Source organism: Hungatella hominis (assembly GCF_014288005.1).
In the GTDB taxonomy this organism is placed as follows: Bacteria; Bacillota; Clostridia; order Lachnospirales; family Lachnospiraceae; genus Hungatella; species Hungatella effluvii.
The window spans coordinates 634,387-692,057 of sequence record NZ_JACOPB010000002.1 but is presented as its reverse complement, the minus strand read 5'-3'; the positions used below and the strand labels follow the sequence as shown (position 1 = coordinate 692,057).

Genomic DNA, 57,671 nt, shown 5'->3' with positions numbered 1-57,671 from the left:
ATCGTGAAAGAGATTGAGGAAGCCGTGGACTGGTCTTCGATCGGCCACGAGGCAGTGGAGAAGATGGCATATTTAGAAGCTGCCATTATGGATCTTGCCTCAGTGAACCGATGTCAGGCGGTAGCGGTGGACTGTTGGGGCTTCTCCCAGGATTCCTATGGAATTCCAAGCTGTTTTGTGCTGGCGGAGTTGTTTGACCGGGGACTGCCTGCGGCATGTGAGACGGATATTCATGCGGCAGTTGGTGCGGTTCTGCTGCAGGCAGCAGCCAGATACGCCACTCCGGCGTTTATCGCTGATGTCACCATACGCCATCCGGAGGATGATAATGCGGAACTTCTCTGGCACTGCGGGCCTTTTGCAAAGTCACTTGTGAGGAAAGGAACGGTTCCGGCTGTCAGAGAGTGCAAGGGAATGTATGAGATCGAAGGCGGACCGCTTACTGTGGTACGGTTCGACCAGGATGATGGAAACTACATGCTTCTGGCTGATGAAGGCGAGGGAACAGAAGGTCCAAAGACGACTGGAAATTACGTCTGGTTCAAAGTGAAGAACTGGGTGAAATGGGAGAAAAAGCTTATGTATGGACCGTATATTCATCATGTAAGCGGAATTCACGGCAGCTTTGCAAAAGTATTAAAGGAAGCCTGTAAGTATCTGGGCCCGGTCGCACATGACAGCGTCGAGCCCGTGGAAGAGATGTAGGAGGGATATGGAATGCCGTACGTAAAAGTAAAAGAACTGCTGGCAATGGGAAAAAAGAACAATGCATGTGTGCTTGCGTTTGACGCCGCGGATGTCAATATGATTAAATCCGTGATTAAGGGTGCGGAGACCGCCGGAAGACCGGTGATTGTCATGTTGTATCCTGGTATGAGAAATATCATGCCCTTCGGTGTGTTTGCGGAAGTGACCAGATATTACGCAGAACGTGCATCTGTCCCGGTAGGGCTGCATCTGGATCACTGCAGCGATTTTGACATGATTCTTGAGGCGGTTCATGAGGGCTTCCCATCGGTAATGGCAGATGGCTCCGTACTTCCGTTTGAGGAGAACGCTGCATTTACAAAAAAGGTGGTGGAAGTCGCCCGGAATTTCGATGTTGATGTGGAAGGTGAGCTGGGACATGTGGGAACGGCAGCTGATTCCGATGAATTCAGCCGGAAGGAGTTTTTTACCAGACCGGACGAGGTCAGGGAGTTTGTGGAGAAGACGGGAGTCACCTCTCTTGCCGTGTCTTTCGGCAGCGCGCATGGGGTATATAAGAGCACACCGAAACTGGATATCGAACATTTAAAGACCTTGAGCGCCGCTACGGATATTCCTCTGGTTCTTCATGGCGGTACTGGTATTCCGGATGACCAGCTGGCGCAGGCCTTTTCCAATGGAATCAACAAGATCAACATCGGAACGGAATTTTTCAATTTAAATACGAGGTTGAATCAGGAATTCTATGCACAGGACTTTTCGAAGGCGGATCCCTTTGGTTTTCCGGAATATATACAGCCAAGGCTGACCGAATATATTGCGGGCAGGCTGGAACTTTCGAAAATCGTATTGTAAAAGGAGTCTGTCATGGAGAAGGTTTATGATGTAATTGGGGTGGAAAATCCAATCATGGATTTTGCAGTGAGCATTGACCGGCTGCCAAAAACGGATTCCATGAGTGTCATGCACGATTATTTATGGCAGTCCGGAGGAAACGCCTCTTCCGCCATTGCGGCGCTGGCCCGTCTGGGGGCGAAGTGCAGTATGCTGGGAGTGGTGGGTACCGACGAATTCGGTACATTCTGCCGTGATGATATGATCCGCCACGGTGTGGATGTCTCTCATTTGTATACACAGGAGGGAGGGACAACCTTTACTATCTGTCTGGCGGAGGAAGAGACAAAAGGCAGGAGCTTTCTGGGGAAAATGGGCGTAAACGGACCTCTGACCGACGTACAGGTGGATGAGTCCTACATCGCAGGAGCAAGGTATATACATACCAGCATGATTGAATGCTCTGCAAAGAAAAAAGCTGTTGAGTTAGCAAAAAAGAACGGGGTTCTCGTATCGGCAGACGGTGGGGCGTATACGGCCGAAGCGGACTTCCTGGTGACAAACTCTGATATATTGATTATATCGGAGGAATTCTACGGCGCGCTGTTTGACGACGGGAATTACGTGGAGAACTGCAGACGGCTGGTTGAGAAAGGGCCGCAGATCGTCATAGTGACGCTGGGATCCAAAGGCTGCGCAGGAGCGGACCGGTCAGGGAATACATTCAGGCTCCCTCCGTTTTCAGGACACAAAATCGTCGATACGACAGGAGCCGGAGATGTATTTCACGGAGGCTTCTTATACGCACACAGTCAGGGCTGGGAGCTGGAATACTGCGCAAAATTTGCAAGTGCGGTATCGTACATCAACTGTACCAGTCTGGGCGGCAGAGTGGGAATTCCTGACCGTGCCATGGTGGAACAGTTTTTAGAGGACAACACGATCGACTACTCCGGTATTGAACCGAGAAAGGCATTCTACCGGAGTGTGATGAAATTTAATAGGGGAAGAGATTTATGAATCGGATTTCTCGAGCTGCCGGAGGTTACAGGCAAAAGGCATTATCTTTGAGACGGAAAAGCTGTTAAGGAAGGAATTCTGGGAACACGGCATGAAGTTCGCATTCTTCCGCGGACCGGATGGGGAACGCCTGGAGATTGCAGAATATTAGGAGGGGCTTCAACATGGACAGAAACTTGTATCAGAAACTATTGGTAAGCTTGAAAGCCGGGGAAAGGCGGATCTGTGCAGACGGGGCAGAGATTGCGGTCCGCAGCTGTTATGACCGGGAGGAAGGCTGTCTCGATCCGAGGACGGAGGCTGCTGCGACGCTGACAAAGGAAGATTTCGAGACGCGGGCTGGCGAGATTGACCCGGAGCTGTTAAGAAATCAGGACAAGCTGCTTGGAATGGATAATCCGGAGGGGCATACCCTGCTGGAACAGCTGCGATATCAGTTCGGCTGGAGGACTCTGGACCGAAGTTCCGGAGTCAGAACCAGATTTGTCTCTATGGATCAGGATGGATACAGAGGTGTGAGGTGGATCTATACACCGGAGAACGGGAAAGCAGAAAAACCATGTCTGATATTTATCCACGGAGGAGGCTTCTTCGGAGGCGATACACTGACCGTGGAGAATCAGTGTAAGCGTTTTGCCGAACTGGCAGATGCCGTTGTTATCTCTGTAGATTATCCGCTGTCGCCGGAAGTGAAGTATCCGGTTGCATTTCACATGTGCTGTGAGACGGTCCGATGGGTATGGGAAAACGCGGGTATGCTCGGCGTGGACAGGACGAAGATCGGGATTTCCGGAGACAGTGCGGGCGGAACCATGGCTGTTACGGTAACTCTCTGGGACCGACAGGAAGGGATTAGCTGCATTTCCTATGCAGGCCTTATCTACCCGTCTGTCGTGTGGGACCCGGATATGAGTAATCCGTACTATGTCTGGAAGAGAGAAATGTTTGACAATCCTGGCGGTAACCGGATTATTGAGGAACAGATTGAGACGACCGGGGCGATGAAAAGAGAAGTATGCGGCTGGTATTTAGAGGATAATGAAGATATCCACACTCCGTATATCAATCCGGTCGAGGGTGATTTTAAGGGATTCCCGAAGACGTTAATTATGACTGCGGAATACGATTACTTAAGACCGGAGTGTGAGCTGTTCACGAAGATTCTGCAGGATGCGGGAGTGAGCGTACGCCATATCCGCTATGGAGGAATTGTTCATGGCACCTTTGACCGTCTGGGCTACGCCCCTCAGGTTGAAGATATGCTGATGGAGATGGCGGCGGATTTCGCCTGCCTGTGAAGGAGGGTACGTAATGAAAGAGATTAAGGTGCGGTGTCTGAGCGATGAGGCGTTTAGAAAATATGGTGTATATCAGAAACTGACAGCCGATGATGAAATGAAGAACAGAGTAATTCCGTGCGGAGATTTTTATCCCGATTTACTGACACTGGATTTTGGAAAAACTACCCTGCCTACGGTCTCCTGCTGTCATGTCTATAAACAGGATCGGATGGTCGTGGACTTTCTGGAATACCATAAATATACGTGTGAAGGCCTGATCCCCCTTGACGATGATGTGATTATCTATGTGGGCGTACCGGAAATGGGAGAACTGAGGATTGAGAATCTGGAAGGATTTTATGTTCCCAAACACACCTTTGTAAAACTGAATCCCATGATCGTCCATGGAGGACAGTATCCGGTGAATGAACCGGAGGCTCATTTAATCTGTATGCTTCCAGGAAGGACATTTCAGAATGATATGGTGTACTTAAGGATTGAGGAAGAGGACAAAAAGGGCGTACTGATTATGTAGGAGGGAAATGCTCATGTATAAACAGAAGGTTATACTGGGGGTAGCTCCGGTTAAGAGAAGCTTTCTAAGCATGGAAGAAGCTGTTCGCCAAAAGAATCGTTTTATGGCGGTGATCAGAAGAACACTGTCCGAATCAGTGGATATCATTGATATCGATGATATCAGTGAGAACGGAATCTGCTGGAGGACGGAGGAGACACCCAAAATCGTGGAGAAATTTAAGACTGCCGGGATTGATGCGCTTTTCCTCCCGTTCTGTGATTTCGGAGAGGAACAGGCAGCGGCACAGATTGCGGCATCGTTTCATCTGCCGGTGCTGATCTGGGGAGCCAGGGACGAGAGGCCGAATACGGACGTAAGCCGGGGACGGGATACCCAGTGCGGAATGTTCGCTGCGACTAAGGTGCTCAGGCGCCATGGTGTGAAGTACAGCTACATTTATAACTGTGAGACGGAGAGCGATGCATTTGCACAGGGATATGACCGGTTTATCCGAACGGCGGCTGTGCTGAAGGCACTTCGGAACCTGCGTCTGGCAAAAATAGGCGACCGCCCGGTTCCGTTTATGAGCGTCATGACGAATGAAGCCGATTTGATCCGCCGCATGGGGGTTACTGTGATCCCCATCTCCCCTGCTGAGGTAAGCAGACGGGCAAAGGAGATCATGGAAAAGAAAACGGAGGATTTTCTTTCCTACTACAACGATCTGACTGAGCGTATGAACACAGATGCGATGAGAGAGGAACTGGTGGAAATGGCAGCGGCCACGAAGCTGGCGCTTTCAGAGCTTATGCGGGAAAATGACTGTTCCGTGGGTGCGTTTGAATGCTGGTCCGCCTTTCCTTCCCTGATCGGTGTATGTCCGTGTGTGGCGCTGGGGGAGATGGCGGATGAAGGGTATCCTCTCGCATGTGAGGCGGATGTTAATGGAGCAATTACCCTTGCGATTCTGCGGGCATGCAGTCTGTATGAGAAGCCGCCGTTCCTGGCTGATTTGACAATCCGCAATCCGATTCATGACAATTCAGAACTGCTGTGGCATTGCGGCCCATTCCCCTATTCTTTAAAGGCGGAGGACAGCCCGGCCGCACTGGTGGACGGACAGGAGCGCTTTCGGATGAGGCCGGGTCATATGACCACATGCCGGTTCGATGACGCGGAGGGAAAGTACTATCTGTTTGCCGGGGAAGGCGATACGACGGAAGGGCCGGAAACCAACGGAACCTACGTCTATCTGAAAGTAGACGACTGGAAACGGTGGGAAGAGAAGCTGATGTTTGGTCCATACATTCACCATCTCGGCTGTGTATACGGCTCTTATAAGCCAGTATTAAGAGAGGTGGCCAGATATCTCGATATCATATTTGATGATGCGGATGTCCGGGAAATTTATAGCCTGTAAAGGAAATGGTATTATGAAATCTATATAGGATGTCAATTAAATAATTCCCAAAACACAGAAAAGTTCCACTCTTCTCCAAAAAGAGCGGGGCTTTTCTTTATTTACAGAATATTTATAGCAATCACTGGAATCGCCTTGGAATGTTTATACGGAGTGATGATAGAATAAGAATCTGTTACAGAACAGATTAAGGAGGTAAAGGGCATGATGGACATTTGCATGATCGGAACTATTTTAGTCAGCTGTATTCTCATGAAATTGTTCGTAAACTGGTGCGATTCCCAGGTGGATCCGAAGCCAAAGAAATAAGGCGTGTAAGCGAATAAAAGGGAACACGCCCTAAAGATTTACGAATAGACAATTCAGCAGACAAGGAGTGAGCGGTATGGTGATTTTAGGCGTTATCATTGCGGGATTGGCGGCATATCTGGTGTATGCCCTGGTTAATCCTGAGAGACTGTAGGGCAGAAGATATGAGGAGGAATAACTGAAATGTTTCAGATTATGATGACATTGCTTATCTATATGATACTGGTAATCCCCATTGGAATTTATCTGTATCATGTGGCAGCGAAGCAAAAGACGTTTGCAGATCCGGTATTTGACAGGATTGACAATTTGATTTACAGGGTTTGCCGGATCAACCGTGAGAGTATGAACTGGAAGGTCTATGCACTGAACCTTATTATGGCCAACGCGGTAATGATTTTAATCGGATATGTGGTACTTAGAGCGCAGGGGCTGCTGATGCTGAACCCCAACGGAATCGGAGCCATGGAACCAACGCTCTCCTATAATACGATTATATCCTTTATGACCAATACGAATCTCCAGCATTATTCCGGTGAGTCGGGACTATCCTACTTAAGTCAGGTGGCCGTTATAATATTTATGATGTTTACTTCGGCTGCAACCGGTTACTCAGCCTGCATGGCATTTTGCCGCGGTCTGTCGGGGCGGCCTATGGGGAATTTTTATGAGGATATGGTCAGAAATACCACCCGTATTCTGATTCCACTCTCCTTTATCGTCGGCCTGATCCTGATCTGGCAGGGGACGCCGCAGAATTTCCAGACGAATTTCACCGTACATACGCTGGAAGGAAAATGGCAGGATATTGCTACCGGTCCGATCGCGGCTTTGGAATCCATTAAGCACGTCGGTACCAACGGCGGTGGATTTTTAGGGGCAAACTCTTCCACGCCGCTGGAGAATCCGACAATTATTACCAATCTGGCAGAGCTGTATTCCATGATGATACTGCCCGGAGCCTGTGTGATTGCTTTTGGACATATGATAGCTGACAGACGCCGGGGAACCGGTAAAAAAACTGTTTTTGGCAGTCAGGGCAGAACGGTATTTGCAGCAATGGCAATTATTTTCCTGATCGGCATCACCGTTTGCTATACAGCAGAGAAGGCAGGGAATCCCATTCTGGCAGGAGTCGGATTGAATCAGAGTATGGGCTCCTACGAGGGAAAGGAAGTCCGGTTCGGTATCGCCCAGTCAGCTCTTTTTACCACAACGACTACCTCGTTTACCACGGGAACAGTCAACAATATGCACGACACGCTGACCCCGCTGGGGGGCATGGTGCCGCTTCTGCACATGATGCTGAACTGTGTATTTGGAGGTAAGGGCGTAGGTCTTATGAACATGATCATGTACGTAATCCTTGCGGTTTTCCTGTGCGGATTGATGATCGGCCGTACGCCGGAATATTTAGGAAAGAAGATCGAAGGAAAGGAAATGAAGCTGGTTGCCATCTGTCTGATCGTGCATCCGCTCCTGATTCTTGGCTTCTCCGCACTGGCCGTTGCAACGCCGGGCGGATTGGCCGGTATCACAAACCCCGGATTCCATGGGCTGACACAGGTCTTGTATGAGTATGGTTCCTCCGCCGCCAATAATGGCTCCGGATTTGAAGGGCTCGCTGACAATACCGCATTCTGGAACATTACGGCAGGACTGGCCATGTATTTCGGACGTTTTCCGGCAATTATCATTCAACTGGCAATCGCAGGCAGTATCCTTGCAAAACGCAGGGTAAATGAGACAATCGGCACACTCAGAACGGATAATGTGATATTTACACTGATACTCGTATTTATCGTATATATTTTCGCGGCATTGACGTTCTTCCCGGCACTTGCCCTTGGACCGGTCGCAGAACATCTGACGAACTGGTTTCCGTTATAGAGTTGAGTTTAGGAGGCAATTTCAAATGTCAAAAAAGAGACAACAGTCAACAAAGTTTATAACGCGTGACATATTAAAGAGCTCCGTAATCGGAGCGTTTCAGAAGCTTGATCCCAGATATATGCTTAAAAACCCGGTGATGTTTGTGGTGGAAGCCGGATTTCTTATTACTCTGGTTCTCTGCTTCGTCCCCAACCTGTTTGGAGATGTGCAGGCACTTGCCGGTAAGCTTCCGGCAGCGTCCTTAAGAACCTATAATGTGATTGTGACGCTGATCCTTTTTATTACGGTCTTATTTGCTAACTTTGCCGAGTCGGTGGCTGAGGGACGTGGAAAGGCCCAGGCGGAGACGCTGAAGAAGACGAAGAAGGATACGGTCGCCCATTTACTCAGGGACGACGGCTCTGAAACGGAGGTTTCCGCTTCTGAGTTAAAGAAGGGGGACGTGGTCATTGTAAGAATCAATGAGCTGATTCCCAATGACGGAGAGGTAATCGAAGGAATTGCCTCCGTTGATGAGTCGGCCATTACCGGTGAATCCGCTCCGGTTACTCGTGAAGCAGGCGGCGATTTCTCATCAGTAACCGGCGGCACCACGGTGGTGTCCGACTGGCTGAAGATCAGGATAGCAGCGGAGCCGGGCGGCTCCTTTCTCGATAAGATGATTGCTCTGGTCGAGGGGGCATCCAGGCAGAAGACGCCCAATGAGATAGCTCTTAACACCTTGCTGGTCGGCCTGACCATCATATTTCTGATTGTCATAGTCTGCCTCTATCCATTTGCGGTTTACTCCGGTGTTCAAATTCCGGTTGCAACCCTTGTGGCGCTCATGGTCTGCCTGATCCCCACTACCATTGGCGGCCTGCTCTCCGCAATAGGCATCGCCGGGATGGACCGGGTGACGAGGTTTAATGTCATTGCCATGTCGGGAAAAGCGGTGGAAGCCTGCGGTGACGTAGACACCATGATTCTCGATAAAACGGGTACCATCACCTTTGGAAACCGTCTGGCTGCGGATTTTTATCCCGTGGAAGGCATAGACAAAATGGATTTAATCGACCTTTCCGTTCTCGCTTCCTTAGAAGATGCCACTCCGGAGGGAAAATCCATTACGGATCTGGGTTATAAAATGGGCAGCCGCGTTGAAAAATCGATGGCGGGAAAAATGAACTTTATTGAATTTACAGCTCAGTCAAAAATGTCCGGGGTGGACTTATCTGACGGCACCAGGATCCGTAAAGGTGCGGGAGAAGCCGTAAAAGAGCTGGTTTTGGCCGAAGGCGGCAGAATCCCGAAGGACCTGGATAAAATTGTGGAAGAGATCTCGAAACTGGGCGGAACACCGCTTACCGTCTGTGCCGATCATAAAATTTACGGCGTCGTCTATTTAAAGGATACGGTCAAACCTGGTCTGGCGGAACGTTTTGCCAGGTTAAGGGAGATCGGAATCAAGACGGTCATGTGTACAGGAGATAATCCCCTGACTGCGGCCACCATTGCGAAAGAAGCCGGCGTGGACGGATTCATCGCAGAGTGCAGGCCGGAAGACAAGATAACCGAGATTAAGAAGGAACAGGCAGAAGGAAAGATCGTAGCCATGACGGGAGACGGAACCAATGATGCGCCGGCCCTGGCTCAGGCGGACGTGGGGCTGGCAATGAACTCGGGCACACAGGCCGCCAAAGAGGCCGCCAACATGGTAGACTTAGATTCGGATCCGACGAAGATTCTGGAGGTGGTCGAGATTGGAAAACAGCTTCTGATCACGAGAGGTTCCTTAACGACTTTCTCTGTTGCAAATGACGTTGCGAAGTATTTTGCAATCATACCCGCCATGTTCCAGCTGGTGATTCCGCAGATGAACATGCTGAATATTATGAAGCTGACAACCCCGTACAGCGCAATATTGTCGGCTCTGATCTTTAACGCAGTCATTATCCCGAGCCTGATCCCCATCGCCATGCGCGGCGTGAAGTATAAACCGATGCGTTCGGAAAAAATGCTGCTGAAAAATATGGGAATCTACGGTGTCGGCGGAGTGATCGTGCCGTTTATCGGCATTAAACTGATTGATATGATTGTGGCCCCGCTGCTGGCCGTGCTGGGCCTGTAGACTAATGGGCAGAGAACGTATGGAAGGAGATTTGGATGAAATCATTTATGAATTATTTAAAAAATGCATTGATATGCACCATCGTCCTGGGTGTCCTGTGCAGCGTTGTCTATCCGGCGGCGCTGACACTGGCCGGGCAGGCATTTTTCCCGAAACAGGCAAACGGCAGCCTGATTACGGTCCAGGTGGGCGGACAGGAGCAGGTGGTAGGCTCAGAGTTTGTAGGACAGCAGTTCGAGGATTCCCGTTTTTTCCATGGGAGAGTGTCCTCCGTAAATTATAACTGCTACACGGACGAGGAGAAAGAGGACGGCAGCTACGGCGGCGTATCTTCCGGATCGTTTAACTACGCAAACTCCAACCCGGAATTAAAGGCACGTGTGGAAGAAGATATGGCAGCCTGGATGGAGGCGCACCCGGATGTGAAGCAGGAAGACATTCCTTCAGACCTCCTGACCGCTTCCGGTTCCGGACTGGACCCACATATAACGGTTCAGGGCGCGCAGGTACAGGTTGGGGCAGTGGCGAAGGCATCCGGCCTGACGGAAGAGGCGCTTAATGATATCATCGACCGAAACACAACAGGAAAGGTTTTGGGCATATTTGGGGAAGAGACAGTCAACGTGCTGGGATGCAACCTGGACATTGCGGAAGCATTGGGCATGATTACGAGAGAGCAGGGATAGGGTAATGCAGGAAAATGACACGCGCCCTGATCCGGAAGTGCTGCTGGCCAGGCTTAAGGAGGAAGAGCAGGAAGAAGGCGGCCGCGGAAAGCTCAGAATTTATCTGGGCTACGCGGCCGGTGTCGGAAAGACATATACCATGCTGCAGGCCGCCCATGAGGCTGCCGACAGCGGAGAAGACGTGGCAGCAGGTTACATAGAGCCTCATGTCCGCCGGGATACTCAGAAGATGGCCGAGAAACTTGAGACGATTCCGCCGCTGATGGTATCATACAGAGGAACAAAGCTGAGAGAATTCGATTTGGACGCCGCTTTAAAACGCCATCCCCGGATCTGCCTGGTGGATGAGCTGGCTCACACTAACGCTCCCGGTCTGAGACATATGAAACGCTACCAGGATATCGAGGAACTGCTGGACGCGGGAATCCATGTGTGGACGACCGTAAATATTCAGCATCTCGAAAGCTTAAACGACATTGTGGGAAGTATTACCGGAATTACCGTGCGGGAAAAGTTCCCGGACAGCGTGTTTGACCACGCCGATCAGGTTAAGGTCGTGGATATAGAGCCGGAGGAGCTGTTAATCAGGCTCTCAGAGGGAAAGATTTACAAAAAAGAGCAGGCGGAGCGGGCCGTAAACCATTTCTTTACGAGGGAAAAGCTGGCGGCCTTAAGAGAGATCGCACTCCGGCGCACGGCTGACCGGGTGAATCATCTGGCGGTGGAAGAGAAGAAAAATCATCAAAAGACGGGAGACTATTATACAGGAGAGCACATACTCACCTGTATTTCTCCATCCCCGACCTGCGCGAAGGTGATTCGGTCGGCGTCGAGGCTGGCATATGCATTTCACGCGGAATTTACGGCTCTCTATGTCGAAACGCCGCTGACGTCAGGGGCGTCTCTGAAAAATAAGAAGGCTCTGGAAGACAACATACAGCTGGCTAAGGCTTTGGGGGCGAAGATTGCCACGGTATACGGGGAAGACGTCGCATACCAGATCGCCGCCTACGCCAGGGTGTCAAACGTATCAAAAATCGTCCTGGGAAGAACGAATCACCGGATCATCCTGGGGCAGACCAAGGGGACCCCGGCGGAACGGGTGGCGCAGTACGTCCCCAACCTGGATATTTACATCATACCAGATGCGACGGCGGCTGGAAAACGGCGTGCGCTGACGATGAGTGACTTCGGGCAGAAAATGACCGCGTATAAACATATTTACATGGATACGCTTAAGATTACGGCGTTTACCTGCCTGGCCACCTTTCTTGTGTTCCGGATATTGGGAATATGGATGGCGCGGGAACATGTGATCATGCTTTTAATTACAGCATTTATCATTGCAACGCTGCTCACAACCGTCAAGCGCCAGTCCCAGGAACTGATAAAAAAGTCTCATCGTCTGGAGATTCTCCTGGAAAATTCTTCCCGGCTCAGAAGGTGCGTCACGATCAGGGATGTAGAGAATGAGGTGGCGGAGCGAATCGTCCAGCTGATGGATTTATCGGTCATCTTTTATTTGCGGGGAGAAGGAGATCATACGCTTTCCTTCAATGGGCCTGATTTTTATCCGAAAAAGGGTGTGGCGGCGTCGGAACTGGATTTTTTTAAGGAGCAGCAGGAGACAGCCACAGCCGGATGGGTGATGAGCAATGGCAAACGGGCCGGATGCAGTACGAGCGCCCTGCCCAGCGCGAAAGCAATCTATCTTCCCGTGAGACTGGATGAGACCGTCTACGCGGTGGTGGGAATCTATCTGGAAGAGGGAAGGGGAATCGCTGAATTTGAGTATGGAATCATCAGTGCTATGCTGAATGAGGCAGCGCTGGCATTCTCGAAACGGTACGGTGATTTCTGGGGACATAATCCCGGTATGTAGGTGAAGCCGAAGAACGGGCAGGCGTCAGCCCCGCTCCGCAGAATGTGAAAAACTCCCGTTATAAAGCGGGAGTTTTCCTCTTATCTATATCAAAGCCTTCATGGAAGTCGGAAGTAAATCACGTTCTCTGTTTATTTGGAGGAACAAAAAACAGCACTTCATGATCTTACACTCTCTTACCGCTCCTGCGGCAGCAGGATAACAGCATACATGGAAAGCTAAGGCAGCAGTCACCCTGCGGAAAGCAGAGTCCGCGCCGGCAAGGAGGATCAAACCGGTAATGCTGTTGTGGCGGCTGTTGCGGAATCACTTACGATAAATCTTCTATAATGATCGGGAAGAAGATCCGCAGGGATTTGTCCTGCTGATATATAGTATGACAGGCTGTACCTTTTGGTTACGATCGTTCCAAAGAAGCCTGTCCTTTCGTCCGCCGCGCGCTGTGATCTGTAGCCTGTTTTGGAGTGAGTATGGCGATTACCAGGAAAAATACTGACAAATGCCTGCATGATGTGCTATAATAGAAGTAAATCAAAATTGATGCCTTCGGATGCAATCACTTCTGAAGCATCTTTTTTTTATTCTCAGACGCGGTTTTGTCTCTGAATGATCGATTTGGCGGTATCTGTTGGTTGGTTTCAAAGGAGGTAAAAATGTATCAGGTAAATGACCATGTTGTCTATGGAAACTATGGGATCTGTGTGGTGAAGGCGATTGGAAAGCTGGAGATGGATTCGGCTGCGAAAGACCGGCTTTACTATACACTGGAACCGTTGTATTCGGAGAAAAATACGATCTATACCCCGGTGGATAAAAAGGACGCTACTATGCGCTGTGCGATTACGGAACAGGAGGCATGGAATCTGATTGACGGAATTCAGGGACAGGAGATGATACAGGTCGCTGATGAGAAGAGAGCGGAACACGAGTACAGAGAAATTATGAAGACAAATGAGTGCACGGGATGGAGCCGGATTATCAAGACCATCTATTTGAAAAACCGGAAACGCCTGGAGACCGGAAAACGGTACACGGCGAAGGACGACGTCTATTTACGTCTGGCCGAAGACTTTTTGTACCGGGAACTGGCTGCCGCTCTTAACGTAAATAGGGAAGATGTGGAATCAATCATATCGGACAGGGTAAAGCAGCTGAACTGATGTGATAAGACTCCCCCGCAGAAAAATATTTTTCTGTCAACTTTTTTGATGGCAAAAAAGCAAAATGCATGGTAAAATAAGAATAATTATGTGCAGTTAAATCCCCCGCAGCGAACTACGGGGGATTTGCCCCGTGAACGGCAGTGCCCGATAAAAAGGGGCATGCTGCCATCAGACGGAACGACAGGCTCGTTGCTCACGGGAATCAACAAAAGTCGAAACAGAGGGACAAGAACAATGAGGTTTATCGGAAGCAAGACATTGCTGCTGGATCATATCAGAGCGGTTGCAGAAGAAAAGGCGCCGGATGCCCGGAGCTTCTGCGATATTTTTTCGGGAACAGCGGCTGTGGCGAGACATTTTAAGCAGTGGTATGAGGTGTATTCCAACGATCTGCTGTATTTTTCATACGTACTGCAGCGCGCTACCATAGAGAATGACAGTGTGCCGGAGTTTGGACGGCTGAAGGAAGAACTGGGCATTACGGACCCAGTGGAGTACTTTAACGGAAAAGAGACCCGGGACATGGAGGACCTGGTGCAGGAGAGACGTTTCTTTCAGAATACGTACGCCCCAACAGGCGGCCGTATGTATTTAAACGATGACAACGCCCTGCGCATTGACTATGCCAGATGTACCGTGGAGGACTGGAAGAACGCGGGACTGCTGGATGAGAATGAATACTACTATCTTGTGGCCTGCATCGTGGAGGGAATCCCGTTTGTATCCAATACTTCCGGTACGTACGGTGCGTATCACAAAAGCTGGGAACGGCGCAGCTATAAGAAATATGAGCTGTTCCGGCTGGATGTGACGACGAATCACAGGGAGAACCGCTGTTACAACGAGGACGGGGCCGAGCTGTTAAAACGGCTGCAGGGCGATATTCTCTACGTTGACCCGCCCTACAATGAGCGCCAGTATCTTCCGAATTACCATGTTCTGGAGACGGCGGCCAGATATGACTACCCGGAGGTTACCGGCGTCACGGGTCAGAGGCCTTATGAGAATCAGAAATCGGAATTCTGCATGAAGAAGAATGTGACCGACGCCTTCGAACGGCTCATCAGCAACGCCCGTTTTCAGCACATCATTTTAAGCTACAGCACGGATGGTCTGATGACGACGGAGGACATCGAGAGAATCATGAAGACGTATGGAAAACCGGAGACATTTCACATTTATGAGATTCCATACAGGAGATATAAGAGCAGAAAGGTGAAAGAGACCGAACGCTTAAAGGAACTGCTCGTTTACGTAGAAAAGCAGGTGGAACCATGTATATAAAGAGCCCGCTGAACTATACCGGGGGCAAATATAAGATCTTAAAGCCGGTTCTGGGCGCATTTCCGCGGCAGATCGGCAGTTTTGTGGATCTGTTTGCCGGGGGCTTTAACGTGGGGATCAACGTGGAGGCGGACCGCATCTTCTGCAACGATCAGATCACGTATTTGATCGGGATGTTTGGCCTGTTCCGGGAGATGGAGACGGAGGTGCTTCTTACGCGCATCCGGGGCCTGATCGCTGCGTACCAGCTGACCCAGCAGAATAAGGAAGGCTACCTTGAACTGAGACGCCACTATAATGAGAGCAAAGATTTGACTGAGTTATTCGTTCTGACCTGCTATGCGTTTAACCATCAGATCCGATTTAATAACAGCCATGAATTTAACTCTCCCTTTGGGACGAACAGGAGCTCCTTCAACGGAAACATCGAGAAGAATTTAACCGCCTTCTGCCGGGCCTTAAAGGAGAAGGATATCGTATTTTCCACTACGGATTTCCGGGAGATGGATTTGGGATTCCTGGGAGAAAACGACCTGATTTACTGTGATCCGCCGTATCTTATATCTACCGGCTCCTATAACGATGGGAACCGCGGATTCCGGGACTGGCACGAGGAGGAGGAGGCGGCGCTCTTAGGGCTGCTGGACCGGCTGAACGGTCAGGGAACGAGGTTTGCGCTCTCCAATGTCCTGTATCACAAGGGACTCTCCAACGATCTTCTCATCGAATGGAGCCAAAATTACCATATCACCTACATCGATAAGAGCTACGCCAACTGCAACTATCATTTTAAGGATAGGGACGCGGTGACGGTGGAGGTTCTGATTACCAATTACGTGCCGGAGGGGGCAGGGGAATAGAAAGCGTCATGCTATGTGACGCTTTTTTTTATTGACTTTTCGGAGGCCGTCTTCTATAATTACATTAACGATAACATTAACGTTAATGTAAAGGAGCGGAAATGAGAGAAGGAGTGGTTTTCGATGTGGAGGAGTTTACCGTTTTCGATGGTCCGGGCCTTCGGCAGACCGTATTTTTAAAGGGCTGTCCCTTGAGGTGCAGCTGGTGCCACAATCCGGAGGGGTTAAGCGGCGTTCCCCAGCTGATGGTCAGCACCGCCTCCTGCACTGGCTGCGGGAAGTGCAGGGAGGTGTGCCGCCATGAGACGTGTATCAGCTGCGGGGAATGTATTCCTGTATGTCCGCTGCATTTAAGGCGGATTGCGGGTGAAAGGATGACCTCGGGGGAATTAATCCGGCGGATCCGAAAGAGCAGTGATTACTACGCCCGGTATGGCGGCGGAGTGACATTTTCGGGAGGTGAACCGCTTATGCAGGCGGACTTTTTGACGGAAGTTTTATACGGTATTCCGGATGTGCACCGCGCCATAGAGACCTCCGGCTACTGTGAGGAGGACGTCTTTCGGCGTGTGAGCGCCCATCTGGATTATGTGATGATGGACATCAAGCTGTTTGATGCCGTCCTTCACAAAAAGTATACAGGAGTGGACAATGAAAGGATCTTAAGAAATGCCCGGATACTCTGTGAGGGGGAGATTCCGTTTGTTATCCGCATCCCGCTGATTCCGGGCGTGAATGACAACGAGGAGAATTTTAGGAGTACTGCAAAATGGATCGCAGGGGCCAGGGCACTGATCAAGGTAGAGCTTCTGCCCTACCATAAGACGGCGGGGGCCAAGTATGCCATGGTGGAGAAGGAGTACAGGCCGGTCTTTGACCCGGAACAGGCCGTATGGGTGTCACAGAAAATATTTGAAGAATATGGAATAAGGAGCGAGGTATTATGACAGAGAGAATTGAGAGGATGCGTCAGTTTTTTGTGGTGGATAAGGGGCAGAAGGCCATGTGGCAGAAAGAGGAGAACCCTTACGTGCTGGCGGAGCAGTTTGCAGCGGAACATACTCCGGATGTGGACCGGGCGGCCAGGCGGCTGATCTATGTACTGGATAAGGAAGAGCCGGTTTTATTCGAGGATGAGCGGATTGCATTTACCAGGACGGTGACAACGATTCCGGAGATTTTTACGGAAGCGGAGATGGAAGAACTTCGAAAGGAACACTGGATTCACGAAAAGGGAGACGTGTGTAATATCAGTGTCGATTATACGAAGCTGCTGAATCAGGGCTTTGATGCGAAAAAGGCGGAGCTGGAAGCGCTCAGACAGCAGTTTTCCCAAGTGGGGGAGGCAGCAAAGGCACATTATATAAAGCTACAGATCGATATTCTGGATCATGTGCTTTCCCTTGCTGCCAGATATCAGGAATTAGCCGAAAAGAAAGGGAATGATGTGATCGCCAGGACATTGAAAGCCGTACCGGCGCACGCGCCGCAGAGTTTTCTGGAGGCGCTTTCTATGTTTCGGATCATCCATTTTACGATGTGGTGCGGGCGGAACTACCACAATACGGTGGGGCGGTTCGACCAGTATATCTATCCCTACTTAAAGGCCGATCTGGATAAAGGACTGTATACGGAAGAGAGCGCGCTGGAGCTGCTGGAAGAATTCTTCTTAACCTTTAACCGGGACAGCGACTTATACCCGGGCATGCAGCAGGGAGACAACGGCCAGAGCCTGGTGCTCGGGGGCTTGAATGAAGATGGTTCGGACAGCTATAACCTTCTGTCAGAGCTGTGCTTAAAAGCCAGCCTTGAGCTGAAGGTGATCGATCCCAAGATCAATCTCCGCGTGCATGAGAAGACGCCGCTTGGCACCTACATACTGGGGACACAGCTGACCAGGCAGGGCCTTGGCTTCCCCCAGTATTCCAATGACGACGTGGTGATTCCGGGCCTCATGGAACTGGGGTATAAGAAAGAAGATGCTTACCGCTACGTGGTAGCCGCCTGCTGGGAATTCATCATTCCGGGCGCCGCCATGGATATACCCAATATCGAGGCGCTTTCCTTCACGAAGGCCGTCTCCGACGCGGCTATGGAAAAACTGGAGCAGTGCCGGTCCTATGATGAATTCGAGAAAGCGGTCCGGGATAAAATCGATGCACAGGCCGATGAATTATGTAAACGGGTAAACGGAGTCTACCTTTTTCCCGCTCCGTTTTTATCCCTGATGATGGATGGCTGCTGTGAAAATGGAACCGATGTGTCCCTGGGATGCAAATACAACAATTACGGTTTTCATGGAACGGGTATCGCCACGGCGGCGGATTCTTTGGCGGCTGTAAAGAAGTTTGTCTTTGAGGAAAAGAGCATGGATGCCTCTTCGCTGGTGAAAGCCCTTGGGAATGACTTTGAGGGCGAGGAACTTCTCTGCAACCGTCTGCGTTATGAGTCCCCCAAGATGGGCAACAACGACGATTATGTGGATGAGATCGCGGCCCGGCTGCTGAATGATTTTGCCGATTCCCTAAAGGGGCGGGTCAATGACAGAGGCGGCATTTACCGGGCGGGAACGGGTTCCGCCATGTATTACATCCGCCATGCCGAGAACCTGCCGGCGACGCCTGACGGAAGGCGAAAGGGGGAGGGCTTTGGCGCCAATTACTCTCCCAGCCTGTTTTCCAGATGCAGGGGTCCTGTTTCCATTATCCAGTCCTTCACCAAACCGGATTTAAAACGGGTGATTAACGGCGGCCCGCTGACGCTGGAGCTTCATGACACCGTGTTCCGGACAGAGGAGAGCTGTGCCAAGGTTGCGGTGCTGGTAAAGTCCTTCATGGATCTGGGCGGCCACCAGCTTCAGCTGAATTCCGTAAACCGGGATACCATGCTGGAAGCACAGAAGCACCCTGAAAATTATAAGAATCTGATCGTGCGTGTGTGGGGGTGGAGCGGTTATTTTGTAGAACTGGATAAGGAGTATCAGGATCATATTATTCAGAGGATGGAGCTGATGCTGGCTGTATAAATGACCGGCCATTTTGTTGGAGCAGCCCCCTCCGGCTGACTGCCGCGCCGAAGGGGGCAGTCAACCGGAGGGGCAAGTTAATTCCATTCCGCCATTAAAAGAAATTCTCTGATATTTTTATGCTTAATTCCATTCCGGCCAAAATCAAATTCATCCATGGAAACGACATATTTCGGATAGTTGTCACGGATCAGATCATATACTCCAAATTCCCGGCTTATGGTATCATCCGAAGCCAGCAGATAGGAAACCTGGATATATAATTTTTCTTTTTGCCGGGTGCCGATAAAGTCTACTTCCCGTTCTCCGGATTTCCCGACAGTTACCTGATAACCGCGTCTAAGTAATTCCATATATACAATATTTTCCAGAATCAGGTTAATGTCTTTCAGATTCTCACCGAAGATAGCTTCACGAATGCCGTGGTCTGCTAAATAATATTTTTCATTTACTGTAAGTATTTTTTTTCCCTGGAGATCCTGCCGGCGGACACGATAGAGGAGAAAGGCCTCCTCACAGGCTTTTATATAGTTTAAAATGGTTTCTGTTGATACGGTACGATACTCGCTTTTCAGATATTTTGATATGGCATTGGCAGAAAAGGTATTTCCCACATTAGCGGAAATGTATGCAATAATACGCTCGAGCATGTCTATGTCGCGTATGTTATTTCTCTTTACAACATCCTTCAGAACAACGGAATTGTAAATGTCTGTCAGATATTGCCGGCAGGGTTCCGCTTCAAAACGCAGATTGCTTAGATACGGCATTCCGCCCAGGGTCAGATAACTGGAAAATACTTTCTGCTCCGTCGCCTCCGGGTATATTTCCCGATAAAGCATTAAAAATTCACGATAGGAAAATGGATAAATAACAAATTCCACATACCGGCCAGCCAGGTATGTGGCCAGTTCACCTGAAAGGAGTTTTGCATTAGAACCGGTAATGTATATATCGCATTCTAATTCAATCCGGAGTGAATTGATGCAGCGCTCCCAGTCCCGGACTTCCTGTATTTCATCGAAAAAAAGATAGCTTTTTCCATCGACAGCGGATACTCTTTTTTTGATCTCATCGTGTAGCGCTTCGGCAGTACAATACGGAATATTATTCATATCCTCAAAATTGAATGATAGAAACTGCGCAGATGTCACCCCCTGCCGCAGCAGTTCCTCTTTAATTAATTCGAGCATAACAGACTTTCCGGACCGTCTCAGGCCAGTCAGCACTTTTATAATATCCAGCCCTATAAAGGGGCGGATACGACTCATATATAATTCTCTGTTGATCATAGGGCGAGAACCTCCTGGTAACATGATATTTCATTTTATCAGTTATAGTGAACAAAATCAATATAATTATATAGTATGGCCAGTATAAAAATAAAATACACTACAGTTCACAGCCTCCTACGGGAATTCTGACAAACGCCGTCGTCCCCCGGTCCGGCTCGCTGTCAATCGTAAGCATATAATTATCCCCATAGAGCAGCCGCAGCCTGTCGTTGACATTTTTCATGCCGTAGCCGCTCGTTTGTACGGAAAACAGATGGTCCACAGCGTCCTTTTCCATGCCGCAGCCGTTGTCCTCAATCCAGATGGAGATGAAGTCCATCGTCATGTACACCTCCTTTTTCACGGTGACAGTCAGTTTTTTATCTTTCTTCATACTGTTCTTTAAGCCGTGATCCAGCGCATTTTCCACCAGAGGCTGAAGAATGAAGTTGGGAAACGGGGCGCCGGATAAGGAAGTCTCAATGTTGTATACAACGTCTATGGACTCACTGTAGGAGAAAAGCTGAATTTTTACGTAGGCCTGGATATTCATCAGTTCATTTCCCAGTGTGGTGATATCTTTTCCCTTATTCAGAGCGGTTCGGTAAAAGGTGGACAGAAGTATGACCATCTCGCTGATATCGTTCTGCCCGGAAAGGATCGCCCGGCTGTTGATAAGTGATAAAGAGTTATAGAGGAAATGTGGATTAATCTGTGCGTACAGGATTTTCTGTTGATAATTCTTTTTTTCCAGCTCATGTTTTAAGTTCACCATAATATAATGGTTGATTTCCCCCATCATGCGTGAAAAGGTGTGAAAGAGCGTGCCGATCTCGTCGTGGCGTTCGCTCACCAGGGAAACCGACAGATCGTTCATATCCCCGGAACGCACCTCGTCGATCTTCTCGGTCAGGTTCTCAATCGGAGTGACGATGGAGACGGAGATGATTAAGACCATGACTCCGAGGAACAGCAGGATAATCCAGCCAAAGGCGTAGGTGCCGCGTGTGATCGCATTTACAGCTCTGTGGATCGAGGTATACGTCTTATAGTAGCAGATGTTCCAGCCGGTCTCCGGTATGGAGGAAGTCAGCTTTAGATACTGGGTATCGGACATTTCGGCCAGAAACGGAGTCAGCTCCTCCTCCGGCAGATCGGAGGTGGAAAAGATCAGGCCTCCATCCCGGGCTGTGACCACCACATCGTACTTATCCTCCGAGAGAGATAAAAATGGTTCGAAGAACAGGTCATAGTTGATTCGGAAGGAGAGATAGTTGGAGCTTTTGTACTGTCTGATATCCCCGATCAGTCTGGTGGAATAAAGATATGGCTTGCCGTCCTCCACGGCGGAGACCCAGGTGGGAATATACTGGTTATGCACCTGGGGAAACCAGTCCTTCTGATACAGGCTGTCCAGGTCCAGAATATAGTTGTTATAGGGATGAATATCGCCGGAAGAGTAGATCGTAATCGCCTCCAGATCAGGATACAGGGCGTAGTAGGTGAGAAAAAGGGGCTCGATGGTGTCGGAATACGCCTTGTACATTTTGAAGTAATCGTCATGGTAGCTGGTGTTTAATACCTTCATAATCGCGTTGTTGTTAAACATGAAATTAGAAAGGTTGTTATACGTGACAAGCTTATTGTCAACGGAGCTGACCGCCTGCTCCAGGGCGAGTTCGGTCAGGGAACGCTCTCTTTCCAGGATAATGCGGTTGGTGTAGCGGTTGGAAAGGATGATGTAGCACAGGAACGGAAGCGCGCCCATCAGAAGGAATATGATCAGGACTTTTCTGCGGATCCCCATGTCCAGAAAGCCCCTTCGGATTTGTTTCAGTGTATTTGTCATCAGTAAGTCTCCTTCTGGCGGTAGTTCTCCGGGCTTTCCCCATAGTAATCGCGGAAACGCTGGGAAAAGTAGGACGGATTGGGAAAACCGACGGACTCGGCGATTTTGTTGACTTTCATCTCCGTCTCCAAGAGCAGCCTGGCGGCCTGCTCCAGCCGGTATTCATTGATGAATTTCATCAGGTTGCACCCGGTCTCTTTCTTAAATACGGAACAGAGATAATTGGGGCTTATGTAAAAATGGCTGGAGATGTCGTTTAAGGACAGCGGCTGGGCGTAATTCTGGTAGATATACTGCCGGATCTTATCCGACTTCAGGCAGGTTCCCTGGCTCCTCTGGGCCTGGCTGCGGAGTCTTCCGGCCAGATCGTAGGTCATATCCATCAGCTCCACGATGTTGGTGGAGCCATAGATCTTTTCCGCTACTTTATTTAAATCCGGCTGCTGGTCATCCGGCAGATAGTGGATAATCTCCTTCATCAGCTCCGTAAAACAGTATTTGACGAAAATAAGGGAACGGGTCTTCTCGTGTTTTAAGGATTCGAAGAGATCCTCCAAATGAAGCATCAGGGAATCGTAGTCCTTCAGCCGCAGATCGTCGGACACAATATCAATGGAAATATGACCGGAGGAGGCGTAGGGGTGGTCCGGCCCATCCGGCAGGAAGATATTCTGTTCCGGGAAGAAAAAGTGGTTTTCCAGCCGTTCCTCCAGCTGCGTGTAAACCTGGCTGATGGAGCCGTTGTCAGGAAGCGTCTGAAACGCCACGCAGCATTTCTGATGAAATTCCTTTTCGGCACACAGGCAGACCGACTGCGCACTGGGAAAGAGAAAGGCCCCATCCTTGAAAAAAAGAATGCTGCGGGACGGATCAAGATTCAGATAGTCGAAGGGGGTGCTGAGAAGGTCTGCCAGCTTTTCCTGAAAGGAGATGCCTTCCAGACTGAAAAATTCATTGTCACATTCGACTAACATGAGGCCGGTATAGCGGTCCTTAAAGAAGGGAGCGCTGTCCGCAAGCATACTGGATTTACCGTTGACAGCCAGCCAAAGCATGTGATTTTTCAAAAGCTTTGTCTCACTGCGGCGCGTCCTGATCTGGCGGTTGGTCTCCTCCACGCCGTTTATGACGCGGGTCATGACGGAGACGAATTCGTCCGGGATCACCGGTTTCATCAGATAGTCCTCCACTCCAATAGTGATGGCGGTTTTGGCATACTCAAAATCATTGAAGCCGCTGAAAATGATGATTCTCGTATTTGGTGAAAGCTTTCTCACCTCTTTGGACAGCCCCAGACCGTCGAGAAAGGGCATGCGGATATCCGTAAAGAGGATATCATAATGATTTTCAGGTTTTCTAAAAAGCTCCAGAGCCTCCTGACCGTTTACTGCCGTGGCAACCTCGAGAGGCAGTTCGTATTTTTTTATAAGAAATGTGATGCAGTCAACATCGAGAACAGAATCATCGACAACTAAAATCTGATACATGGCTAACACTCCTTCCATTCGTGTAATTCTACAATTTATTCTAGCAGATTTGCCGGAAGGAAAATAGTGGAAGGACATAAATGGATAATTTTGTGATAGGAATGCGAAAAACCTTGTATATACAGGGAAAATGAGAGGGGATATAATAAATACATGAAACAAAACACTGCTTAAGGCGCCGTAAGCAGCCGGGGTTGAAGACTAATAAAAACGGAGGTTACCATGAAAAGAAGGAATCAATTAGTATCATTGTTACTGACCGCATGTATGGCGGGGGGCTGTCTGGCAGGCTGCGGGGGCAATACGAAGGCGCCGGAAGAATCTTCTGTAAAAAATGAAACTACAGCGAAGGAAGTTCAAAATGAGACGGCCGGAGGGGCGGCCGCAGGCACGGAGGAGGTAGATCCCTACGGTCCGGTCAGCGAGGAGAAGACCGTAATCCATGTGGGAAGAGCGGAATCGGCCAACGTTACGTACCCGGACGGTGAAGATTCCCACAACAACTACATCGTAAAATATCTTCAGGATCAATTGAATACCGAATACATATATGATTTCTCCGTTGACGACGCTTCTTATCCGACGAAGGTCGCCATGGCCATTGCATCGGGAGATATGCCGGATGTTATGAACGTAACGTATACCCAGTTGGTTCAGTTAGTGAATGCCGGCGCAGTGGAGGACATGACGGACGCATTTGCAACGTACCGTTCCGACGCACTAAAGAAATGCTTTGATTCGACCAACGGCATGTCGGAAGGTCTTGCAACCTTTGACGGAAGGCTGATGGCGATTCCTGATATCCAGCCTGGTATGGACAGCGTTCCCCTCGTCTATATCCGCGGCGACTGGATGGAAGAGCTGGGACTGGAAGAGCCGAAATCACTGGACGACATTGTGAACATTGCCAGGACCTTTATGGAGAAGAATCCTGGCGGCAACGTCACGGATGGAATCGCTGTGGGCCTCTCCTCCGATAAGAAGCTGGTTCAGAAGAACGGCGGTACGTGGCATGTAAACGGATTGTTTACCTTATTTGATGCCTATCCGAAGATGTGGATCAAACAGGATGACGGCTCCGTGGTATACGGTTCCATCACGGAAGAGGCCAAGACGGCTCTCGGAGAGATCAGAACGCTGGTAGAAGAGGGCGTTATCGATCCTTCTTTCGCAGTCAGAGATTCTGAGCAGTGCGTGGAGATGATCAGCAACGGCCAGGCAGGTATCTTCTTCGGCGCATGGTGGTCAAACCAGTGGCCGGTAGTATCCATGCTGGAAGGCGCGGCTGACTCCGTAAAATGGAATTCCTATGTAGCGCCATTGAACACGGAAGGCAAACTGAATGTCCCGATGAAGAGCCCGACTACCACTTATATTGTCGTGAAAAAAGGCTGTTCGGAAGAGATCAAGGAAGCAGTTGTAAAGACCGTGAATTATCAGTATGATTTAGACCAGTCCCAGGCTGAGAATGTCCGTCCAAACGGTATGGATTCCCCATTCTCCTGGCACTATTATCCCATCAATGTCCTTCACTGCGACTATGATGCCAAGGAAAAACAGATCCAGTCAGTGATGGACTGCATCGACGGAAAAGTGGCTTACGACGATTTAAGCGGCGACGGAAAGACCTGGTACAACGGTTATACCGCGGTTTTAAAAGACGGCTTCAGAAAGACCGTGGAGAAAAATATTTCCACTGCCAACGGCTGGGGCTGGGCCAACGGCGCCTGGACCGTGCAGAGTCAGGCCGACAAGCTGAATCTTCAGTATGCCGCAAGCTACGCGGATTCACCTTCCATGGAATCCTTATGGGCGACTCTGGAGACACAGGAGGATGAATTCTATTTACAGGTACTCACCGGAAATACCTCTGTTGATGAATTCGACAAATTCGTCAGCCAGTGGAAGGCTCTGGGCGGTGATACGATTACACAGGAAATGACGGAACTGTCTGGTGCCAATTAACGACGCCGGGTAAAGGAGAATCAGAAAACCGGAGGCCCAAAACCTCCGGTTTTCAAAATCGGGATGAACAGGAAGGAAGTTTCGTATGGGAAAAGTAGCAGGAAGGAAGAGAAGAAGAAAGGAAGGGAGACACGTAACCATAAGGCAGACATACCAATACCATCTGCTGATGCTGCCGGGCTTTATCATATTGTTTATTTATACGATTATTCCGTTTTTCGGAAATATCATGGCATTTCAGAATTATCAGCCGATTATGGGATTTTTAAAGTCCAAATGGGTGGGGCTTGCCAATTTCAAGCACATGCTGCTGCTGCCCGATACAGCCAGAATATTCCGGAACTCGTTCACCATAGCGGTGGGGAAACTGGTGCTCACGATGGTGCTGTCCATATTCTTCGCCATTCTTTTAAATGAGATCACCAGCGTGAAGTTTAAGAAATCGGTCCAGACCATCTGTTTCCTGCCGCATTTCCTGTCATGGGTGATCCTGGCAACCATATTCAAGAATCTCCTGGACACGGGAGGAATCTTAAATCAGGGGCTTATGAGTCTCGGAATCTTAAAAGAACCGTTAATGTTCCTCGGCTCCAATAAGCTGTTTCAGGGCGTGGTGATCAGCACAGATGTGTGGAAGGAGTTCGGCTACGGGGCCATTATCTTCATTGCGGCCCTCATGGGCATCAATCCGGAACTCTATGAAGCGGCCTCGGTGGACGGCGCAGGCAGACTGGCGAAAATATGGCATATTACGCTGCCCAGCATCCGCGTCACCATCGTCATGGTAGCTACCTTAAATATCGCTAATATCCTAAACGCAGGCTTCGACCAGATCTATAACATGTACAGTCCGGTTGTGTACCAGAGCGGAGATATTATCGATACATACGTATACCGGTTGAGCTTCGTCAACGCCCAGTACTCACTGGCCACCGCCATCGGGCTCTTAAAGTCGGCGATCAGCTTCATTATGATTGTCACGGCGCATAAGATGGCTAAGAAATTTGCCAATTATCAGATCTTTTAGGGGGGGATAAACCATGAAAAAATATAATACATGGCAGAACCGGGTGTTTGACTTTTGTGTCTTTCTGCTTCTGCTTATCCTGGGACTCAGCTGTTTAATCCCTCTTTTGCATGTCATTGCGCTGTCGCTCAGCAGCAAGACGGCCGCCCTGTCCGGGAAGGTGACGCTCTGGCCGGTGGAACTGACCTTTACACCGTACAAGGTCTTAATGACCGATCAGAAGTTCATGCAGGCCATGTGGATATCCGTACAGCGGGTGGTCTTAGGCGGCGCGATCAATCTGGTTCTTACGGTAATTACTGCATTTGCCCTGTCCCAGGACGAATCGGATTTCCCGGCCAGAAAGGTATATATGTGGTTCATGATCTTCGCCATGCTGTTCGGCGCGAGCCTCGTCCCGTGGTACTTCGTCATAAAGGCGACCGGGCTTATGGATACCATATGGGCGCTGGTGATTCCCGGAGCACTTCCGGTTTACAACACCATTCTCCTGATGAATTTTTTCAGAAATCTTCCGAAGGAGATCAAGGAGTCGGCCATGCTGGACGGAATCACCCCGTTCCAGATGATGATGCGTATCTTCGTGCCGTTAGCCAAGCCGGCAATCGCCACTGTGACCGTATTTTCCGTGGTGTTCCACTGGAACAACTTCTTCGACGGCCTTCTGCTGATGAATACGCCCAGCAACATGCCTTTACAGACCTATATCCAGACCCTGACCAATACGACAGTCAGCGTCATGAGCTCTTCTTTAACTCCGGCGGAAATCGAAGCGCTCACCTCGCTTAAGACGTTCAACGCGGCGAAGATCGTCGTGGCGTCCCTGCCGATCGTAATATTCTATCCATTTATGCAGAAATTCTTCGTCTCCGGCCTGACGCTGGGGTCGGTGAAAGAGTAGGCGCATCAAATATAAGGAGATTTCATCGTATGAGAATCAATCGTATGGCAAGCGTGCCCCTGCTGGTGCACGATCCCTATTATTCCATCTGGTCGCCGGCTGACTGTCTCTATGACACGGACACCGCTCACTGGAGCGGAAAGGAAAAACGGCTTTACGGCCACGTCACCGCGGATGGAGAACGCTTCCGCTTCCTGGGCGGAGAGGACGGCTGTCCGGTGATCCCCCAGACGAGCCTGGAGGTTACGCCGACCGCGACCACCTGTACCTTTGAAAATGAGAAGCTGAGGCTTTCCGTCCGTTTCCTGTCACCGCTTCTGCCGGAGGATCCGGTTCTGGTCTCCAGACCGTGTACCTACATCGATTTTACCGTAGAGAGGAAGCAGGAGGTCTCCGTGAAGATCAATTTTACCGTCACCGGCGACCTGGTCTTCGATACACCGGGGAAAATCATCGGCGGAAGCCATGAAAATGAGATGTATCATTTCCATTATGGTACTATGAGAAAGGCGTTTCAGACACCTTTAGGCCACAGCGGGGACCGGATTACCATAGACTGGGGTGATATGATTCTGGCTTCGGAGGACGAGGCCGTCACGATCATCTTCGATCCGGAGCACAGCCTGCTGAATGCGTCTGCGGAGCTGGGGACCGATCAGACGGCGTGTACGGTGATCGCCGCCTATGACGATCTGCTCTCCATCTTTTACTTCGGTTCCTGGCAGAAGGCCTATTGGACAACGAGGTATGAGACCATTTTCGACGCGGTTGGAGAGAGCTTCCGCGATCGGGAAGAGGTGACCGAAAAGGCGGAGGCATTTGACCGGAGTCTGGAGGAGCAGGCCAGGAATACAGGCGGGGCCGACTACGTGTTTCTCTGCAGTATTTCTTACCGCCAGGTCATGGCAGCCCATAAGCTGATCGCGGACCAGGAGGGGAATCTAGTCTTCCTTTCCAAGGAAAATGACTCCAACGGGTGTACGGGGACCGTCGATATCAGCTATCCATCCGCCCCCATGTTCCTGCTCTTTAATCCGGAATACGTGAAGGCCATGCTGCGTCCGGTCTTCTGTTTTGCCGGCTGTCCGGTGTGGGAGTACGACTTTGCGCCGCATGACGTGGGCCGGTATCCGTACGCGGCGGGCCAGGTCTATGGACTTAGAAAAGAAGGGGAGAACCGGGAATTCTGCTATGATAACGGCGCCATTTTCCCGTTTTACTACGAGTATCCCGCGGGGCTGTCCGTCTACGATGTGAGGGACCAGATGCCGGTGGAGGAATCCGGAAATATGATGATTTTGACGGCGGCGGTGTGTGAACTGGAACGCTCGGGGGCCTTTGCTGCGCCGTATTACGAGGTGCTGAAAACATGGGCCGGATATCTGCTCGCATACGGTGAAGATCCGGGAGAACAGCTCTGTACCGATGATTTTGCCGGCCATCTGGCTCACAACGTTAATCTGTCGGCCAAGGCGGTTATGGGAATCGAGGCATTCAGCAGAATCGCCGCCTGTCTCGGAGAGGAAGAGGAGGCGAAGCGGTACCATGAGGAAGCCGTGAGGATGGCACAGAGCTGGGAGACCCGCAGCGCCGCCGGCGATCACTACCGTCTGACCTTTGACTGTGAAGAGTCCTGGAGCCTGAAATACAATCTGGTGTGGGACCATTTCTTTGGAAGCGGCCTCTTCAAACCAGAGGTATTTGAGACAGAGACGGCGTTTTATCTGAAGAAACTCAGCACCTTCGGCGTGCCGTTAGACAGCCGGAAGACGTACACGAAGAGCGACTGGATTCTCTGGTGCGCCTCGTTTGCACCCGATCGGGAGGCATTTTACCGTCTGACAGCTCCGGTAGCGGAGTATGCCAGGTCCACAGAAGACCGGGTACCGTTTTCCGACTGGCACGATGCGGAGAGCGGGAGATACTGTCATTTTATAGGAAGAAGCGTTCAGGGCGGCTTATATATGCCGATGCTGATAGAGAAGAGGAAGAAAAAACAGGAGGCTTAAAGCATGAAAAAAGCGGTAATTAAGATTGACAGGGATTATAAAATCGGCCCGGTCGACAACCGGATTTACGGTAATTTCATCGAGCATATTGGCAGAGCGGTCTATGGCGGAATCTATGATCCGGGCCATCCGCTGGCGGATGATATGGGATTTCGAAAGGATGTGATCGCACTCACAAAGGAACTGAAGGTTCCCATTGTGCGGTATCCGGGCGGCAACTTCGTCTCCGGCTACAACTGGGAGGACGGAATCGGGCCGAAGGAGCTGCGGCCGAGAAGAACGGAGCTGGCATGGTTTGCCATCGAAGACAATCAGGTGGGGACGGATGAGTTCTGTGAGTGGAGCCGCCGTGCAGATACGGATGTGATGATGGCCGTGAACCTGGGGACGAGAGGCGCGGACGCCGCCCGCAATCTGGTGGAATACTGCAACTTCCCGGGAGGCACCTACTGGAGCGATCTGCGAATCAAAAACGGTTATCGCGATCCCCACGGTGTGAAGCTCTGGAATCTGGGAAATGAAATGGACGGCCCGTGGCAGATCGGCCACAAAACGGCAGAAGAGTACGGACGCGCGGCCTGCGAGACAGCCAAGGTCATGAAATGGGTGGACCCGTCAATTGAGCTGGTGGCCTGCGGAAGCTCCAACTCGGGTATGAACACGTGCTATGAGTGGGAGGCCACAGTGCTGGATCATACCTATGACTTTGTGGATTACGTTTCCATGCATCAGTACTACGGAAATGAGAAAAACGATACGCCCAGCTTCCTGGCCAATACCATGGATATGGACCGTTTTATCAACCACATCGTCTCTGTCTGCGACTACATACAGGCGAAGAAGCGCTCCAAAAAGGTTCTGAACATCTCCTTTGACGAGTGGAATGTCTGGTATCACGCATTTGCGGATAATGCCAAAGCGGAGAAATGGAGAGAGAAACCGGCGTACAATGAGGATCAGTATAACTTCGAGGACGCCCTTTTAGTGGGCGGCATGATGATTACGCTCCTAAAGCACGCCGACAGGGTAAAGGTTGCCTGCATGGCTCAGCTGGTCAATGTCATCGCGCCGATCATGACGGAAAACGGCGGAAGAATCTGGAAACAGACCATCTACTACCCATACCTTCACACTTCTCTCTACGGCAGAGGAACAGCCTTAAATGTGCTGGTGGACGCTCCTAAGTACGACTGTAAGGAGTACACCGATGTGCCGGCTCTCGAGAGCATTGCAGTGGAGAGCGGGGATGGAGCATATGTGACCATATTCGCCATGAACCGCGGCGAGGATGACCTGGAAGTGACCTGCTGTCTACGGGATTATCCGGGCTGCCGTGTGGAAGAGTTTATCACCATGGCGGGATACGATTTGAAGCAGTATAATACGGCGGACCAGCCGGACCGCGTGATTCCGCAGTCCTCCAGTGCCTATGAGATGGAGGGAGACTGCCTTACGGTTACGTTCTCGTCTTATTCCTGGAATGTTGTGAGGGTGAGAGTGGGGAAATAGATTTAATGAATTGAAGAAGTATCATAATTTACAAAGGCGGCAGCACCATATTCATATAATTGGTTCTGCCGTCTTTTAATCTTATCCTTTCTATTAAATGGTAAAAAATGGATATACCGGCAAAACGAAAAAAGCGGTCTTCTGTATGGTATAGTTATGATACCGGAATACAGAAAACTGCTTTTTATATCTTCGTCTGAATTCTGTCCATCACACATTTATGCTCTTTGTATATCTGTTGAATAATATGAATACTGCTGGATAATGGTTTGCTCAGATACTTATTTTTGTGATAGAGCAGGAGTGTTTTTCTGGTTCCCTGAAATTCCATGACAGGAAACACATGCAGTGATTCAAAACATTTTGGCTGAGTATCATACAAGTGCTTTAAAAGCATGGGGGTACTGAAAAATACACCATATCCTTCCGCGCAGAGAGATACAAGAGAGCTGGTCAGTGATGTTTTTATGCGCATAAACGGCGGTGTGCCATTCTGGACGAGCTTTGATACGATCGCCTCGTGCAGGCGGCTGGAGGCAGGATGTAAAAACATTGGAACATGGGAAAAATCGGATAAAGACACACCCTCCATAAAGGCTGTTTTACAGGCTGGATATTGATCACTGAAATATTTGCGGAGCAGCCCATCCGAGATAATCAGATATAGATCTTCCGTTTCCAGAGGGACGATTTCACATAAATCTGAATCAAAATACTCATATTTTGAGACGAGTGGGAGTGCAAGGTCAATCTCGTTATTTTTAACAGCCGCAGATAAATCAGGAGATGTTTTTTCAACCAGATGTATGGTCATGTTCGGATATTCGCTGGAAAAATGCGGAGTAAATTCGCAGACAAATGCTGTCGACCTGTTTGGCGGCAGTCCAATGGTAATTTCGCCAACAAATTCGTCCTGCATGGTAATAAACTGGTTCAGCAGCTGATTCTCCCGGTCTATAATATCTCGTGCTGCCTCCAAAAGCATCTGTCCGGAGGGCGTCAGCTTCAGAGATGGTTTGCGTTCAAAAAGTTGTACCTTATAGGTACTTTCGAGATGCTTGATGTGAAGACTTACAGCCTGCTGAGAAGTATAAAGAGCTTCAGCGGCCTTTGTAAAGCTCATTAGTTCCGTCACCTTGATAAAGCATTGAATATCGGTCATATTCATAATTAGGTTCTCCTTGCATAAAGACAAGTTTTTTGTTGTGACTTTGACAAAAAAAACAATATTTTCTTTTAATTTTAAACGAATTATAATGGAAATACAATAAAAATTTTTGTTGATAACAGAGAATGAGAAGGAGAAGATTATGATAGTCGGTTTTATCGGTTTTGGCGAAGCGGCATCGTCCATCGCGCTGGGGCTGCGCGGAGAAGGTATCGACAGAATGGTGTGCTATGATGCCATGCAGGATGATGAACGTATGAGTGAAATCATGAAGGAGAGGGTAGCAGCCTGCCAGGGAGAAAAAGTGGAGAGTGCTGCAGCGGTATGCCGGAAATCGGATGTGGTGATTTCAGCGGTTCCTTCCAACTATGCGGTATCCGCTGCTGAAGATGCAGCGGCGGGAATTAAAGAAGGACAGCTCTTTCTGGATGTGTCTACAGCGACACCTATAGAAAAGAAAAAGATCAGTGAGATGGTAAAGGCCAGGGGAGGCCGGCTTATTGACGGAGCGATGATGGGGGCATTGCTAAAGAGTAAGCATCAGGTGCCGATGTTGTTGAGCGGCGATGGTGCGAAAGCCTTTCGGGATAAAATGGAGCCATACCATATGTGCCTGGAAGTCGTGGAGGGGGAGGCCGGGACTGCGACGAGTATTAAGTTCATACGCAGCATTACAGCAAAAGGACTTAGCTGTTTGCTGATTGAATCACTGCAGGCGGCACAGCGGTTTGGCGTGGAGCAGACGATTGTAGACTCGTTTGTGGATACTTTTGGGCCAGAATTCATTGGAATTATCAACGGATATGTCTCGGGGGCGATTATTCATGCGGAACGGCGTGAACATGAGCTGAAAAATGTTGTTGATTTCTTACAGAGTGAAATGCTGCCATATACAATGGCCGAAGCTACTCGGACAAAGCTGCAGTGGCTGGCCGATCATCATGTAAAGGATAACTTTGAATCCGGTGTTGCCCGTGATTGGAAAAAGGTATTGGAGGGATGGAAGCTGTAGCACATACCGGTAAACGTATTCAAAAGGAGAAGTGAGTGATTTGATAAAGATTAATGTTCCGTTTAGAGACAAAGAATGCAGTCTCAAAGCTGGTGATCTGATTGAGATGAGCGGAAAAATATATTGCGGCCGTGATGCGGTACTTCCACATGTCGTGGAGCTGGCGAAGAGAGGGGGGCTATCGGAGCGCGGTATTGACCTGGAGGGGGCTGTAATTTTTCATACTGCTGTAAGCTGTGCCGGCATAGCGCCAACTACTACGAGTAAGCCGGAAATTGAGGGATCGATTATACCATTATCAGAAAAAGGAGCTAAGTTCCATCTTGGAAAAGGCAGGCTCCTTCCTGAGACCATTGAGGGTTTAAAAAAAAATAGGGCGTATTTTCTGATTACTCCGCCGGTATCTGCATTACTGACTGCTTCGATGAGTGAATGCCGCGCGGTACTGCATCCGGAATTTGGGATGGAAGCATTCTATGAGATCACGGTAAAAGATTTTCCGGCAATTGTTGCAGTGGCTGACGGAGAAAGTGTTTTTTCGAATTAGGGGGGCATATGGTATTTTTAAATAAAGTGACAGATGATGTCGCTCGGATGGTGGTAGATGCAAGCTCTCACTGGCGAGACGATCAGGTTGCCTGCTGGAAACAGGCATGTGCAGAGGAAGAGATTCCACATGCAAAATGGGCAATGGAAAATTTTATTAAAAATGCAGCTGTTGCAGATAAAAAACATTGTGCATTATGTGATGACACAGGGACGCCGCACCCGTTTCTGGAAATTGGAGATGAAGCCGTCCTTCCGGCTGGATTTTTGGCGGCAATGGAAGAGGGGATTAGAAAGGGATTAAATGACCTGCCGGCGCGTCCGATGGGAGTATGCGGAGACGAATTAGAGCGCATTTCACAGTGCAAAGGCCTATATGACGAGCCTGGTATGTTAAAACCCGCTCCTACACAAATCCGCCGTATGGCGGGAAGTAAAATTCGTTTCACCGTCCTGATGCTTGGAGGAGGACCAGAGATCAGGAGCAGAACCCAGGCTTTATTTCACATGCATTCTCTGGATCATGTAGTTGAGGAGATGATTGCATGGGCGGTTCCGCAGGTAGCAGCGCTTGGATGCCAGCCGTGTACACTGTCATTTGGCCTTGGGCGTACGGCTGTGGAAGCCTCTTCACTCTCTCTTGAGGCAATGAAAGACGGACGCTATGATATGCAGAGTGAGATAGAGAAACGCATCACGGACGCAGTCAACGGAAAGGGGATTGGACCGATCGGTTTGGGTGGTGCCAGTTCGGTGCTTGCTACATTTATTAAAATTGGAGACATGCGTGCGAGCGGCTTCCGGGTGGTTTCGATGCGCCCGAACTGCTGTATGGAGATTCGTAAAGCATCCTGTGAATGGGAGACTTTATGATAACGGAAACAAAGTCACTGCACTAAGCTCGTGAAAGACCTCACTAAGTGCCAGTGACATGTATCGCACGTAAGCGGCTAAAAGACAGCCGCTAAGTGCTCATAACAAGGAGGAGAGTATGAGAGAACTAATTCAAGGGGCATATGATCTTCATGTGCATACAGCCCCGGATGTGCTGCCAAGAAGACTCGACGATTTCGAGATGGCACAGCGGGTAATGGACAGTGGGATGGCTGGATTTGCAATGAAGTCTCATTACTTTTGTACGGGAGAACGCGCTGCAATGACCAGGAAGCTTTATCCCGCATGCGATGCAGTGGGGACAATTACACTAAATGGTTCGGTAGGGGGAATCAATCCTGCAGCTGTGGAGATGGCAGCACGCGCTGGTACGAAGCTTGTCTGGTTTCCAACCAGTGATTCTGCGCATGAGCAAAATCTTACATTGGGTGGAGACCGGAATCCGGATAAAAAACTTCCGTACTGGGCGCAGGTAGTTCTGCAGATGCGTGAAGAGGGAATTGACAATCCTGTTATCCGCGTGGTCGGTGAAGACGGGAGGCTGACAGAAGCGACGCATCAGGTTCTGGAGGTGATTGCAAGACATCAAATGATCCTGGCAACGTCGCATCTTTCACATGAGGAGACATTTGCTCTTGTAAGGGCGGCGAAAGAACACCGGGTAGAGCATATTATTATTACACATGTGGACTTCCCAACCACATTTTACACGGTAGAAGAACAAATGGAACTGCTGCGCTGCGGTGCTTATATGGAACATTGTTTTGTTACATACAATTCTGGAAAAGTAGCCTTTGAAGTAGTGTTGGAACAGATACGTGCGATTGGAGCCAGCCATATCATTCTCTCTACGGATTTAGGACAGAAAACAGGAATATATCCGGATGAGGGTCTGGATCAGTTTGTGACATGCCTGTATGATCGGGGTATTTCAGAAGGGGATATAAAGAAAATGACAAGTCATAATCAGCGGATACTGCTGGGAAAAGCATAACTGACATCACACGCAGTATTTATTACAGAGAGAACAGGGGGTTTCAAATGAAGAGAAAAAATACAGGTTTGGCGATGCTGGTGTTGGCAGCTGTTTTCATGACTGCGGCATGCAGCCCGACAGGTGTAAACAGTACAACGGGGAAATCCGGCAGTACGGCGGCCGAAGGTGCTTCAAGTGGCGGAACACATTATGACCTGACACTGGGAACCGCGGCCAGTACTGGTACTTATTATGTTGTCGGCGCTGCAATTGCTAATGAAGTCAATACAAAGAATCCCGACTTAACGGTTGTGGCACAGACTACAAATGGAGGGGTGGAGAATGTAAACCTTTGTATGTCAGGAGAGATGGATCTTGGCATGACAAATGCAGATGCTGCCTACTGGTCATCGCATGGCGGCGGCAGTGGTTTTTATGAAATCTATGCAGAACCAGGCAATGTAAAAGGCGTTATGCGTCTGTATGAGAGCCAGGGGCATATGATTACAACGGCAAATTCAGGCATAGAGACGTATGAGGATTTAAGGGGCAAGACAGTTTGTCTTGGACCGCCAAGCAGTACGATTCCCGCTATGTCTATCGCAATTTTGGAAGCCTACGGTATCAATACTGATTCGGATATCAAAGCGGTTTACTACTCCATTGACGAGGGGCTCGAGAAACTGACGGATGGTGTGATTGATGCTACATTTTTTGTCGCCTCGGCACCAGCATCTGGTCTTACGAGTGCTTCTGCTACCTCTGATTTAAAGTTTGTTGACGCAGGAGAGGAGATCCTTAAGCAGGTAGTAGAGAAGTACCCATACTATACCGCTGCGACTACAAAAGAGGGGGCATATCCAAATATGAATTCCGTGAATACACTGAAAATATATACGGAAATCATTGCATCCGGAGATGTTCCTGAAGAGGCGGTCTATCAATTTGTGAAAGGGGCACTGGAAGGACAGCCTGATTATGTAGACGCACATGTGGCATGTCAGGAAATAAATGCGGAGACTGCAGCTTCTGCGGCGGCCAAACTGCATCCTGGTGCGGCGCGTTACTACAGGGAGCTGGGATTGATTGACTAGAGCGTTAACTTGTGAAAGGAATTGTTTATGACAGAAAAATTAAAACACCAGAAGATGGTAGATATGATCGCACTTGGCATGTCTGTAGTACTTTGCCTGTTCCATATGTTTTCTGCCTCCTACGGAACTTGGACCTCCTACGTCCTGGCGGCGGTTCACTGGGGCTTTATTGGAAGTTATATTGTGCTCAGGAAGCCCACAAAACTTAAGTATATCGGACCAGTGTACGATGCCGTTATTATTATGCTGACGATTTATACCTGTTATCATCAGGTTGCCATGCAGGAGCGTCTGGTCACGCAGGCAGGACTTTATACCACAGAGGATATCATTGTAGCGGTAATAGCTGTACTGCTTGTGCTGGAAGTCGGACGGCGGGCTGTAGGGAAGATTCTCCCTTTAATCGGGGTTGCGTTTCTTCTGTACTGCTATTTTGGGAATATGGTACCAGGGCTGATGAAGACAACCAGGTTTACAGTGAACCGAATTGCGATTTTTATCTATACCTCCAGTGATGGAATCTTTGGACAGACCCTGTACGTGAGTGCGAAGTATATATTCCTGTTCATTTTGTTCGGGAGCATTCTGGAACTTACAGGCGCCGGCGCATTTTTCGTGGATCTGGCATTTGCGTTTGTGGGTAAGGCGAGGGGAGGCCCGGCACAGGCTGCGGTTTATTCCAGTATGCTGATGGGAACTATCAATGGTTCAGGGGCCGCAAATGTAGTAACGACAGGTACCTTTACCATACCACTGATGAAAAAAATTGGCATTCGGCCGAGTACTGCGGGCGCCATAGAGGCAGTTGCATCGTCTGGCGGCCAGATTATGCCGCCGGTTATGGGGGCTGTGGCATTTCTGATGGCTGAGATGACAGGGATCGACTATGCCAAGATTGCATTGGCGGCGTTGGTTCCGGCAATTCTTTATTATATGACATTGTCATTGTCAGTATATTTGATTGCCCGCAGAGATAATATTGCGGCCGGCAATCCTGAGGATATTAAAAAACCGTGCGAGGTATTGAAAGAGGGCTGGTTGTTTATTGTTCCTTTGTTTGTACTGGTGGCACTTATCATTTCAGGCATGAGTGTTCAATTATCTGCGTTTTACAGTATTATCGTAACATTAATTGTTGGTTTTATTAAAAACCGCAGGAATATGACTGTTGGAAATATATTAGGAGCCTGCGAGAATTCGGTGAAAAGTATCGCCCCGGTAGCGGCTGCATGTATATTGGCAGGTATCATCATGGGCTCCATGAGTCTTACCGGTTTTGGACTTAAGATCAGCAGCCTGATCGAAATGATATCCGGAGGAAATTTATTGTTTGCACTATTGCTTTCCATGGCAGCCAGCCTTCTGCTTGGTATGGGACTTCCGACATCGGCGGCATATATGGTATTGGCGGTATTGGTTGCTCCTGTATTGCTGAACCTTGGAGTGAGTAAAATGGCGGCACATTTGTTCTTGCTGTATTTCGGCGCGATTTCTACAATTACACCTCCTGTTGCACTGTCGGTATTTGCTGCTTCCGGAATATCAGGGGCGGGGGTATGGGAAACTGGCTGGGATGCGCTGAAGCTTGCATCAACCGGATTTATTATTCCATTTATCTTTGCCTTTGATAATAGTCTGCTGCTGATGGGAAATCCGGGAATGATTGTGATTGCAGTAGTCACCGCAGTCATAGGCTGCATGATTTTGTCAGTGGCAGTGTCGGGATGGCTGGTACATAATTTGAATGTAGGTACAAGACTGCTTTTGCTGGTTGCGGGTGTGTGTATGATTATTTCAAATCCGTTATGGATTAATGCGGCAGGTTTGGCGCTTGCCGTTATCGTAATAGTTACGGTTTTAAGAGCAAATCAAAAGAATACAAAAACTGAGGGGGTATGTTAATTATGAAAAATTATTATGAGTTACCGGAATTAATTTCTGAAGATCTTATTGAGCGCGCATCTAAGCTGAGCTCAGCAAATATTTGTGATGGTCTAAGCAAGCTTGGACTTCTTGCGGGCCGTTGTATGAGCGGACAGATTAAACCGGTTTCAGATAAAATGAGTGTTGTCGGGACCGCTTGTACTGTGGAAACAAAAGATGGTGACAATCTGCCGCTGCATGTTGCAATTTATAACTGCAGGCCCGGATACGTAATTGTTGTAAGTGGAAAGGCCTTTGAAGAGAGGGCTTATATGGGTGACTTGATGGGCGGCGCGGCAGAGGCAATCGGTGTGTCAGGTATTATCGTCGACGGATATATACGTGACAAGACAGGTCTTGATGAAATCGGAATGCCGATGTTCAGCAGAGGTTATAAGCCGGCGAGTCCGGCAAAAAAAGGACCAGGAGGATTGAATATCCCGGTCGAATGTGGCTCTGTCCTGGTAAACCCGGGAGATTTAATTGTTGGAGACTATGACGGAGTGGTGGTTGTACCGAGAGAAAAAATAAAAGAAGTTTTAGAGGCGGCAGAAGTAAAAGTTGCTTACGAGGAAAAAAGGGTGGCCGCTATCAATGAGTACAGGAGATGCAAGACAGAAGGTTCTGATTTGCCGGATTTGACACCTGCATGGGTTAAAGAAATGATGGAACAGAAACGGGAGGCGTAATTATGCCGCGAATTCAGATTCAAATGCTTAAGGGACGAACAGCAGAGCAAAAACGGCGACTTGCTAAAGGTGTAACAGAAGCGGCGTCGGAAGCGCTTGGAATATCACAGGAGCGCATTTCACTCATTATGCTGGAGGTGGAAGAAGACCAACTGGCACACGGTGGCCTGTTATGGTGCGACAGAGAGGTGAAGCCTCCGATTTAATGATGGGGATAATACCTGTTTCCCTTTTTTATGGGGAGTGCAATTAAATTTGTCCGTTTCGGCTGGAATAATGACTCTGCCCTTGTGTTTCCACATGGAACAGGATATAATTTTTATATCGCATGTGGTGTGTAAGGAGGATTTCAATGCAGAAAAAGCCTTTGCCTGTAGGAATTGATGATTTTGAAAAGTTAATTAGAAATAATTACTACTATGTAGATAAAACTCTTTTTATCAAGGAACTGCTTGATAAAAAGGGGGAGGTAAACTTGTTTACCCGGCCGAGAAGGTTTGGCAAGACCTTAAATCAAAGCATGATCCGCTTCTTTTTTGAGAATACCGGAAGCCTGGAAGGAAATGAAGCGAATCAGGCCCTTTTCAAGGATCTGCAGATCATGAAGCAGGGAGATCGTTATACGCAGGAGATGAGCAGTTATCCGGTTATCAGTCTGTCTCTTAAATCCTCTAAGCAGCCGGATTGGGAATTAGCCTATGGCTGTTTGAAGGAGGAGATAGGAAGAGAATACTTAAGACACCGGATTGTGCTTGATTCTTTGAAGGTACCAGAGCAGAAAAGAAGATATGAGGATATTATGAATCTGAGTGGAAGCCAGCAGGACTTTGCCACATCGATTCGCTTTCTTTCCGAGTGTCTGTATCAACACTGGGGGAGAAAAGTCATCATTCTGATTGATGAGTATGATGTACCGCTTGAAAATGCCTGGTTTTCAGGATTTTATGATAATATGATAGGATTTATCCGATCGGTGTTTGAATCTGCGCTTAAGACGAATCCCTGTCTGGAATTTTCTGTTGTTACAGGCTGTCTGAGGATTACAAAGGAATCTATATTTACAGGTTTGAATAATCTGGATATTATTTCAATATTAAGCCGCTCTTATGATGAGTACTTTGGTTTCACCCAACAGGAAGTTGACAGGATGCTGCGGTATTATAATCTTGACATGAAAAGAGAGCTGATTAAATCATGGTATGATGGGTACTTGTTCGGTGATGCAGAAGTTTATAATCCATGGAGTGTGACAAACTATATCAAAGCACTGACTGTTTTTACCGATGAACTGCCGACGCCTTACTGGGCAAATACAAGCTCCAACAGCAATGTTCGCAGTCTGGTAGAACGGGCGGATATCTCTGTAAAGGAAGAACTGGAGATTCTGTTAGCCGGCGGAACGATAGAAAAACCTGTCCACGAAGAAATTACGTATGACAGTGTATACGATTCAGAGGATAACTTATGGAATTTTCTGTTTTTTACGGGGTATTTAAAACAGATATCCAGGAAGATGGAGAATGAAACCCAATACCTGACAATGGCGGTTCCAAATCTGGAAGTTAAGTATATTTTTAATAATACAATCACCAAATGGTTTCGCGATCAGATAAAAGTAAAAGATTTATCGCAAATGTATGCGGCCATGCTGGAAGGGGATGCCGATCAGTTTCAGGCAGAGTTATCCGGCCTGCTTCAGGAGAGCATCAGCTATATGGATACCCAGGAAGCTTTTTATCATGGCTTCATGATGGGTGTATTAAATAATCTAAGGGATTATCTGGTAAAGTCGAACCGTGAGAGTGGAAATGGGCGTCTGGATATACTGGTACGCAGCCACAATGTGTCAAAAACGCCAGTCATCATGGAACTGAAAGTATCCGAGACCTATAAAGGCATGGAAAATGCCTGTGACACAGCAATGCAGCAGATTGAAGAAAAAAAGTATGATTCCAGCCTGCCTGAGGAGGGATACACCGATGTTCTGCTCTATGGCATTGCATTCTTCAGGAAGCAGTGCAGAATTAAGGTACATCGCAAACGATTTTAAAAAGTACCAGTTCAGACGGCGGGAAAATTATGATTGCGTAAGGACATATGGAACTGCAGTTTCGCTTTGTAGAGGAAACTGCAGTTCCTGTTTTTTAACAGATAATATTCCCAATCTGCGCTCTAATTTAAAGCGTACTTCCGGCTTTCTGCTTGACGCACAGTGGAAAAAAAGATATACTTTCATTAACGTTAATGGAAAGGAAGTACATCATGAAAAGAACCATATTTGGAGCAGCAAAAGGAGCGCAGGAAGTCAGCCTTTTTACACTGAAAAACAGAAACGGCATGGAGATCACCATGTCGGATTTAGGAGCTGTGCTGACCAGAGTTATCGTGCCGGACCAGGAGGGCCATCCGCGCGACATAGTATTGGGATACGAGAGCCCGGAGGAGTACCGGAAGAATACGAATACATATTTCGGCTCAACAGTAGGGAGAAATGGTAACCGGCTGGAAGGCGCTGCGGTCACCCTGGAAGGGAAAGTCTATCATATGACGCCCAACGAAGGGAAGAACAATCTTCACAGCGGCCCTGACGGATATCAGATCCGTATGTGGGACGTGAAGGAGACGGCAGAGGACAGAAATGAGGTTACGTTTGTCCTGGAGAGCCCCGACGGTGACCAGGGCTTCCCGGGTAACTTAAAGCTGGAGGTCACCTATGCGCTGACCGATGAGAATGAGATACGCATCACCTATAAAGGCGTGTCGGATGCAGAGACTGTCTTTAACCCGACGAATCACAGCTATTTTAATTTAGGCGGCCACGACAGCGGCACGATTTTGAACCATGTGCTGACTCTGATGGCAGATTCCTATACGCCGGTCAGAGATTCCGCCTCGATTCCCACCGGTGAGAAGGCGGATGTGACGGGGACACCCATGGATTTCCGACAGGGGAAAGCGATTGGCCTCGATATCGATGCAGATTTTCAACAGTTACAGTATACCGGAGGATATGATCACAATTTCGTAATCAATCAGAATGCCGTCTCAGACGATACCACCACAGGTCTTTATAGAGCCGCTGTCGTTGTCTGTTCTGAGAGTGGGATTACCATGGAAGTGGATACGGACAGACCGGGTGTCCAGCTGTACGCAGGGAATTTCCTGAAAGAAGAGCCTGGAAAGGGCGGCGTGAAGTACGGAAAAAGATGTGGATTCTGCCTTGAGACCCAGTATTTTCCCAATGCAGCCAATGAACCGGCTTTTGCATCTCCCATCATAAAGGCCAATGAGCCGTGCGTGACGGAGACGGTATACCGCTTTAAAAGCCAGGGGTTTAAACAGGGCGGAGAAGGCAGATGAAGAAGAGAAGACCGGCCGTCACGTTAAAGGATATTGCTGCGAAGACCGGTTACAGCGTCAATACAGTTTCTAGGGCGCTGAGGGATAAAGACGATATCGCAGCCCCGACAAGAGAGATGATTCAGAAGACTGCGCAGGAAATGGGACATGTAAGCAACACGCTGGCGGCTTCCCTGCGTCTGGGATATACGAATACCATCGCGGTGATTTTAGGAGACATCTCCAATCCTCATTTTTCCATTATGATGAAGGAGATCGAGGGCCATGCGTGGAAAGCCGGATACACCTCCATTCTGTTTAACACCAATGAGAATGAGGAGCTGGAGCTGGCGGCGATTCAGTCCGCCCTCAATAAAAATGTGGACGGCATTATCATCTGTCCGGCGCAGAAGACACCGGACAACTTAACTTATTTAAAAGAGTCGGGCGTTCCCTTTGTGCTGATCGGGCGCCGTGACGAGGCATACAGCTACGTGGTCTGCAACGATGAACTGGGCGGGTATCAGGCGACGAAGGAATTACTCTCGGCCGGCCACCGGGATATTCTGCTCCTTCATGGGGCCACCTATATATCCAGCGCCAGGGAGCGTCTGGAGGGCTACTGCCGGGCGTTTCGCGAGGCGGGGGTTCCCGTGAATGAGCGGCTGATCCGCCAGGTTCCGGTGGTTTCCGACGGATGCGAGGCTGTTTTGACGGACTTAGAGAACGAGGGACAGGAGTATACTGCGATCTTTGCCTTCAGCGACATGCTGGCCTGGGAGGCCTGGTGCTGTCTGTTAAAACGCGGCAAAATGGTGCCAAAAGACTGTTCCATCATTGGCTTCGACCATATTGAGTCGCGGTTAAAGCTGCCCCTGGGCCTGACCTCTGTCAGCTCCTATAAGGGCAGGATGTCCGCCATGGCCGCACAGATTCTGGTGGAACAGATACAGGGAAGTGCAGAGATCAGGCAGGCGGTGATCGATACAGCGATTGCGGCGGGCGAGACGGTCAGAAATAGAAACGAGTATAATTAGGCGAGGACAAATAAATGGGGATTATGCATTCGGAATACAGAGACAGAATCAATCATTGGATCAGGACCCTGAAGGAAGATTTTTATACCCCGGCAGGTACGCTTGACTGGGAAGTATTTAAGACGATGGAGCAGCTGAGCTTTGAGGAAGCCGGCGAAAGAACGTATGAGAGGGTGGAACCCGGCTATACCTGGGGAGATACCTACGAATATGCGTGGTTCCGCACAAAACTCACGCTGCCGGAAGAAACTGCCGGAAAGAGAATTGTACTGAACTTATGTCCGGGCGGAGAATCTACGGTGTTTGTGAATGGCTCGGCGTTTGGCACGTACCGGGCTGACTGGGTGAAACAGCCCCACCATTTTCTGGTGGATAATACACTGACCCGGGAGGCGAAACCGGGAGACGTATTTGAGATCTGCATGGAGACATACGCCGGCCATTTCTACGCAGAAGCCCAGGACAGCGGCTGTTCCACCGGTCCGGTTCTTCCCGGACTTTACAGGGACGAGCTGGCTGAGGGAGCCAGAAGGACGCTGGGAGAAGGAACCTATGGAATCTGGGATGAAGACGCATACCAGCTTTTTATGGATGTGGAGACACTTTCCAGCCTGCTTAAGACCCTGGATGAGGATTCCCTGCGGGCGGCCAGAGTCGCGGAGGCGCTGGAACAATTCACACTGCTTGTGGATTTTGAGCAGGAGAAGGAGGCCAGGAGCCGGGATTACCGGAAAGCCCGCGCCATGCTGGAGCCGGTGCTTTCCGCTGTCAATGGTTCCACGATGCCGGTATTTTCCGCGATTGGAAACGCCCATCTCGATCTGGCATGGCTGTGGCCCATGGCGGAGACCTACCGGAAGACGGCCAGGACATTTGCGGCACAGCTGCGTCTGATGGAGGAGTATAAAGACTACAAATTTATCCAGAGCCAGCCGGCGTGTTATGAGATGTGCCGGAAATACTACCCGGAGCTGTTTGAGGAGATCCGAAAAGCGGTGAAAAACGGCCAATGGATCGCTGAAGGAGCCATGTGGGTGGAGCCGGATACGAATATGGCGGGCGGTGAGGCGCTGATCCGCCAGCTTCTGTACGGCAAGGCATACTATAAAGAAATGTTTGACGTGGACAGCAGGATGCTCTGGCTGCCGGATACCTTTGGCTACACTGCGGCGCTTCCTCAGATTCTGAGAAAATGCGGCGTCGATTATCTGGTCACGCAGAAGATCTTCTGGTCCTACAACGAAGGCGAGCAGTTCCCCTACCACTATTTTTCATGGAGAGGAATGGACGGAAGCGAGATAGAAGCCTTCCTTCCTACCAACTACACGTATTATACGTCCCCGGAAGAGATGAACACCGTGTGGAAGAAGCGGGTTCAGAAGCGGGATCTGGATACGTTCCTGATTCCGTACGGCTACGGAGACGGGGGCGGCGGTCCGACCAGAGATCACATCGAGTTCATAGAGCGTCAGAAGGATTTAGAGGGCGGTGTCCGCATCGAGATGGAGAACCCGGTCGATTACTTTGAACGCATGGAGAGCCGGGGGGGCCCGGCCAATACGTATGTGGGAGAACTGTATTTTACGGCCCACCGCGGCACCTACACTTCACAGGCCGCCATCAAAAAATGGAACCGGAGAGCAGAACTCACCATGAGAGACTTAGAACTGTGGGCGTCCGCCGCCGTATCCATGGCAGCAGGGCACGGCACAGAGCGCATTTCCGGGAACAATACGGAAAATGCCGCGGGCAGCGCTTACCAGTACCCCGCAGAGCAGACGGAACGCTTATGGAAGGAAACACTGCTGAACCAGTTCCATGATATTCTCCCCGGCTCCAGTATCCACCGGGTATACGAGGAAGCGGAGCGGTCTCTTGGCCGCGTCTGTGAGGAAGCGGAAAAACTCTGTGGAGAAGCGGTTTCAAGTCTTATAAAAGAGGGCGATGGAATTACCGTGTTTAACTCCCTTTCCTTCCTGCGCATCTGCCTGATCGATGTTCCGGAGGAGTATGAAAAAGGGTGCAGGACTCTGGAGGGAGAGACAATCCCTGTGTATACCGATGGAAAAACAGTTACTGCCAGAGTGGCAGTTCCGCCGATGGGAGCGGTTACGGTTGTTCCGTGCGAATGCGATGAGACAATACCTGGGGCGGTGAAAGAGACAGCACCCGCGGCGGTGAAAGAGACCGGATCCGTTCCAGCCCCATTCCCAACTCTGGCCGTAGTCATACCACAGGGGGACGGCTTCGTGATGGAAAATGACCGGCTCCGGGTAACCCTTGCCTCCAACGCGGAGATCACCTCCTATGTGCTGAAGGAGAGCGGAAGAGAATTTGCCAGGACACCGATGAACCATTTCCGCCTGTTTAAAGACGTGCCGAGAAAATTCGACGCCTGGGATATCGATTCCAATTATGCGGAACAGGAAATCGAGGGCGCCTTCGATGTGCACGTAGAGATTGTCTGCGCCGCAGGCGCCAGAGCAGTCCTGAGGGCGGCAGGAAAGATTGGCAGTTCTTCGTTCCGCCAGGATATCACTCTGGCAGTGGGAGAAAGCAGGGTAGAATTTGCGACAGAAGTTGACTGGCGTGAACTGCACAGGCTGTTGAAGGTCAGTTTCCCTACTGTTTTATATGGAGAGTATGGGATCAATGAGATGCAGTTTGGCTATGTGGAGCGCCCGATGCACCGGTCCAGGGCGTATGATAAAGACCGGTTCGAGGTGTGCAACCATCGGTACAGCGCCGTGTGTGACGGCGGCAATGGCTTCGCTGTCTTAAATGACTGTAAGTACGGAATCAGCATGGAGGACGGAGCACTGGAGCTGACGCTTCTACGCGCGGGAGCCTGCCCGGATATGCGGGCGGATAACCGGATTCATACCTTTACGTATGGAGCGGCGGCATGGAATGGAAGCTTCCATGAGAGCGATGTGGTCAGACAGGGGTATGAGATGAATGTAGCACCTCTTGTCGTAAACGGAAGAACAGATACTTTCTCATTGGCAGAGACCGGATCAGACCACGTGGTAATCGAGGCCGTGAAGCTTGCAGAGGATGGAAGCGGAGATGTAGTTTTCCGGCTTTATGAATGCAAGAAACGGATGGATTCGGCCGCTGTAAAGATCAATCTTCCGGTGAAATCCGCATGGCTGTGCGATATGCTGGAGAATAAGGAAGAGGAAGCCGCTGTGAGGGACGGCGTCATCAATCTGGACTTCAAGGCATTTGAGATAAAAACAGTGAGAATTGCTTTAAAATAATGGAAACAGGAGGCATCTCATGACGATTCAACAGCTCCAGTACGTATTGGAAATCAGCAGGACAGGTTCCGTATCGAAGGCGGCAAAGACGCTCTACCTTTCCCAGCCCAACTTAAGCAACGCCATTAAGAACCTGGAAAATGAGCTTGGAATTACCATATTTGAACGGACACCCATGGGGATGCAGCTGACGGCCAGCGGGATGAAGCTGGCGAAAAAGGCCACCTCCATCATGTCGGATATTCAGGAGATTACCAGCGGGATAAGCGCGGAAGAGGACTGTCTGTTCCGGCTCGTATATCCCCGTTACGTGCCTGCCTTCGAGGCATTCTGGGATTTGTGCACCGATTACCAGGAGATGGCTCATCTTCATTTTTCCTGTTATATCGGCGACGGGGAAAAGCAGGTGGAGGCGCTCTACAGAAATCTCTGTGACCTGGTAATCTATCTGGAGACAGGATCGTCCAGCTTTGCAAGGCTCTGTTCCGATCTCCACGTGAAATTTGTAAAGCTGAAGGATGTGTGCTTCTATGTGCAGCTGGCCGAAAACCATCCGCTGCTCCAGAAGCCGCATTTTGATATCGAAGAGCTGAAAAACTATCCCTATGTGGCGTTTTCGGATATCTATGAGAGAGATGCCAACTGGATGCCCTGGCAGGATATTGTTAATCCGAACCGGCTGATCTGCGTCCAGTCCACCTCCTCCCGGGTATCGCTGGTCTCCAATTCCCTGGCATTCAGCATCGTACTGCCCCATTCGGAGGAATATAACCGCGCCCATCACGTAGTCAGCATACCCTTTGACAACCGCCAGCTGGAACTGGGATACCTTTATCCCATGGATCGTGGTTTGAGCGATTATGCCAAAGAGTATCTGGAGTATTTTAAGAAGAGAATCAATTTTTAATTATAAAAACGCTGTGCAGAGACTGTCTGCCGGCGTTTTTATTTTATAAATGTGCAGTCTGTAATACAATGATTTTCAACATTATTCAATATCACCATATAGATTGTTTATATATCTCCATAAACGAATCATATTTCCTCCTAAACCCGAGTATCTGATAATATTAACTATAATAAATGCACAGAAGGAGAGGGAAAATGGAAGAAAAACAATTTATTCATGACATTGTGGCAGAAAAGGCAGATATCATTGCCGGAATCAACCGGGCCGTGTGGGATTATGCGGAATTTGGTTATCAGGAAGATCAGAGTGCGGAGAAGATCAAGGCGGTTTTAAGGCAGGAAGGCTTTGAGGTGGAAGAAGGGGTGGCGAAGATCCCTACCGCATTTGTGGGAAGATACGGAAGCGGTAAGCCTGTCATCGGAATTTTGGCCGAGTATGATGCTTTACCGGATTTAAGCCAGAAAGCCGGATGTGCGAAGCCATGTCCCATCGAAGGAAAAAAGTACGGACATGGATGCGGCCACAGCGCCCTGGGGGCAGGGGCTGCAGGGGCGGCGATTGCGGTGAAGGAGTATTTACAGAGGAGCGGAGTGGCGGGAACCGTGGAAATATACGGATGTCCGGCCGAGGAGACTGGATTCGGCAAGGCATTTATGGTAAAGGAGCACTGTTTTGACGGCATCGACGCGGCGTTCAGTTGGCATCCGATGGACGGCAACATGTCCATGTCGGTGAGAACGGTAGCCTATTATAAGGTCCGGTTCGATTTTAAAGGGACGACCGCCCACGCGGGAGCAGCTCCGGAGCTGGGGCGCAGCGCGCTGGATGCCTGTGAACTGATGAATGTGGGTGTGAATTACCTGCGGGAACACATTATTTCCGACGCCCGCGTGCACTATGCGTATTTAGACTGCGGCGGACAGGCTCCCAACATTGTACCGGATCACGCCTCACTTCTATACTTTATCCGTGCACCAAAGCTCGTTCAGAGCGGGGAGATCCTGGAGCGCATGAGAAAGATCGCGGAAGGGGCCGCGCTGATGACAGAGACGAAGGTAAGCATCAAGGTCCTGGGCGGCTTAAGCGACACAATTCCCAATCCAACGCTTTCCAGGCTTTTGTCCGATGCCTACTTAGAAACCGGCGCCCCGGATTTTGGGGAAGAGGAATTCGCCATTGCGAGAGACTTCCTGGCCGCCATGCCGCAGGAGCAGAGAGCGCGGGTGGTGAAAAACGGAGCAAAGCAGAACGGTATCAGCGAGGAAGAATTTGCGCAGCGGCCTCTCAATACCTTTATTATGCCTTACACGCCTGCCATGAGAGACAAAGTTATGACCGGCTCCAGTGACGTGGGAGACGTGAGCTATCAGGTGCCGACCGCTCAGATTACGGCGGCGGCGGGAATACCGGAGACTGGCGCGCATACGTGGCAGATGACGGCACAGGTAGGAACCTCCATCGGTGATAAGGCCAGCCAGGCGGCAGCGCGTGCGATTGCCCTGGCCTGTGCGAAGATCTATGGAAATCCGGAGATCCTCGATACCGCAAAGAAGGAACTGGAGGAGGAAACCGGCGGAGTATACCTTTCACCGATTCCCGAAGGAGTCCAGCCAGGAGCGATTTCCTAACCAGGAGAGAGTTCCTGACCGGGTGATGATCCCTACCATATAAAAAGGAGAAAAGAATCATGACATTTAACGAAATAATGAACAGTCCGCTTCTCTACGCGTTAGTCGGGGCGGGAATCGTATATATCCTGATATTCTGCGTAATTACACTGAGAAAAGCATACCGTCACGGTCTGGAAATCGGCCTGACAAAAGAGAAACTGAAGACGGCTATTACCTCATCGGCCATCTATTCCATCGTCCCCTCCATTTCCATCGTCATCGGTCTGTTCAGTCTTGCGGCTGTTCTGGGGGTCCCGTGGTCATGGTTCCGCTTATCCGTGGTGGGCTCCGTTACGTATGAACTGATGGCGGCCGACATGGTAGCCACGGGAGCCGGCTATGAATCCATCGCTGCGCTTAACGCGGCGGGAGATGCCTCCATTGTTGGTACAGTCATGTTTGTTATGAGTATTTGTATTCTGGGCGGTATTGTCGGCGTCCTGATCTTTGGAAAACGTGTGCAGACCAGTCTTCAGAAGGCGAAAAACACACATGGAGCGATGGGCGCTCTCCTGACAGGCGTACTGTCCCTGGCCATCATCGAAGCATTCCTTCCGATTCAGATCATGAAGGGACCGGTCTATCTGGCGGTAGTCGTCACCTCCTGCGTGATCGTCATGATACATATGGCTGTTATTAAGAAATTTAAGATTCTCTGGCTGCGAAATTTCGTTATGGCAGATACGCTTTTGCTGGGCATGGCGTCGTCCCTTTTGTGGGTCAGGATACTTGGTTAATGGGGAAAAGGAAAGGAAGGTATTATCATGGATAAAAATTACGAGACAAGCATCCACCGGACCGGGCGTATCGGCGTCATCATAGCAATCGGATTTATGCTGGGAATTCCTGCGGTCATATCCACGGTCTATGGCGTATGGCCGGAGAGCATCGGACAGATATTTGCGGTGGGAGGCGGACTGCTGGCGGTCTTTCTGCCCACAAATATAGCAGAGGTACTGAGCTACACGCCGATCCTGGGCTCCTCCGCGTACTTAACCTTTTTAACCGGTAATGTCATGAACTTAAAGATACCGGTAGTCATCAACGCCCAGGTGCTCACAGACACCTCGCAGGGCACGGATGAGGGAGACACGATTGCGACGATCGGCGTTGCGGTTTCCTCCATTGTTACCACACTGATTATTGTGCTGGGAGTTATTCTTCTGGTACCGCTCCGTCCGCTGCTTACGAGTCCGGCGGTTCAGACGGCGACTCAGTACCTGCTTCCTGCACTGTTCGGCGGAATTCTCTTAAGCTTTGTCAACGACGACTGCGGAGAATACGAAGCAAAGGGAAAATCACTCACCATGATCTTTCCGCTGATTCTGGTGTTTGTCATCAATGCATTTTACCCGTTGGGGGGTAAAGAGGGATTCGTAGTACTTTTGTGTATGGGTGTCACAGTCGTCTGTGCCCTGGTGATGTATAAGGCAGGGATAATCAAAATGACACTGAAGAGCGAATTAAAGGCCCGAAAGAAAAAATAATGAAAATGCAGGGGTGTGAATAATACCCTGATTAAAAAAGAGGATTGTCCACTCATTCGATTGAGCGGGCATTCCTCTTTTTTTAGGAGACATACTATATTTTTGTCTAATTTGTACAATTATTACTCTGTATATCGTATATCCTTCACATAGACATCATATCTTTTGCGTGTTATGATAGGTTCAAATAAAAGGTAATACCTATTACCTAATACTATTTACAGGAGGATTTTATATGAGTTACCAGAGCCATGAATACTACTTAAGACGTGCAATTGAGATATCCAAGGAGGCCCGTGCTGCGGGCAACACGCCCTTCGGAGCGCTGTTAGTGAACAAGGACGGAGACATTGTGATGGAGCAGGGGAATATCGAGATCACAGACAAAATCTGTACAGGTCATGCGGAAACAACTCTGGCCGCACGTGCATCCCATGAATTTACAAAGGATTTTCTCTGGGACTGTACCTTATATACCACAGCGGAACCATGCGCAATGTGTGCCGGCGCCATCTACTGGGCCAATATCGGCCGCGTAGTTTATGGCATGACCGAGCGCCGTTTGCTGGAGCTGACTGGCAGCAATGAGCAGAATCCAACCTTTGACCTTCCCTGCCGTGAAGTATTTGCCCGGGGACAAAAGGCAATTGAGGTGGTGGGGCCTGTTCCGGAAGTGGAAGTAGATGCAGCCAAAGTTCATGAAGGCTATTGGGACTAGCAGGAGGACTCAATATGGATATGTTTTCAGAGAAAATAAGCCCTGGCAAGAACCTGCTGGTAGGATTTCAGCATGTGTTAGCCATGTGCCCCGGAACCATAGCGGTTCCTCTCATTATGGGCGGCGCCATGGGGCTGGATGCCAGGACCACTGCGTTTCTGGTATCAGCCAACCTTTTTACCAGTGGAATTGCCATTCTGATCCAGGTATTTGGTTTGAGCAAATACATAGGCTCCAGATATCCTATCATTCTGGGCTCCTCCTTTGCACCTCTGGCTCCCATGATCATGATTGGCAATACTTACGGCCTTCCCACCCTGTTCGGAGCCATTATGGTATCCGGTGTCCTGATATTTCTTCTATCCTTTTTCCTGGATAAGATTCTTATGCTGTTTCCGCCGGTGGTCGTTGGTACTTTCGTTACACTGATCGGCGTCAGCCTGGCCCCTACGGCTATCCAGGATCTGGCTGGCGGAACCGGCAGCAGTACTTATGGATCGGTGCAGAATCTTCTGCTGGGATTTGGCGTTTTAATCTTTATCATCCTGGTGGAGAAGTTCGGCAAAGGAATCTGGCGGGCCATGTCTCTTCTGCTGGGTATTATTGGCGGAACGGTAGTCGGGGCTTTCCTGGGAATGGTGGATATAACACCAATTCAGGAGGCAAGTGCATTCCGGCTGGTGACACCCTTTTACTTTGGTGCACCGCAGTTTGAGGCGGGTTCCATATTGATTATGACCATTTTCTGTATCATAAATATGATTCAGTGCATTGGCGTCTTCTCCGTATTGGATGAGATCGCCGGAACGCATACAGACAATGCCACTAAGATTAAAGGCATCAAGGCGCAGGCAGTATCACAGGTTATTACAGGAGCCTTTAACTCCGTCCCTTCCACCATGTTCAATGAAAATATCAGCCTGATTGACCTCACAAAGATAAAAAGCCGCTCGGTCATTGCGACGGCCGGAGTGATGATGCTTCTTCTTGGCATATTCCCCAAGGTCTCTGCGGTGATAACGGTTGTTCCGAAGGCAGTTCTGGGAGGAGCCACCCTGGCTTTGTTTGGCGTCATTACTTCGTCAGGAATTTCCATACTGTCCAAGCTGAATTTCTTTGAAAACAATAATTTCACGATTGTAGGAACCAGTATTGCCATCGGCGTTGGTGCCACCTTCGCCTCAGATATCTTTGCAGGTCTCCCCTCCACGCTCAGCATGATCTGCAGCAATGGCCTTTTTATGGTAAGTGCCAGCGCCATTCTTCTAAATCTTCTTTTAAATGGAAGCAAGGGCTTGAAACGTTGACAAAGAGCCTCCTACCAACTATGATTATAGAAAAAGGCAGGAGGCTATCACATGGAGTACCAGAAGCTGAACACACTGACACTTTCCGAGCAGGCAAAGCGTGAAATATATATATATATCAAGAACATGGATCTTACCCGTAATAATAAGCTTCCCAGAGAAGAGGTGATGGCTGAGATGATCGGTGTCAGCCGCATCACCATACGACAGGCGTTCAATGACCTGGCCTCAGAGGGCATTATCTTTCGCCGCCAGGGAAAAGGTACCTTTGTAAACGTAGATTCTCTCAATATTAAGGTTAAATTCAATCCCTGTATGGAGTTTACTCAAATGATTGAGAACAGTGGCTATACACCTTCTGTCAGACTGCTGAACATTCAGAAAATCGACCGGGATGAAGCCATCTGTCAGCAGCTGCAGATGGAGAGCGGTGAACAGCTCGTAGTAGCGGAGAAGATGTTTTTGGCCGATGATACGGTATGTGCTTTCTGCCGTGATTATTTTAGTTTATCTCTTATCGGAGGGGAAGAGGCATTTCGTGAATTCAGCAAATATGAGAATTCCATTTTTCAATACATCTACAATCTTTCCGGTGAAAAAATTGAATGGGACAAAGTGGAGATCGATACCATTCTGACGACAGAGATCGAAGGGCTGGACCAATATGCAGATATGAACCAGCTGGGCTGCAAACCTTTTTTATACTTGAAGGGAATAAACTACAGTTCATCAGATCGGCCTCTGATTCATGCCAATGAGTATATAAACACAGCTATTATAAAGTTTAATATGATACGGCAGAAGAATATACGGTACTAAAAAAAGAGGAATTTCAACTCAATGAAATGAGCTGAAATTCCTCTTTTCTATTCCATATTTATTCGGATTCCCGTTCCACCTTGATTTCCCAATGGATCAGGAATGTCAGCGCCGCCCTTAGGGCGATAATCGCGGCCACCACGGCCACTTCCGACAGCTGGCGGACCACTACGGTACGCAGGATCTCGCTTCCCAGCTTAAATTCCAGCCCCAGAGCCATGCCCTGGGCCAGATTCAGACGAATGGAGGGGTTCCTTTTCACGTAATCATAAATCCCGCGGAGCCCTGCCGCGATGATCACCAGAACTCCCATAAATTCAAACAGGAGAATGGTGATATCGACCACCTGCTGTAAAATTGTTTCTAATGCGTTTACCACGATACGTCCTCCTGACTGCGGCGGGTACTGTCATGCGTAAGCGATGCAGCCCTAATTCGATTTCACTTCTTTCCAGTATTCATTATAAATAGAATCTACATCGGTTCCAAGATACTGAAAGACTTCGCAGTTTTTCAGAGAATCCGTATCCGGGAATACAGCCTTGTTGTTCTGAAGATCAGAATCAAGCAGATCAAAGGCGCCCTTGTTCGGTGTCGGGTAGGTGATGTATTCAAAATTCTTCTTGGCGATATCCGGGCGGCAGAGGAAATTGATCCATTTCTCTGCATTTTCCTTATTCGGAGCATTGGCCGGGATTACCCAGGAATCCAGCCAGAGATTGGTTCCCTCCTCGGGGATTACGTATTCCAGCGAGTAATCCAGTCCGAGATCGGCCACCTCCTGCTGAATGTAAAGCATTTCACCGGAGTAGATGACGCCCATGGCAGCTTCGCCGCCGATCATTTTGTCGCGGACCTGATCGATCACATACGCCTGAACCAGAGGCTTCTGCTTGATCAGTAAGTCTCTCGCCTCGGCGATTTCCGCCTCATTGGTGGTATTCATCGAGTAGCCCAGCGATTTTAGAGCCACCATGAATGCATCGCGGACGCTGTCCTGCATCAGGATATTGTCCTTAAATTTCTCATCCCATAGATCGGACCACTTCGTCGGTGCATCCTCCGGAGCCACCATGCTGGTGTTATAGAGAATTCCCACGGTACCCCAGCAGTAAGGCACGGAATACTTGTTGTCCGGGTCAAAGCTCCTGGACATATCCATATACTTGGAATCAATTTCCTTAATGTTAGGAACATTGTCAAAATTGATTTCGGCAAGCATGTTATTCTCGATCATCTTCTGAATCATATAATCGGATGGGCAGACTGCGTCGTATTTCACGCCGCCGGCTTCAATGACGGGATACATCTCTTCATTAGTCTCGAACATATCGTAGATGACCTCAATCCCGGTCTCCTCTTTAAACTGGGCGATGACATCCTCATCGATATACTCCCCCCAGTTGTAAACGTAAACTTCTCCGGCGCCTCCTGCTTTTTCGGCAGATTTGCCGCAGCCGCTCATGGTGACGGCGGATAATGCGGCCACGGCTGCAACGGCCATGATGGAACAAAACCTCTTTTTCATAATCTGTCTCCTTTTAAATGACCATAATAAATGGTCTTAATGTTTCTTCCGCTTCGGTGCAAAATTGGTAATCAGTAAGAGAATCAGCACCGTTAAGAAGATAATAGTGGACAGCGCGTACATGGAGGGCTTGATACCGCGGCGTACTTCGCTGTATATTAACGTGGATAAGGTGTTGATGCCGGCGCCGCGGGTAAAATGGGTGATGATGAAATCATCCAGCGACATGGTGAAGGCCAGCAGAAAACCGGAGAGTACGCCCGGAAGGATATCCGGAAATACAACCTTGAAAAAGGCGTAGACCGGAGTTGCGCCCAAATCCATGGCGGCCTCATAAGTACTCTTATCCGTTTGTTTTAACTTCGGCATGACACTTAAAATGACATACGGAATGTTAAAGGTAATATGTGCAATCAGAATCGTTTTAAACCCGAGGGAGATTCCGAAGGCGATAAATGCCAGCATCAGGGAGATGCCGGTCACAATATCTGCGTTCAGCATGGGAATATTGGTGATTCCCATCACAATACTGCGGGGAACACGCTTCATATTATTAATGGCGATAGCCGCCGCCGTGCCGATGATAACCGCGATGATTGAGGACAGAAAGGCGATCAGCAGCGTATTGTAAAGCGCCGTCATGATGGTATTGCTGGAGAACAGCTCCGTATACCACCGTGTGGTGAAGCCGCCCCACTGAGTCCTGGACTTGGAGCTGTTAAAAGACAGCACCGTCATGGTCGCAATCGGAGCGTACAGAAATACCAGGATGAGGACCAGATAGAAGTCCTGAACAAAACGTTTGAATATACCAGTCTTTTTGCTCATCAAAATGCAGTCCCCTCCCCATTTTTATCGTATTTGGCGATCAGCGCCATACTGATTAAGATAAATATCATCATGACAAGAGAGAGGCCGGAACCCAGGTTCCAGTTGCTTCCCTTGGTAAATTCCTGCTCGATGACATTGCCGATTAAGAGAATCTTGCTTCCGCCCAGTAAATTGGAGATAACGAAGGTGGTAAGCGCCGGCACGAACACCATGGTGATTCCGCTGACGATCCCCGGGATGCTTAACGGGAGCAGAATACGGAACAGGATCTGAAAAAAGTTGGCTCCCAGGTCCTGGGCGGCATTTATGACGTTGTCATCGATCTTGGACAGTACATTATAAATAGGAAGAACCATAAATGGCAGGAAGTTGTATACCATGCCGAGAATAATGGCTCCCGGTGTGTTGATTAAGCCCTGAGCCGGCAGGTGGAGCGCCGATAAAATTCCGTTGATCACTCCGTTCTTCTCCAGAAGCGTCTGCCATGCCAGTGTGCGCAGCAGGAAATTCATCCACATCGGCAGGATGAAGATGAAGACGATAAAGCTGCCCTGGCCGATGCCCCGCGACCGCAGAATGAGGGCCAGCGGATAGGCGAGGATAAAACAGATAATGGTGCTGATTAAGGACAGCCCGAGGGACAGCCACAGAGCCTTACTGTGTTCTGCCGTGGCGATGGATAAGACGTTCGCCAGGGTGAATGCCCCGCTTCTGTCTGTCAGACCGTAAAATACGATCAAAGCCAGCGGAATGATGGTGAAACCGATCATCCACATGAGATAGGGACCGGATAATAATTTCTTACTCATTGACTCCCACGGCCTCCTCATCCTCTGAAGCCGGCTTGTTCATGATCTGGATGTCGAATGGATCCACGTGGATATCCACTTCCTGTCCGACCGGGAACATATCCGTGCTGTGTACGAGCCATTCGAAGCCATCCGGTGTGGTGACTTCCATCTCGTAGTGAACGCCTTTGAAGATTAAATGGGTTACCACGCCTGAGATCGAGCCCTGTCCGGGAGCCACTAAATCGATGTCCTCCGGGCGGATTACCACGTCGACCGGCTTGTTGTTGCCAAAGCCCTTATCGACACAGACAAACTTCGCGCCAAAGATTTCCACCAGCTCATCCCGGATCATGATGCCCGGAACAATGTTGCTTTCCCCGATAAAATCGGCCACGAAGGCGTTTTCCGGTTCATTGTAGATGTTTTCCGGAGATCCCATCTGCTGAATATAACCCTGGTTCATGACGACGATGGTGTCGGACATGGTGAGGGCCTCCTCCTGATCATGGGTCACGTAGATAAAGGTGATTCCCAGCTCATTCTTTAAACGGATCAGCTCATACTGCATATCCTGGCGGAGCTTCAAATCCAGCGCTCCCAGCGGTTCGTCGAGGAGCAGGACACGGGGTTCATTGACGATGGCCCGTGCAATGGCGA

At 49.4% G+C, this 57,671-nt stretch carries 49 protein-coding genes (2 of these 49 only partly in view); 40 read left to right on the top strand and 9 right to left on the bottom strand.

The annotated features are described in order from the left end of the window. From H8S75_RS07370 to H8S75_RS07295, 16 genes are all read left to right on the top strand, one after another. Nucleotides 1-705: the 3' portion of an L-fucose/L-arabinose isomerase family protein gene (locus H8S75_RS07370; RefSeq protein ID WP_187020394.1), read on the top strand. The gene continues 786 nt to the left of window position 1, outside the view; only the last 705 of its 1,491 coding nucleotides appear in the window; the start codon falls outside the window, past its left edge; its stop codon occupies nt 703-705. A 12-nt stretch (nt 706-717) separates the two neighbouring features. Continuing rightward, nucleotides 718-1,563 (top strand): class II fructose-bisphosphate aldolase, encoded by an 846-nt coding sequence (locus H8S75_RS07365; protein WP_187020392.1) that lies wholly within the window; start codon nt 718-720, stop codon nt 1,561-1,563. Between the two features lie 12 nt (nt 1,564-1,575). Next, nucleotides 1,576-2,562: a carbohydrate kinase family protein gene (locus H8S75_RS07360; RefSeq protein ID WP_187020391.1), complete on the top strand. Its 987-nt coding sequence runs from the start codon at nt 1,576-1,578 to the stop codon at nt 2,560-2,562. Nucleotides 2,563-2,726: 164 nt separating this feature from the next. Further along, nucleotides 2,727-3,860 carry an alpha/beta hydrolase gene (locus tag H8S75_RS07355; protein ID WP_187020389.1) on the top strand — a complete coding sequence of 378 codons (1,134 nt, stop codon included), beginning with the start codon at nt 2,727-2,729 and terminating at the stop codon, nt 3,858-3,860. Nucleotides 3,861-3,873: 13 nt separating this feature from the next. Continuing rightward, entirely contained in the window at nt 3,874-4,377 is a 504-nt protein-coding gene (locus H8S75_RS07350) for a hypothetical protein (RefSeq protein WP_187020388.1), read from the top strand. A 13-nt stretch (nt 4,378-4,390) separates the two neighbouring features. Beyond that, the gene (locus H8S75_RS07345; protein ID WP_187020386.1) at nt 4,391-5,779 is read left to right on the top strand and encodes an L-fucose/L-arabinose isomerase family protein; all 1,389 of its coding nucleotides are present in this window, start codon (nt 4,391-4,393) and stop codon (nt 5,777-5,779) included. Nucleotides 5,780-6,164: 385 nt separating this feature from the next. Beyond that, entirely contained in the window at nt 6,165-6,242 is a 78-nt protein-coding gene (gene kdpF, locus H8S75_RS33575; protein ID WP_117502747.1) for a K(+)-transporting ATPase subunit F, read from the top strand. Between the two features lie 29 nt (nt 6,243-6,271). Continuing rightward, nucleotides 6,272-7,978, top strand: coding sequence for a potassium-transporting ATPase subunit KdpA (gene kdpA, locus H8S75_RS07335; RefSeq protein ID WP_187020384.1), 1,707 nt, complete (start codon nt 6,272-6,274; stop codon nt 7,976-7,978). Nucleotides 7,979-8,003: 25 nt separating this feature from the next. Beyond that, on the top strand, nt 8,004-10,091 hold the full coding sequence (gene kdpB, locus H8S75_RS07330; RefSeq protein WP_187020383.1) for a potassium-transporting ATPase subunit KdpB: 2,088 nt from the start codon (nt 8,004-8,006) through the stop codon (nt 10,089-10,091). Between the two features lie 35 nt (nt 10,092-10,126). Then, the gene (gene kdpC, locus H8S75_RS07325; RefSeq protein WP_187020381.1) at nt 10,127-10,777 is read left to right on the top strand and encodes a potassium-transporting ATPase subunit KdpC; all 651 of its coding nucleotides are present in this window, start codon (nt 10,127-10,129) and stop codon (nt 10,775-10,777) included. A gap of 4 nt (nt 10,778-10,781) precedes the next feature. Next, nucleotides 10,782-12,659, top strand: coding sequence for a sensor protein KdpD (locus H8S75_RS07320; RefSeq protein WP_187020380.1), 1,878 nt, complete (start codon nt 10,782-10,784; stop codon nt 12,657-12,659). Nucleotides 12,660-13,312: 653 nt separating this feature from the next. Further along, nucleotides 13,313-13,819: a CarD family transcriptional regulator gene (locus tag H8S75_RS07315; protein ID WP_187020378.1), complete on the top strand. Its 507-nt coding sequence runs from the start codon at nt 13,313-13,315 to the stop codon at nt 13,817-13,819. A gap of 237 nt (nt 13,820-14,056) precedes the next feature. After that, nucleotides 14,057-15,106 (top strand): DNA adenine methylase, encoded by a 1,050-nt coding sequence (locus tag H8S75_RS07310; protein WP_187020377.1) that lies wholly within the window; start codon nt 14,057-14,059, stop codon nt 15,104-15,106. Beyond that, nucleotides 15,097-15,966, top strand: coding sequence for a Dam family site-specific DNA-(adenine-N6)-methyltransferase (locus tag H8S75_RS07305; RefSeq protein WP_187020375.1), 870 nt, complete (start codon nt 15,097-15,099; stop codon nt 15,964-15,966). The genes H8S75_RS07310 and H8S75_RS07305 overlap by 10 nt, the downstream gene beginning before the upstream one ends. 101 nt (nt 15,967-16,067) lie before the next feature. Continuing rightward, complete coding sequence (locus tag H8S75_RS07300; protein WP_187020374.1) at nt 16,068-16,913, top strand: glycyl-radical enzyme activating protein; 846 nt, start codon at nt 16,068-16,070, stop codon at nt 16,911-16,913. After that, a complete protein-coding gene (locus H8S75_RS07295; RefSeq protein ID WP_187020372.1) occupies nt 16,910-18,991 on the top strand; it encodes a pyruvate formate lyase family protein in 2,082 nt (693 codons plus the stop codon). The genes H8S75_RS07300 and H8S75_RS07295 overlap by 4 nt, the downstream gene beginning before the upstream one ends. Nucleotides 18,992-19,068: 77 nt before the next feature. Here the strand turns inward: H8S75_RS07295 and H8S75_RS07290 are convergent, their stop codons facing one another. From H8S75_RS07290 to H8S75_RS07280, 3 genes are all read right to left on the bottom strand, one after another. Further along, on the bottom strand, nt 19,069-20,283 hold the full coding sequence (locus tag H8S75_RS07290) for an ATP-binding protein (protein WP_187020371.1): 1,215 nt from the start codon (nt 20,281-20,283) through the stop codon (nt 19,069-19,071). Between the two features lie 100 nt (nt 20,284-20,383). After that, nucleotides 20,384-22,114, bottom strand: coding sequence for a sensor histidine kinase (locus H8S75_RS07285; protein WP_187020369.1), 1,731 nt, complete (start codon nt 22,112-22,114; stop codon nt 20,384-20,386). Beyond that, nucleotides 22,114-23,601 carry a response regulator transcription factor gene (locus H8S75_RS07280; RefSeq protein WP_187020367.1) on the bottom strand — a complete coding sequence of 496 codons (1,488 nt, stop codon included), beginning with the start codon at nt 23,599-23,601 and terminating at the stop codon, nt 22,114-22,116. Before H8S75_RS07280 ends, H8S75_RS07285 begins: the two co-directional genes overlap by 1 nt. Before the next feature lie 222 nt (nt 23,602-23,823). Between H8S75_RS07280 and H8S75_RS07275 the strand changes: the two genes are divergently transcribed. From H8S75_RS07275 to arfA, 5 genes are all read left to right on the top strand, one after another. Further along, complete coding sequence (locus H8S75_RS07275; protein WP_187020366.1) at nt 23,824-25,566, top strand: type 2 periplasmic-binding domain-containing protein; 1,743 nt, start codon at nt 23,824-23,826, stop codon at nt 25,564-25,566. 85 nt (nt 25,567-25,651) lie between these two features. Next, nucleotides 25,652-26,593, top strand: coding sequence for an ABC transporter permease (locus H8S75_RS07270; protein WP_025530648.1), 942 nt, complete (start codon nt 25,652-25,654; stop codon nt 26,591-26,593). 13 nt (nt 26,594-26,606) lie between these two features. After that, complete coding sequence (locus H8S75_RS07265) at nt 26,607-27,494, top strand: carbohydrate ABC transporter permease (protein ID WP_055653294.1); 888 nt, start codon at nt 26,607-26,609, stop codon at nt 27,492-27,494. A gap of 29 nt (nt 27,495-27,523) precedes the next feature. Next, complete coding sequence (locus tag H8S75_RS07260) at nt 27,524-29,503, top strand: glutaminase domain-containing protein (RefSeq protein ID WP_187020364.1); 1,980 nt, start codon at nt 27,524-27,526, stop codon at nt 29,501-29,503. Between the two features lie 3 nt (nt 29,504-29,506). Next, nucleotides 29,507-31,012, top strand: coding sequence for an arabinosylfuranosidase ArfA (gene arfA / locus H8S75_RS07255; protein WP_187020363.1), 1,506 nt, complete (start codon nt 29,507-29,509; stop codon nt 31,010-31,012). A gap of 184 nt (nt 31,013-31,196) precedes the next feature. On the opposite strand, the gene H8S75_RS07250 is transcribed toward arfA, so the two are convergent. Then, nucleotides 31,197-32,366, bottom strand: coding sequence for a LysR family transcriptional regulator (locus tag H8S75_RS07250; RefSeq protein ID WP_187020361.1), 1,170 nt, complete (start codon nt 32,364-32,366; stop codon nt 31,197-31,199). Here H8S75_RS07250 and H8S75_RS07245 point away from each other — a divergent pair. From H8S75_RS07245 to H8S75_RS07155, 19 genes are all read left to right on the top strand, one after another. Then, nucleotides 32,323-33,192, top strand: a complete 870-nt coding sequence (locus H8S75_RS07245; RefSeq protein WP_187020359.1) for an NAD(P)-dependent oxidoreductase — start codon at nt 32,323-32,325, stop codon at nt 33,190-33,192. The two genes, H8S75_RS07250 and H8S75_RS07245, sit on opposite strands and share 44 nt — an antisense overlap. 31 nt (nt 33,193-33,223) lie before the next feature. Next, on the top strand, nt 33,224-33,739 hold the full coding sequence (locus H8S75_RS07240) for a fumarate hydratase C-terminal domain-containing protein (protein WP_349768875.1): 516 nt from the start codon (nt 33,224-33,226) through the stop codon (nt 33,737-33,739). An 8-nt stretch (nt 33,740-33,747) separates the two neighbouring features. Then, a complete protein-coding gene (locus H8S75_RS07235) occupies nt 33,748-34,611 on the top strand; it encodes a fumarate hydratase (protein ID WP_187020356.1) in 864 nt (287 codons plus the stop codon). Between the two features lie 118 nt (nt 34,612-34,729). After that, nucleotides 34,730-35,626 (top strand): DUF6282 family protein, encoded by an 897-nt coding sequence (locus tag H8S75_RS07230; RefSeq protein ID WP_187020354.1) that lies wholly within the window; start codon nt 34,730-34,732, stop codon nt 35,624-35,626. Nucleotides 35,627-35,673: 47 nt separating this feature from the next. Continuing rightward, nucleotides 35,674-36,702: a TAXI family TRAP transporter solute-binding subunit gene (locus H8S75_RS07225; protein ID WP_187020353.1), complete on the top strand. Its 1,029-nt coding sequence runs from the start codon at nt 35,674-35,676 to the stop codon at nt 36,700-36,702. Nucleotides 36,703-36,729: 27 nt separating this feature from the next. Continuing rightward, entirely contained in the window at nt 36,730-38,604 is a 1,875-nt protein-coding gene (locus H8S75_RS07220) for a TRAP transporter permease (RefSeq protein ID WP_187020351.1), read from the top strand. A gap of 2 nt (nt 38,605-38,606) precedes the next feature. Beyond that, nucleotides 38,607-39,314 (top strand): RraA family protein, encoded by a 708-nt coding sequence (locus H8S75_RS07215; RefSeq protein WP_187020349.1) that lies wholly within the window; start codon nt 38,607-38,609, stop codon nt 39,312-39,314. Nucleotides 39,315-39,316: 2 nt separating this feature from the next. Further along, on the top strand, nt 39,317-39,520 hold the full coding sequence (gene thmT / locus H8S75_RS07210) for a 2-hydroxymuconate tautomerase (RefSeq protein ID WP_006774379.1): 204 nt from the start codon (nt 39,317-39,319) through the stop codon (nt 39,518-39,520). Nucleotides 39,521-39,666: 146 nt separating this feature from the next. Next, complete coding sequence (locus tag H8S75_RS07205) at nt 39,667-41,364, top strand: AAA family ATPase (protein ID WP_187020347.1); 1,698 nt, start codon at nt 39,667-39,669, stop codon at nt 41,362-41,364. A gap of 212 nt (nt 41,365-41,576) precedes the next feature. After that, nucleotides 41,577-42,674, top strand: coding sequence for an aldose epimerase family protein (locus H8S75_RS07200; protein WP_187020345.1), 1,098 nt, complete (start codon nt 41,577-41,579; stop codon nt 42,672-42,674). Further along, a complete protein-coding gene (locus tag H8S75_RS07195) occupies nt 42,671-43,690 on the top strand; it encodes a LacI family DNA-binding transcriptional regulator (RefSeq protein WP_187020344.1) in 1,020 nt (339 codons plus the stop codon). The genes H8S75_RS07200 and H8S75_RS07195 overlap by 4 nt, the downstream gene beginning before the upstream one ends. 14 nt (nt 43,691-43,704) lie before the next feature. Then, entirely contained in the window at nt 43,705-46,953 is a 3,249-nt protein-coding gene (locus H8S75_RS07190; RefSeq protein ID WP_187020343.1) for an alpha-mannosidase, read from the top strand. A 19-nt stretch (nt 46,954-46,972) separates the two neighbouring features. Further along, nucleotides 46,973-47,860 (top strand): LysR family transcriptional regulator, encoded by an 888-nt coding sequence (locus tag H8S75_RS07185; protein WP_187020341.1) that lies wholly within the window; start codon nt 46,973-46,975, stop codon nt 47,858-47,860. Between the two features lie 197 nt (nt 47,861-48,057). Next, on the top strand, nt 48,058-49,491 hold the full coding sequence (locus H8S75_RS07180; protein WP_187020340.1) for an amidohydrolase: 1,434 nt from the start codon (nt 48,058-48,060) through the stop codon (nt 49,489-49,491). Nucleotides 49,492-49,550: 59 nt separating this feature from the next. Further along, nucleotides 49,551-50,270, top strand: a complete 720-nt coding sequence (locus tag H8S75_RS07175; RefSeq protein ID WP_002604902.1) for a DUF5058 family protein — start codon at nt 49,551-49,553, stop codon at nt 50,268-50,270. A gap of 27 nt (nt 50,271-50,297) precedes the next feature. Further along, nucleotides 50,298-51,020 carry a hypothetical protein gene (locus tag H8S75_RS07170; RefSeq protein WP_187020338.1) on the top strand — a complete coding sequence of 241 codons (723 nt, stop codon included), beginning with the start codon at nt 50,298-50,300 and terminating at the stop codon, nt 51,018-51,020. 235 nt (nt 51,021-51,255) lie between these two features. Continuing rightward, entirely contained in the window at nt 51,256-51,738 is a 483-nt protein-coding gene (locus H8S75_RS07165) for a nucleoside deaminase (protein ID WP_187020336.1), read from the top strand. A gap of 14 nt (nt 51,739-51,752) precedes the next feature. After that, nucleotides 51,753-53,045, top strand: coding sequence for a uracil-xanthine permease family protein (locus H8S75_RS07160; protein ID WP_187020335.1), 1,293 nt, complete (start codon nt 51,753-51,755; stop codon nt 53,043-53,045). A 51-nt stretch (nt 53,046-53,096) separates the two neighbouring features. Further along, entirely contained in the window at nt 53,097-53,864 is a 768-nt protein-coding gene (locus H8S75_RS07155; RefSeq protein ID WP_187020333.1) for a GntR family transcriptional regulator, read from the top strand. Between the two features lie 58 nt (nt 53,865-53,922). On the opposite strand, the gene H8S75_RS07150 is transcribed toward H8S75_RS07155, so the two are convergent. The 5 genes in view from H8S75_RS07150 to H8S75_RS07130 are tightly spaced (at most 51 nt apart) and all read right to left on the bottom strand, a layout consistent with a single transcriptional unit that may run on beyond the window. Further along, a complete protein-coding gene (locus H8S75_RS07150) occupies nt 53,923-54,243 on the bottom strand; it encodes a DUF1622 domain-containing protein (RefSeq protein WP_110321793.1) in 321 nt (106 codons plus the stop codon). Between the two features lie 51 nt (nt 54,244-54,294). Further along, nucleotides 54,295-55,392 (bottom strand): ABC transporter substrate-binding protein, encoded by a 1,098-nt coding sequence (locus H8S75_RS07145; protein WP_187020332.1) that lies wholly within the window; start codon nt 55,390-55,392, stop codon nt 54,295-54,297. A gap of 36 nt (nt 55,393-55,428) precedes the next feature. Then, the gene (locus H8S75_RS07140; RefSeq protein WP_187020330.1) at nt 55,429-56,220 is read right to left on the bottom strand and encodes an ABC transporter permease; all 792 of its coding nucleotides are present in this window, start codon (nt 56,218-56,220) and stop codon (nt 55,429-55,431) included. Beyond that, nucleotides 56,220-57,032: an ABC transporter permease gene (locus H8S75_RS07135; RefSeq protein ID WP_187020328.1), complete on the bottom strand. Its 813-nt coding sequence runs from the start codon at nt 57,030-57,032 to the stop codon at nt 56,220-56,222. The genes H8S75_RS07140 and H8S75_RS07135 overlap by 1 nt, the downstream gene beginning before the upstream one ends. Then, nucleotides 57,025-57,671 carry the 3' portion of an ABC transporter ATP-binding protein gene (locus H8S75_RS07130; RefSeq protein WP_055653316.1) on the bottom strand. 430 nt of this gene lie beyond the right edge of the window, so 647 of the gene's 1,077 nt are visible here — the last part of the coding sequence; its start codon lies off the right edge, out of view — the gene reads right to left on this strand; the stop codon is at nt 57,025-57,027. Before H8S75_RS07130 ends, H8S75_RS07135 begins: the two co-directional genes overlap by 8 nt.

Coding starts and splice junctions, on each gene's coding strand:
- H8S75_RS07360 (WP_187020391.1), top strand. CDS start 1,576: ATGGAGAAGGTTTATGATGTAATTGGGGTGGAAAATCCAATCATGGAT.
- H8S75_RS07320 (WP_187020380.1), top strand. CDS start 10,782: ATGCAGGAAAATGACACGCGCCCTGATCCGGAAGTGCTGCTGGCCAGG.
- H8S75_RS07180 (WP_187020340.1), top strand. CDS start 48,058: ATGGAAGAAAAACAATTTATTCATGACATTGTGGCAGAAAAGGCAGAT.
- H8S75_RS07250 (WP_187020361.1), bottom strand. CDS start 32,366: ATGGACGATGCCGCTTCGCCAAAACCGATAAAACCGACTATCATAATC.
- H8S75_RS07305 (WP_187020375.1), top strand. CDS start 15,097: ATGTATATAAAGAGCCCGCTGAACTATACCGGGGGCAAATATAAGATC.
- H8S75_RS07140 (WP_187020330.1), bottom strand. CDS start 56,220: ATGAGCAAAAAGACTGGTATATTCAAACGTTTTGTTCAGGACTTCTAT.
- kdpB (WP_187020383.1), top strand. CDS start 8,004: ATGTCAAAAAAGAGACAACAGTCAACAAAGTTTATAACGCGTGACATA.
- H8S75_RS07350 (WP_187020388.1), top strand. CDS start 3,874: ATGAAAGAGATTAAGGTGCGGTGTCTGAGCGATGAGGCGTTTAGAAAA.
- H8S75_RS07275 (WP_187020366.1), top strand. CDS start 23,824: ATGAAAAGAAGGAATCAATTAGTATCATTGTTACTGACCGCATGTATG.
- H8S75_RS07295 (WP_187020372.1), top strand. CDS start 16,910: ATGACAGAGAGAATTGAGAGGATGCGTCAGTTTTTTGTGGTGGATAAG.
- H8S75_RS07260 (WP_187020364.1), top strand. CDS start 27,524: ATGAGAATCAATCGTATGGCAAGCGTGCCCCTGCTGGTGCACGATCCC.
- H8S75_RS07310 (WP_187020377.1), top strand. CDS start 14,057: ATGAGGTTTATCGGAAGCAAGACATTGCTGCTGGATCATATCAGAGCG.
- H8S75_RS07215 (WP_187020349.1), top strand. CDS start 38,607: ATGAAAAATTATTATGAGTTACCGGAATTAATTTCTGAAGATCTTATT.
- H8S75_RS07235 (WP_187020356.1), top strand. CDS start 33,748: ATGGTATTTTTAAATAAAGTGACAGATGATGTCGCTCGGATGGTGGTA.
- H8S75_RS07135 (WP_187020328.1), bottom strand. CDS start 57,032: ATGAGTAAGAAATTATTATCCGGTCCCTATCTCATGTGGATGATCGGT.
- H8S75_RS07290 (WP_187020371.1), bottom strand. CDS start 20,283: ATGATCAACAGAGAATTATATATGAGTCGTATCCGCCCCTTTATAGGG.
- kdpA (WP_187020384.1), top strand. CDS start 6,272: ATGTTTCAGATTATGATGACATTGCTTATCTATATGATACTGGTAATC.
- H8S75_RS07195 (WP_187020344.1), top strand. CDS start 42,671: ATGAAGAAGAGAAGACCGGCCGTCACGTTAAAGGATATTGCTGCGAAG.
- H8S75_RS07280 (WP_187020367.1), bottom strand. CDS start 23,601: ATGTATCAGATTTTAGTTGTCGATGATTCTGTTCTCGATGTTGACTGC.
- H8S75_RS07365 (WP_187020392.1), top strand. CDS start 718: ATGCCGTACGTAAAAGTAAAAGAACTGCTGGCAATGGGAAAAAAGAAC.
- H8S75_RS07300 (WP_187020374.1), top strand. CDS start 16,068: ATGAGAGAAGGAGTGGTTTTCGATGTGGAGGAGTTTACCGTTTTCGAT.
- H8S75_RS07355 (WP_187020389.1), top strand. CDS start 2,727: ATGGACAGAAACTTGTATCAGAAACTATTGGTAAGCTTGAAAGCCGGG.
- H8S75_RS07200 (WP_187020345.1), top strand. CDS start 41,577: ATGAAAAGAACCATATTTGGAGCAGCAAAAGGAGCGCAGGAAGTCAGC.
- H8S75_RS07160 (WP_187020335.1), top strand. CDS start 51,753: ATGGATATGTTTTCAGAGAAAATAAGCCCTGGCAAGAACCTGCTGGTA.
- H8S75_RS07155 (WP_187020333.1), top strand. CDS start 53,097: ATGGAGTACCAGAAGCTGAACACACTGACACTTTCCGAGCAGGCAAAG.
- H8S75_RS07165 (WP_187020336.1), top strand. CDS start 51,256: ATGAGTTACCAGAGCCATGAATACTACTTAAGACGTGCAATTGAGATA.
- H8S75_RS07245 (WP_187020359.1), top strand. CDS start 32,323: ATGATAGTCGGTTTTATCGGTTTTGGCGAAGCGGCATCGTCCATCGCG.
- H8S75_RS07345 (WP_187020386.1), top strand. CDS start 4,391: ATGTATAAACAGAAGGTTATACTGGGGGTAGCTCCGGTTAAGAGAAGC.
- H8S75_RS07170 (WP_187020338.1), top strand. CDS start 50,298: ATGGATAAAAATTACGAGACAAGCATCCACCGGACCGGGCGTATCGGC.
- H8S75_RS07145 (WP_187020332.1), bottom strand. CDS start 55,392: ATGAAAAAGAGGTTTTGTTCCATCATGGCCGTTGCAGCCGTGGCCGCA.
- H8S75_RS07265 (WP_055653294.1), top strand. CDS start 26,607: ATGAAAAAATATAATACATGGCAGAACCGGGTGTTTGACTTTTGTGTC.
- thmT (WP_006774379.1), top strand. CDS start 39,317: ATGCCGCGAATTCAGATTCAAATGCTTAAGGGACGAACAGCAGAGCAA.
- kdpC (WP_187020381.1), top strand. CDS start 10,127: ATGAAATCATTTATGAATTATTTAAAAAATGCATTGATATGCACCATC.
- H8S75_RS07225 (WP_187020353.1), top strand. CDS start 35,674: ATGAAGAGAAAAAATACAGGTTTGGCGATGCTGGTGTTGGCAGCTGTT.
- kdpF (WP_117502747.1), top strand. CDS start 6,165: ATGGTGATTTTAGGCGTTATCATTGCGGGATTGGCGGCATATCTGGTG.
- H8S75_RS07230 (WP_187020354.1), top strand. CDS start 34,730: ATGAGAGAACTAATTCAAGGGGCATATGATCTTCATGTGCATACAGCC.
- H8S75_RS07205 (WP_187020347.1), top strand. CDS start 39,667: ATGCAGAAAAAGCCTTTGCCTGTAGGAATTGATGATTTTGAAAAGTTA.
- H8S75_RS07175 (WP_002604902.1), top strand. CDS start 49,551: ATGACATTTAACGAAATAATGAACAGTCCGCTTCTCTACGCGTTAGTC.
- H8S75_RS07185 (WP_187020341.1), top strand. CDS start 46,973: ATGACGATTCAACAGCTCCAGTACGTATTGGAAATCAGCAGGACAGGT.
- arfA (WP_187020363.1), top strand. CDS start 29,507: ATGAAAAAAGCGGTAATTAAGATTGACAGGGATTATAAAATCGGCCCG.
- H8S75_RS07270 (WP_025530648.1), top strand. CDS start 25,652: ATGGGAAAAGTAGCAGGAAGGAAGAGAAGAAGAAAGGAAGGGAGACAC.
- H8S75_RS07315 (WP_187020378.1), top strand. CDS start 13,313: ATGTATCAGGTAAATGACCATGTTGTCTATGGAAACTATGGGATCTGT.
- H8S75_RS07190 (WP_187020343.1), top strand. CDS start 43,705: ATGGGGATTATGCATTCGGAATACAGAGACAGAATCAATCATTGGATC.
- H8S75_RS07220 (WP_187020351.1), top strand. CDS start 36,730: ATGACAGAAAAATTAAAACACCAGAAGATGGTAGATATGATCGCACTT.
- H8S75_RS07285 (WP_187020369.1), bottom strand. CDS start 22,114: ATGACAAATACACTGAAACAAATCCGAAGGGGCTTTCTGGACATGGGG.